A 54,784-nucleotide genomic window follows, 5' to 3' on the forward strand; every position below is an offset into this window, starting at 1 on the left:
CCGAGGTTCCGATGTTGACGAATGCAGTGTTGATCGGCCTGACCGCAGCACTCATAGTAGCGACCGCGTGCCTGTATCTGCTGCCGCTGCGCGACCCCAAAGCCGCTGGCAGACACCGACTGACGCCCGACTCCCCCGACGCCGCCACCGCCGGGCTGGACGCGTCGAGCCATGATGCGCCCAGAATCGCGCTCAGCCCCATCGAAGCGCACGCGACCATGCAAACCCATCGTGAATGCAGGACCGCGGATTGCGCACGCAAGGCAGCCGCGTTCGACGCTCTTACCGGCACCGGCGCGATCAAGCCGAGGATCCGGTGAACGCCGCGACGCGGGATCTGTGGCTGGAACTCCACAGGTTCTGCGCCGACGACCCGGCATCGATCGAAAGTCTTGACGAAGCGCGGTTCGTTCTCTCCGACCACGCCGAACATGGCCCCACCTGCAAGCAGTTCCACGCCGCGCTGCGCCGAGCGTCAGGGGAGGTGACGGCATGAATCAGCCTGGATGGGTAAACGATTGGTGCGACCGAGGATTCATCTTCGACATCTCCGAGCGGCTCGCCGAGGGGATCGCGAAGATCCACGCCCAGTGCACGCCCCCGTGCCCGCGGGTGACGACCGCCCGCGAATACCTGGCTGCGCGCCAGTCCGCGAAGGACGCCTGGAACGCCTCGCCCAATGGGTGACGGCTCGCCGCGCCGAGAACAGTCGACAACCACAAGAGAATAACAACTAGATGAGGTGAAAACCGTTGCACACCAACGCAATCGCCCGCCTATCGATCGCTGGCTTCGCTGTCGCCGCAGCGCTGGCCACCACAGCACCGGCACACGCGGAAGCGATCAGATGTGAACCGGGCACCTCTACGGCGACAGCGTCTTCGTCGGCAAGTGGGGACTCGAGTTCTACTCCCCACCGATCGGGTGCCTGCGAGACCACTTCTACGTCACCCGCGCTGGCGGCGGTCTCGAGAGCGCCTACCACGATATCTGCCCCACCCCGGACCAGCAGAGCGGGCAAGTCGGCTTCTACTACGACGACTTGAGTCCGACCGGGACATTCCAGAACGGAACGCAGGCATGCGGCGAAATCATCGGCCACGGCGGAGTAGCGTGCGCAGACATCAACCGCTGACGTGAGGAAGGCGGGGCGATGACCAACGACGTGCCGGTAACCGAGCAACGCACTGACGGGCGGCTCACCTGGCAGGTCTGGGCAGGCCCCGCCAATCCCGTGATCACGGAAAACCATCCCGGCGAGGACATCCTTATGACCAGGGTCACGATCACTGGTCCCGGCGTAAACGAAGGTTGGGGGTTCGGCGGCCGGCCCCTCTACACCGGGAAGACGATCGACTGCCTGAACAGCCGGTGCGAAGACGGCACCGAATTCATCCTGGCCCGCTTCGAACCCACTTTGCCCGCCATACATCTGGAGACCACGCGGCGCACGATCACCGTGGACGTCCGCAAGTTGCCGACCCACTTCGGGCTGAAGTTCTGGGCACAGCCGATAGACCGCGGCGAGGAATTCGTGACGGCCTACGGGAACCAGTCGGAGTATCGGCCGCTGGGCTGGACGCCAGTGCATTGACCGACGAAAGGCCCGATACGGAAAAATGGTGCCGCACCAGGCAATCGAAGTCGCCCTCGCCGCGCTCACCGGCCCCGGCGGGGGCGCCCACCCTGTCGCCGTGCTCGAACGCCACGGCGTCGTCGCGGTCCTGGTGGACAACCCCGTGGGCCGCGCGATCGTGTTCGTAGAACACCGCGACGGGCAATGGGTCGGGCCCGGCATCATCGGCGGCCAGTTTCACCGCACTGTTGACCGCAGGACCGAAACCACGCCCGGCCAGCCGATCCAGCGGCTCAGTCGCAGTCGCTATAGCACGCTCACCCCGGACGGGGAGCCCTCGGAGCTGTCCTGGTTCGGGGTCACCGGCATCGCCGCCCAGGACGCCGCCGCCGTGACCATCACCTCCAGCATCGACAGTATGCGTGTCGATGTCGGTGACGACGGGCTGGTGTTCGCGGTCGCGCAAGGCCGAACCGACGAGAAGCCCGGCGTCGTCATCCACACCCGCGACGGCGGCGCACACCTGGCGCCCTAGCCGGGCCCAACTGCTGAAACGACGCAACCGCCCCAGCCGGGAATGGCTGGGGCGGTTGCGTTTCGGCGCTGTGACCGTTCCTGTGTGCTGGCGTGTCACGGAGTTGACCGTGAAGCATGAGCCGGGGGTTGGGACGAAGCTGAGCAGGGCAAACATGAAGACATCAAGACTCACAGAGATGATCGTCGGCGCTGCGGTGATCGCCATGGTTGGGCGCCAACTGCTGAGACTGCTCATTGGAGGGTCACGGTCATATGGTGGTTCCCACGACCACGTAGTTGCCGCTGTTGTCGATCTCTTCCAGCACGCGCAGCGGCGAGACCGCGTCGTGGTCCTCGCCGGGGTGCTTGTCGTGCTTCCACCAGCCGCCGGTCGGGGATTCCACCCAGTGGATGCGGTTGGTGCAGGCGAGGCATCGAGAGAAGATGGGATGGCTGTCGGCGTCGCGCATTCGGTTCTCCTTTCGAATTCCCCACCCGGATGTCGGGCGGGAGCGGTTCCGACAGTTAGTTCGGTACCGAGTAGGGGTCGGTATTGGCGGGCTCGGTGATCGCGGCGCCCGCGCCCTTCACCTGCGCCTCGATCGAGTCCTTTGCCTCGCTGCCACTCCCAGCACCCGCGTGGCGACACGACGCACACCGCGCGAATGTCTTCGCGCTATGTGTCCCACGGCCATTTGGCATCCCCCGTGCCCGTCATTGAGAAGGGCCAATCCGAATCACGGCCCCGCTCAATCAGTTCGATCAAGCCGAAGCACGAATCCGAACGACCTCCGAACGTTTGCCGGTTCGGACCACTCGCAGCGTGACCCATCCGGTAACCCGCGAGATTCCACGTGTACAGCGGCACCGACGCAGGGATCGCCGAACCCGGATCGCCACCCCACCCGCCGGCCTGCTCGCACTCTGTCGTGGCCATCGTCCGATGATCGGCCGGGAATGTCCGATCTGTTTCCCGAAACGATGAAAGCCGGTCGCGGAGGGGGGATCCGGACAGGCTCTCATTCGACGTACTCAGCGCTTCCACAGCGTTGATGACAGCAGGCAGCGTATTCCATTACACGCAGAACTCGAGCCGCCGGGCTGGGTGACGAGCGCCCGCGGGAACAGGCGCCCATCCGGAGGTGCTCGGCTGCGTCAATTGCGATGACCACCAGTAGAAGCCGTAAGCCGGCGGGGCTGCGCTGTCTGTCCTGTTGGACGTTGGACGGCGGCCGTTGGACCGGAGTAGAGACCTACCCGGACGTATCGGACCGCGTCGTCCGGAGCAGCCCGCAGTGCCCGCTGCCAGCATTATCTTCCTGGCATGACACCACTCGACCCGCCCATGATCGCCTCACCCGAAGAGACGGGGCTGATTCTCGAAGTGGCGGCCGTCGGCATTCTCGACCCCGCTGGCGCCGACCTCATCTACGTACGCACAACCAACGGCACGCAGTACCAGCTACCGGAGGTGCTGCGGGAGTGGGCGACCACTGCAATCGGGGCGAACCTACTATCCGTTCAGGCCGGAGAGCCGTCCGAGTATCCTCGTCCGATCGAGTTCGGAATCTTCGACGGCCACGTGTACGCCGAGCTGCTGTAGCGCAGGACGTCTCAGCGTCGAAACGGCTCTCGCCGCTACCGCAGGAAACAGCGAAGGTCTGTCTCGGAGGGGGGATTCCGAGACAGACCTTCGCCGTTTCCACCTGCAGACTGCACTGCCGTGTGTATGACCTGCTCAAGTTGCCGGATTTCGGCGTTGAACTCGAGCGACGCGGCCGTCGAAGGTCGGGGTCGGCTACCGCTCACCGGGCAGCAGCATGAGCGCCAGCTCCAGAGCGGAGCGATCCGGTAGCCGGGTGCGCGGTAGTTCTCGGTAGGTGGCAGGTCGAGCAACCCCGCAGCTCATGACACGATTCACGCCTCTGAACTCGGCGGTTCTCATTCGCCTCCAGTATCTTTCGGAAACGGCAAGATCAACGGCCGCCTCGCCGTACGCTGGCCCACCGTCCCAGAAGAGTTATCGGCACCACTCGGAGGCACCATGCTGTCCCTGCAGGAGATTTCGGACCGCCTGGAAATAGAGGACCTCATGGTCCGCTATTCCCACGCCGTGGACACCCACCAGTGGGAGCTGCTGGACGAAATCTTCACCCCCGACGCGCACATCGACTACACCGCCATGGGCGGCCCGGCCGGTGACGTGGAATCCACCAAGAAGTTCCTCGCCACCGTCATGCCGAATTTCTCCGCCTTCCAGCACATGATCAGTAACTCCTCCATCCGCGTGGGGGGCGATCACGCCACCGCCCGCACCATGTGCCACAACCCCATGCTGGTCACCGCCGCCGACGGCACGCGGCAGCTCATGCTGTGCGGACTCTGGTACCACGACACCTTCGTGCGCATGGCCGGCGAATGGCGCATCAAGCAGCGGGTGGAGGAGAAGAGCTACATGTTCATCGCCCCCGACGCGGTCCCGGGCACCTGAATCCTGCGGAGGTCACTCCCCCTTCAGCAGCTCGATGAGCGGCGCGAACCGGTCCATGTTGTGCTCGAGCACTGTGATGTAGTTGAACCCGAAGCGTTCCCGCCGTTCGCGCAGGGCCTCGGCCATCTGCGCGGCGGTGCCGACCAGCAGCACGGGCAGGTCCTCGAGCGCGCCGGTGTAGCCGAAGGGCAGGTGCTCGGTGAGGTAGGCGACCGCGGCCGCACGGTCGGCGGGTGCGGCGATGCCCTGCACGAGCAGGTTGAATTCGACGGCGCCGGCCCGGTTTCCGAGCAGCCCGCGTACGTAGTCCGTCTTCTTCTCGGTCGAGTCGGCGTCCGCGAGCGTGAGCAAGCCGCTGTCGGCCGAGCTCGCGCCGGTGAAGGCGACGATGTCGGCGTACTCGGCGGCCAGCCGCAGCGCCCGCTCACCCCAGCCGGCCAGTAGCAGCGGCGGCCCGGAAGGCTGCGCCGGCCGCGGCTGATACTCCGGATCGGCGTAGAGGCGGCGCAACGTCGTGACCGTTTGCTCGAGGTGCGCGACGCGGCGGCCCGCCGACGGGAACGGCATTCCGGCGGCCTCGAATTCGGCACGCACATACCCGGCCCCCAACCCCAGCTCGAACCGCCCTCCGGTGAGCTGATCCAGCCCGGCCACGTCCCGGGCCAGCAGGACCGGGTTGTAGAAGGGCGTATTGAGCACGAAGGTGTTCAGCCGCGGCCGTTCGGTGACATCCGCGGCCAGCATGAGCGCCGGAAACGGCGCGGGCAGCCCGAGATGGTCGGGCACGCCGATGACGTCGTAGCCGAGTCCCTCGGCGCGACGGCACTTCTCGATCCATTGCGGGCGGGATGCGGGGGTCAGCAGGTTCACGCCGAAGCGGAAAGGGAGGACCATACTTCTTGTCTACCAGTGGAATCCGGAACCGTTCGAGGGCGCGGGAACGGGGCGGCAAAGGCTGCGAAGCCGCCTGGAACGAATTGGCGCACGGACTGCGGCGAATGCGGCCCGCGCGATGCGACCGCGCGCCATCATGGGATATCGCTCGGTCCGGTCGCACCGCGAGGAGTTTGCGCCATGACATTGCTGCCAGTTCCTTCGCACCAGCGTGCGGAGTTGGAGAAGGCATGGGTGCGGTGGACCACGGCCTCCTCGGGCCGCCCGCCCGGCACCGAGGTGGTGCTGCGCAACGAGGTGGCGGAGTCGTGGGAGCGGTCGCTGCGCACGGTGGATCCGACGCGCGCGGTGGCGCCCGGAACCGATCGGGACGAATTGGGTTCGCGCTGGGCCGAATCGCCGTTGCGCACGCCCATCACCGAGATGGCCGGTGAGCTCCGGGCACTGTCGGAGGATTCGGGCATGGTCGCGGTGGTCACCGACGACACGGGGACCGTGCTCTTCAGCTGTGGCGACCGATCGGTCCGGCGGCGGGCGGAATCGGTCAATCTCGCCCCCGGCGGCTGCTGGGACGAGCCGTACATGGGCACCAGCGGTGTCGCGCTCTCGCTGCACAGCGGCCGCCCCACCTCGGTCTGGGCTGCCGAGCATCTGGTGGAGGCGCTTCACGGCTGGGTCTGTTACTGTGCGCCCATCCGCGCCGCCGACGGTCGTCAGCTCGGCGTGCTGGATTTGTCGACGTATTGGGATCGCTCACATCCGCTCATCCTCACAACGGTCCGAGCCCTGGTGACAGCCATCGAAGCCCGAGTACATGCCGAACAGGCCCGCCCCGCCGGTGATACCCGGCTGGAATCGCTTGGGGTGCCGCGCCTCTACAAGCAGGGCAAGCAGCTGGCGATGCGGCCTCGGCAGCTGGAGATCCTGACCCTGCTCGCCCTGGAGCCCGAGGGCTTCACGCCGGAACGCTTGCACGAGGCCGTCTATGGCGACCGGTCGGTGTCCTCCAGCACTCTCAAGGCCGACGTCTCCCGCCTGCGCGCCGCCACCGGCGGTCGCATCGCCGACCGCCGCTACATGCTCACCGAGCCCCTCGCCTGCGACGCCGTCGAGCTGCTCGCCGCCCTCGAAGCGGGCGACCTGACCACCGCCGTCCGTCTGTATCGCGGTCCGCTGCTGCCTGATTCGGATGTTCCGGGCATCGTGCAGTGGCGCGAACACCTCGACGTCTGCCTGCGCACCGCCGTGCTCGCCGACCGCAACCCCGAGCACGCCCTGCGTTTCGGCCAGCGCTGCCCGGACGACATCGAGATCCACGAACACGTGCTGCACCTGCTCCCTCACGGCGACAGCCGCCGCGCCCTGGCGACCGCGCGCCTGCACACCGCCTTGCGCGCGTAATCGATGCCGCAGCGCGTGCGCAGGTGCACGCCCTGCCACGAATATGCCGTCCTTGTCCGGAATGTCCATTACCGCAGTCGTATTCGACGGCAGTGACTCAGCAACGTTTCGCCAACCCGGCGCCAACCTCCCGCCAACCTTCGCCGTTCATAGTGGCCCCCGTCACCGCAGATACGGGATCAGGAGCCGCGCCATGATCTACGCAAAACCCGGCACCGACGGGAGCATCGTCAGCTTCAACCGCCGCTATGACAACTTCATCGGTGGTGAGTGGAAAGCGCCGATCGAGGGCAGATACTTCGACAATCCCTCCCCGATCGACGGTGAAACCTTCTGCCAGGTGGCGCGTTCGAGTGCCGCGGACATCGACATGGCCCTGGAGGCGGCGCACCGGGCGGCCGACGCCTGGGGTGCCACGTCGGTGACGGATCGTGCCAACATCCTCAACAAGATCGCCGACCGGATCGAGGCGAACCTGGAGCGGCTCGCCGTCGCCGAAACCTGGGAGAACGGCAAGCCGGTCCGCGAAACCCTCGCCGCCGACCTGCCTTTGACGGTCGACCACTTCCGCTACTTCGCCGGCGCGGTGCGCGCGCAGGAGGGCCATCTCTCCCAGATCGACGCCGACACCGTCGCCTATCACTTCCAGGAACCGCTGGGTGTGGTCGGGCAGATCATTCCGTGGAACTTCCCGATCCTCATGGCCGCTTGGAAGCTGGCCCCCGCGCTCGCGGCCGGCAACTGCGTGGTCATCAAGCCCGCCGAGCAGACCCCGGCCTCGCTGCTGCTGGTCATCGAGCTCATCGCCGACCTGTTGCCGCCCGGAGTCGTCAACGTGGTCAACGGTTTCGGCGTCGAGGCGGGCAAGCCGCTGGCCTCCAGCCCGCGCGTCGCCAAGGTCGCCTTCACCGGCGAGACCACCACCGGCCGGCTCATCATGCAGTACGCCAGCGAGAACATCATTCCGGTCACCCTGGAACTCGGCGGCAAGAGCCCCAATATCTTCTTCCCCGACGTCATGGCGGCCGACGACGCCTTCCTGGACAAGGCCGTCGAGGGCTTCGTGATGTTCGCGCTCAACCAGGGCGAGGTCTGCACCTGCCCGTCGCGGGCACTGATCCACTCGTCCATCTACGACGAGTTCATGGCCCGCTGCCTCGAACGCACCAAGGCCATCAAGGGCGGCAATCCGCTCGACGACACGACCATGATCGGCGCACAGGCCAGTAACGACCAGTACGAAAAGATCCTGTCCTACATCGACATCGGCCGCAAAGAGGGCGCGACGGTCCTCACCGGCGGCGAGATGCGCAAGGTGGAGGGCTTCCCCAATGGGTACTACATCGAACCGACGATCTTCGAGGGCCGCAATGACATGCGGATCTTCCAGGAGGAAATCTTCGGTCCGGTGGTAGCGGTGGCCCGCTTCGACAACGAGGTCGAAGCGGTAACCATCGCCAATGACACGCTCTACGGCCTCGGCGCGGGCCTGTGGACCCGCGATGGCAGCACCGCCTACCGGGTGGGCCGCGCCGTCAAGGCCGGCCGGGTGTGGACGAACTGCTACCACGCCTATCCCGCGCACGCGGCGTTCGGCGGCTACAAGAAGTCCGGCATCGGCCGGGAAAACCACCGTATGATGCTCGACCACTATCAGCAGACCAAGAACCTGCTCGTGTCCTACTCCCCGAACAAGCTCGGATTCTTCTGAACCGCAAGCAATTCGGTTCATTCAGAACTCGTCGGTAATTCGAAGTCGGACAGGCCGGACGGTCTGCGAGGAGCGTGATGAAAGCAGGTTCAGTATCCCGGGTGACCATCAGCGAGGCCGCCACACACGTGCTGCAGGACCTCATCGATCACCACGGTCCGGTGATGTTCCACCAGTCGGGCGGCTGCTGCGACGGCAGCTCCCCGATGTGTTACCCCCTGGGCGAGTTCCGGGTGGGCGCGGCCGATGTTCTGCTCGGCCGCGTCTTCCCGGACACGGCGTTCTGGATCAGCGCCGACCAGTACGAGTACTGGCGCCACACCCATCTCACCGTCGACGTGGTCCCCGGCCGCGGCGGTGGCTTCTCCCTCGAGGCCCCCGAGGGAGTCCGGTTCGTCATCCGGTCACGCCTGTTCACCGATGCCGAGGCAGCGGCGTTGGAAGCGGCTCCCGCTCCGCTGCGCGGCAACGAGCTGGCCGGATGAAGGAAGGTGGCGCGGCCGGTTTCTCCGGGTCGGCCGCGCCATCGTAAACCTCCGGAGCCTTCGGAGGGCTCCGAACCCGAAAGTCCTTATCGCGGAACGCGACCGGTGCCCAGCCACGCGGTCGTCGACAGCGGCGTGCCCGGTACGTAGTGCTCGCGCAGATAGTCGATCATCACCTTTTCCCGGGCTGCCCAGGTGGCCTTGTCGGTGCGCCGGCGGGTCGCCTGCAGTGGTGCGCTGCCCCGGGTCAGCCGATCCCACATCTGCTCGGCGCTGTCGTAACTGAACGATTCCGCGTGCGGCCGCAGCACGACCTCGGTGAAACCGGCCGCGAGCAGCTCCTTCTCGAACAGGTTCGGATTCTCGAGGCTCTCCGGATTCGGCTGGGGCGCGGGGAATCCCGGAATTCCGGCCTGGAACGCCTCGAACAGCAATGTCATCAGCGGCGAGTCCGTGATCGGGGCCCAGCTCGACACCACCGCGATGCCGCCCGGCCGCAGCACCCGGTACAGCTCGGCGAACCCGCTGGCCCGGTCCGGGAAGAACATGAGCCCGAACATCGAGAACGCGGCGTCGAAAGTGTTACTGGCGTAGCGCAATTGCTGCCCGTCGCCGACGCCGGTGAGCACATTGCCGACCCCCGCCTGCATGATGGCACGCCGTAGCCGCCGGATCATGGCCTCGGAGAAGTCGACCGCGACCACCTCCGCGACCCGCGGCGCGGCCAGCAGCGCCAGCACGCCGGGCCCGGTGGCCACATCGATGACCCGGGACCGGCCGCTCAGTTCGGCCGATTCCAATGCGCGAATCGCGAACGGCCGCATCATGTCCGATACGACCTCGTCATAACTCTCAGCGACCTGGTCCCACGCACCCGGCGCGGCGAGCGGATTCTCCGGCATTCGACCACCCTTCTGACGGGTACAGTGTACGCACGCCGGACGGGTGGTCCAGCGGGAAGGTCAGCGACCCGGCAGGAACCGGATGCTGCGGGCGACGGCCATGAGGAACGGCTGCCACGTGTTCTGCGGGATGAAGGATGGGGCGTCCAGGTTCAGGAACCGCGTGACCACGATGGACTGGGGTTCGGTGAACTTCAGCAGGCCGTCGGGACCGTGGCGACGGCCGACGCCGGAGATGCCCATACCGCCCATCGGCGCGCCGGTGGTGCCCCAGGCCGGGGCGTAGCCCTCGTCGACGTTCACCGTGCCCGCGTGCAATTGCTCCGCGATGCGCTCGCCCTCGACCTTGCTGCCCGCCCACACGCTGGCGTTCAGGCCGTACTCGGTGTCATTGGCGCGGGTGATGGCCTCCTGTACCGAGTCGACCGGGTAGATCGACACCAGCGGGCCGAAGGTCTCGTTGCGGCCGCACTCCATCGCGTCGGTGACCTCGGACAGGACCGTCGGTTCGAAGAACAGCGGGCCCAGGTCGGGGCGGGCATTGCCGCCGGCGAGCACCTTCGCGCCCTTGGACACCGCGTCGGCCACATGCTTGGTGACCGTCTCCAGCTGGGCCTCGGAGATGAGGCTGCCGATATCCTGCGAGAAGTCGTACGCGGCACCGAGTTTCGCCGCCCGCGCCGACGCGACGAACTTCGTGGTGAACTGGTCGGCGACCTCGCGCTCGACATAGAGCCGCTCGATGGAGATGCACAGCTGGCCCGCATTGGAGAAGCAGGCGCGGACGGCGGCCCTGGCGGCCTTGTTCAGATCGGCGCCGCGGGTGACGATCATCGGGTTCTTACCGCCGAGCTCGGCCGAGAAGCCGATGAGGCGCCGCCCGCACTGCTCGGCCAGGGTGCGGCCGGTGGCGGAGGAACCGGTGAACATCAGGTAGTCGCAGTCCTCCACGATGGCCGTGCCGACCACCGTGCCGGGTCCCGGGACCACCGCGAACAGATCGCGCGGCAGCCCGGCGCGCGCGAACAGCTCGGCATTGACCAGCGAGGAGTACGGGGTCTGGCTGTCGGGCTTGACCACCACGGCATTGCCGGCCAGCAGCGCCGGAATCGAGTCGCCCACCGAGAGCAGCATCGGGTAGTTCCAGGGCGCGATCACCCCGACCACGCCCTTGGGCACCGCGCGCACCGAGGCCCGGTTCAGCACCGGGAACGCGCCCGCCGCACCGCGCGGGGCCAGCAGCTGCGGCGCCACCCGGGAGAAGTAGCGGGCGGCGAACATCAGGCCCACGACCTCCTCCTGGGCCGCCCACCGCGCCTTGCCGGTCTCGGCCTGGATGATGTCCATCAGGTACTCGCGGTTCTCGACCACGAGCGCCCGGTATCGATCCAGTATCTCGGCCCGCTGTTTGGGCGTGCGCGCGGCCCATTCGGCCTGCGCGATACGCGCTTTGGCGATGGCGGCCGTGACATCGGCGGCGGTCCCGACCGGCACCGAGCCCAGGGTTTCGCCGGTGAACACCTCGGTGATCGCTCGGGTCGCATGGTCCTGGGTGGTATCCACGGCCGCGAACGAGCGCAACCGTTCGAACACCGCGGCAGCCGGCACCGGCATCATCGCCTCCTACTTGCGGGTAACTTGCGGATACACACAATCTACTCCGCTACGCGCGTGCCCGGCCGGGACTGCGGGATTCCGCCCGCTCGGATCGGGTTCCGGCCGGATGGCCGGCTGGGCCCAAATGTCGTGATTGCCCAGATTTTGGCTGCTACCTGCGAATTCTGTAACCGATCACGAATCCGGAACGAAGAAACAGCCAGCAGTACCCGGGCAGGGATCCATCGCCGGTGAGGCAGCACCGGCTCCAGGGCCCGATCCCGCGCACGCACGAGGGGTGCGTGCGCGGGATCATGAAAAGCGCTGCGGGAAAAGGCTATTCGTTGACCAGCACCGGAATCGACAGCACCGCGGCGGAGATCGGCGCATCGGCCGGGGACGCGGTGATCGTGAAGGGGATGCCATCCGGGTTCGGTGCGTGCGCGCCACCGCCGGGTTCCGCGTCGGCGTGCTGGAAGGTTCCCGCACCCACCACGTGGCCGGTCGTGTCGTAGAAGGCCGCGTGCACCTCCAGTGCCAGCACATCGCTGATATCGGAGATGATGGCGAGAGTGCCGCGCACCGAAGCACCTTCGAGGCGAACCCCGTTCAGCTGGACCCGATCGGTGAAGGGACCCGGGCTCAGTCGCACCTCACCGGGCGAGACCGTGACCGCCGGGACAGGCGCTGAAGTGGGCTTCGGTGCCGCCATCGGGGTGGGCGTGGGTGCCGGGTCGGCGGCGTGCGGAGCGGTCGAACAACCCGCGCTCGCGGCCACCATCAGCAGGCCCATCATCAGCAGACCAGGTCGCCGTCTCACGACAGCAGCGCCTCGTGCATCTTGGTGTACAGCGAGGTGTTGTCCTGATTCGCCGCGAACACCTGTGCGCCGGGGCCGTAGGCGTAGATCTGCACATCCGCGCCCGTGTGGTTGCCGGACAGGTAGGTCAGCCACAGGCTCGCCTCAGGAGAGCCGTCCTTGACCTCGGCCGGGTCGTCGGGCGTGCGGAAGGTGGCGGGGGCGAAATTGCGCGGATCCTGGTGTCCCGCACCGTTGATGAACCCGGTCGAGCGTGCCGGGTCCTTCACGTTGTCCTTGCCGTCGCGCGACGGGACGCTGTTGTTGGCCGGGTTGCCCGTGTCGACGTTCGTCGGCGGCGCAACCGCTTCGGCATTGGTGAAGGTGTTCTTCTCGATGATGTTGAACCCGGCGCACTCGTGGTCGGCGGTCACGATCACCATGGTGTGCCCGTCCTTCCTCGCGAAGTCCAGGGCCGCGGCCACCGCGTCGTCGAATGCCTTGACCTCGTCGAGGGTCTGGGCGGCGTCGTTGGCGTGTGAGCGCTTGTCGATGAGCGCGCCCTCCACCTGCAGCAGGAAGCCCTTGCCGTCCTTGCGCTTCGTCAGCAGGTCGATGGCCTTGGTGGTCATCTCGGCCAGCGTCGGCTCCTGCTTCTGCGGGGCCGAATCCGGTAGTGCGGCGCGGGCATTGGTGGCGGTCATGTTCCCGCGGTTGAACAGGCCGATCACCTTCTGCCCGGTCACCGCCTTCAACTCGGCCGCGGTGGCCACCTGCTGACTCTCGGGCGTCTGCGCCTTCAGGGCCGGGTCGCCCATGCTACCCAGCACCTGATACCCGTTGTCCTGCATGACCTTCTGGTCGTCGGGCTCGAAGCGGGCCAGGCCGCCGCCGAGAATGACATCGGCGGTGTTGTTGCGAGCGATCTGCTCGGCGATGGGGGTGACCAGCGTCTTGTCGGCGGGTTGCCCCTCGTGGCTGCCGTCGGATTTCTTCGGCAGACAGGACGATTCGCTGAATACCGGGCCCTGGCAGCCACGCAGCAGGGTGTGGCTGACCATGGCCGCCGGTGTGGCGTCGGTGATCTCGGCGGTGCTGACATTGCCGGTCGCGAATCCGGCGGCCTTGGCCTGCTCCATGAGGGTCGGCACCGACTTGCCGTAGGCGTCCACGCCGATGGCGGCGTTGTAGGTCTTCACGCCCGAGGACCAGGCCGTCGCCGCGGACGCCGAGTCGGTCACCAGGGACGGTTTGGCGCTGCCGGGTTCCACCGCATAGGTCGCGACCGCACCGACGTAGGGCAGCTGTTCGAGGTTGAGCCGGCCGTTGGCGCCCGCGAAACGCTCCCGGGCCGCGGTGACGTGGGTGCGCCCCATGCCGTCGCCGAGCAGATAGATGATGTTGTGGACTTCGCTGTCGGCCTTGCTGTCCGATCCGCATCCGGCGATGAGCGTCGCCGCCGACACCGTGGCCGTGGCGGCCGCGACGGCGACCGGCCATACGCGTTTCCTGTGCTGCACTTCGTCTCCTCCGTCCGCGCGCCCGGATCACGGGCGCGGCCCGCTGTCCCGGGCGCGGACGAAGCTAGTGCTGAAAGTTTGCCCACTCTGGTCTCACAGGAAGCTCACAGCTGACTCGAAGGTAAACGAATTCTAAAGCAATTGCAGAGAACTCGGCAACCTCCCGGCTTACGGGACTCGTCTCGCCGGTGTCAAATCCCGTCCCGCACAAAAAGACTCGACCCGTCGAGCGGATCGCCGTGCAGTTACGTTGCAGCGATGCGCTTTCCGACGCTCGGGGTCCGCACCCGGATCCTGGCCATCGCGCTGGTCCCGAGCGTGGCGTTGGCGGCCATCGGTCTCGGCGTGGCCGGCACCCTGATCGACCGCTCACACCGGGCCCGTACCTGGGCCGACGAGATGCAGGCAGGCATCGCGCCCACCCGCGAGCTGATCGAGGCCGTGCAGGCCGAACGGCAGCTGACCCTGTGGCGGGTGGCCGGCATGGAGTCCGATGTGCGCCAGCTGACGACGGCGCGCCAGCGGCTCGACAGTGCTGTGCGCCTGATCGCCCCCGCCCAGTCGGCGCTGTCGCGGATCGGGCCCGCGTCCATGGACCAGGCCACCGGCGCCCTCGGCGAAATGAGCAAGCAGTTGGCCGGAATTCGCGCCGGCGTCGATGCGGGCACCCTCGGGCTGGCCGATGCCTACGCCTTCTACAACCACATTCCCGAGGCCGTCATGGCGGGTGTGCAGGTCGCGCAGAAGACGGCTCCCGATGCCGCCACCGCCGTCGAGCTCACCCAGGCCGCGGATGTGCTGCACTGCCTGGAGGCCATGAGCCGCGCGAACGCGCTGGGCGCGGCCCTCGTCGACGGCAACAACCTCTCCCCCGAGCTGGGCGCCGAATACCTCAGCCTGGTCGGCTATTACCGCACCCGGGTCGACGGCATCGTCGGCGCACCGGACGAGAAGCAGGCCGCCGCGGCCCGGGCACTGGTCTCGACCGCCGCCTGGCAGCAGCTGGGCCTGGTGGAGCCGGTCCTGGCCCAGCACACCCTGGTGCCGTCGGAAGGCTCGGCCAAACGCTCGGCGCTGCAACCGTTTCCGATCACGGTCGCGGAATGGCAGCACAGCGCCGGGGAGGTCACGCGTGGCCTGGCGAACCTCTGGCAGGCGGAGAACGCCGAGGCCCAGCAGCTGGCCGGGGCCGCCGCGGACGACACCACCAGGAAATCGCTGGCGGCCGGGACGGGCATGGTCGTGGTCGGGGTGGGCGCGATCCTGGTCGCGCTGGCGCTGGCCAATCGGATCATCCGCAGGCTCCGGCGCTTGCGCGACCGCACCTTCGCCCTGGCCGACGAGCAGCTGCCCGAGACGATGAGTCGGCTGGCCGCCGGTGAACACCTCGATATCGACACCGAGACCCCTGTCCTGGACTTCGGCCACGATGAAATCGGACAGGTCGCCGAGGCTTTCGGCCACGCGCACGGGACGGCCGTCGCCGCCGCGGTCACCGAGGCGCGTACCCGCGAGGGCGTGAAGTCGGTCTTCCTCAATATCGCGCACCGCAGCCAGGTGGTGGTGCACCGGCAGCTGGAGATCCTCGACGCGGCCGAGTCCCAGCAGGAGGATCCGGAGCTGCTGGACATCTACTTCCGGCTCGACCACCTGGCCACCCGCGAACGCCGCAATGCCGAGAACCTGATCATCCTCGCGGGCGGGCGCCCCGGCCGCCAGTGGCGCAATCCGGTTCCGCTGCTGGAACTGGTGCGGTCCGCGGTCGGCGAGACCGCCGACTACACCCGGGTCCAGACCGGCCGCCTGCCTGCGGCTTTCATTGCCGGCCGGTCCGTCGCCGACCTCATCCACCTGCTGGCCGAGCTGATCGACAACGCCGCCTCCTTCTCCCCGCCGCAGTCGCGCGTCGAGATCTCCGGCGCCTCGGTGGGCCGCGGGGTCGCGGTCGAGATCAGCGATCAGGGCATGGGCATTCCCGAGTCCGACCTGGCCCGGCTCAACGAGCTGTTGGCCGGGCCACCGGATTTCGCCGTCACCAGCCTGTCCTCGGATTCCCGCCTGGGCCTGTTCGTGGTGTCGCGCCTGGCCGCCCGGCACGGCATCTCGGTACGCCTGTCCGATTCCGATTACGGCGGCACGCGCGCCATCGTCCTCGTCCCGTCCGGGCTGATCGAGGGCGAGCTCGGTGCGGCGGAACCGCGGCCCGAGGCCAGGCCCCCGCAGCGCCGAGCCGAACTCGAGCAGGCCGCGACCGCGTCGTCGGAATTTCGCGAGGCGGCAGCATCATTCGACGCGTGGCAACCGGGCCCGCCCGAACCGTACTTCCCCGCACCGGATACGCAGGTCACCGCCTATCTCCGGCCCGAGCTTCCGCGGCGCCGCCGCCAGGAGCATCTCGCGCCGGAGCTGGCCGAGCACCCGGCCGCCGAGCAGGCCCCCGCCGCGGCCCCGGCATCGGACGAACGCAGCGCCGAGCAGGCGCGAGAGCTGTTCTCGGCCATCGAGAACGGCACCCGACAGGGGCGGCAGACCGATCCCGGCCCGCCGCCCGCCACCCGACAGGAAGGCGATGGTGAACACCTCCCCCGCTGGTGATCTCGACTGGCTCCTCGACGATCTCGTCGACAAACTCGCGGGTGTGCGGCACGCGGTCGTGCATTCCGCCGACGGCTTGCTGCTGGGCCGGTCGGCGCGGATGAGCCGGGAGGACGCCGAGCACTTCTGTGCCATGTCCTCGACCCTGTTCGGGCTGTCCCGCAGTGCCGGGCACCGATTCGACGCGGGCGGGGTGCGGCAGGCCGTGATCGAACTCGACCGCGCGGTCCTGTTCGTCACCGCGGCAGGTGCCAATGCCTGCCTGGCACTGCAGGCCGCGGCCGACGCGAACCTGGGCATGGTCGCTTACGAGATGAACCTGACCGTGCAGCGGGTCGGATCCTTCCTCTCCGCCGCACCTCGCCACCGTGTGTGAGAGTCGCGAATTGTGCTGTTCCGCCTCAGTTTCCGGTTGCCAGTAGGTAGCTGCCCGATGGCTCCGTTTGTGATGCACAGTCATACATGAAGGAGAAAGTCAATCTCAGTCCCGCTCAACGGGATCGATGGGGCATATGTGACTTACGCCCCGTTACCTTTGCCCGATGTTCAGAGCGAGGCTCGGGGTCCGGACCCGCGTGCTCGCCATCGCACTTGTCCCGAGCCTGGCGCTGCTCGTGATCGGCGTGGGTGGCGCGGGGTACCTGGTGGTCGAGGGCAAGCACGCGCGGGATTGGGCGGACGCGTTGTCCGCCGCGGGACCGCCGACCGGAGAAGTGATCGCCGCGGTGGAGCAGGAGCGCCAGCTCTCCCTCTCCCAGATGGGTGGTGGCGACGAGGCGAATCCGAAGTCGTTGGCGCAGGCGCGCACCCGTCTCGACACTGCGCTGCAGGGCATGGCGCCGGTCAGCGCCGCCATGGAGAAGGTCGGCCCGAAATCCGTCACCGGCGACGTCGGCGGGCTGCTCACCCTGACCCGCCAGCTGGCAGGTCTGCGCACCCAGATCGACACCAACGCGGTGTCGATCTCCGATGTCTACTACTTCTACGGCAAGCTGCTCGAGTTCGTCTGGATCGGCACCCGCATCGTGGCCGACACCGCGCCCAGTTCCGAAGTGGCCCTGGAGGTCGCCAACGGACTGCAGGTCGTGCAGGCCGCCGAGATGCTCTCCCGCGAGGCCGCGGTCGGCGAGGTCCTGCTCGCCGGCGGCACCCTGCCGCCCGAGCTGGCCATCGAATTCTCCCGCGTGGCAGGCACCTACCGGGTGAACCTCGGCGTGCTGGCAGGCGGCGACGGCACCAACGGTGACGTCGACATGCAGGCCCTCATGAACGATCCGGACTGGACGAAGATCGTCATGATGGAGAACGTGCTGCTGTCGCGGGCACTCGATCCCATGACGGTGCCGCCCGTGAAACCCGGTGGCACACCGCAGCTCGCACCGCTGACCTTCACCGCGCAGGAGTGGCGCGACACCGTTGCCCGGCTCAACACCCAGATCCTGCACCTGTGGGAGAAGATGAGCCGCCACAACGAGAAGATGGCCGCCGATGTGGCCGACAGCAATGCCCGCAACTCCGCGCTCGCCGGTGGCGGCATGCTGGCGGTCTCCGGGCTCGCCTTCCTGGTGTCGCTGGTGCTCGCGAACCGGATCATCCGCCGCCTCAAGGGCCTGCGCAACGAGACGCTGGTGCTGGCCGACGAGCGGCTGCCCGAGATCATGGCCAAGCTGCGCACGGGCCAGCCGGTCGACATCGCCGCCGAGGCCGCGGTGCTGGACTTCGGCCACGACGAGATCGGCCAGGTGGCGAAGGCGTTCACCCACGCCCACTCCGCCGCCGTGACGGCCGCCGTCACCGAGGCCCGCACCCGTGAGGGCGTCAAGGCGATGTTCCTCAATATCGCCCACCGCAGCCAGGTCATCGTGCACCGCCAGCTGGAGATCCTCGACGCCGCGGAGTCGTCGCAGGAGGATCCGGCGCTGCTCGACATCTACTTCCGCCTCGACCACCTGGCCACCCGCGAACGCCGCAACGCCGAGAACCTGATCATTCTCGCGGGCGGTCAGCCCGGCCGGCAGTGGCGTAATCCCGTGCAGCTGCTCGAGATCGTGCGCTCGGCCGTCGGCGAGACCCTCGACTACACCCGCGTCAAGATCGCGCGGCTGCCCGACGTGTCCATCGCCGGCAGCGCGGTCGCCGACCTCGTGCACCTGCTGGCCGAACTCGTCGACAATGCCGCCCACTTCTCGCCGCCGCAGTCGCAGGTCGAGGTGCGCGGCAACGTGGTCGGCAAGGGCGTCGCCATCGAGGTGATCGACCAGGGCATGGGCATGCCCGAGGAGGAGCTGGCGCGGATCAACGAGATCCTGCGCGACGCACCCGATTTCGGTGTCGCCATGCTGCCCGACGACTTCCGCCTCGGCCGCTTCGTGGTCGCCCAGCTGGCGGCCCGCAACGGGATCTCGGTGCGGCTCACCGAATCCGACTACGGCGGCGTGCGGGCCATCGTGCTGGTGCCCAACAGCGTGGTCGTACAGCCCTCGGGCCGCACCGGCGAGATACCGGTGGTGCCGCGGCAGCTGGATGCCGTCGAGCCGTCCGCGGCCTCGCGGGCGGTGGCCGCGCTGCCGCAGCTCCCCGCGGCGCCGGCGGTTCCCCCGTCGACGATCTCGAGCTACGAACTGCCCATCGTCGGCTACGAGGCCTACGCACCCCCGGCCGCACCGGAACCGCCCGCCGCGCCCAGCGCGCCGGCGGCCCCGGCCGCGCCCCAGCCGGAGCCGTTCGGGCCGTCCACCGGATCGCTCGTGCCGCCGGTCATGTCCTTCGGAGCCGCAACGCCGTTCGACCCGCCGACCAACCCGAGGCCGAACCCGAAACCGGCGGCCGAACCCGTCCCGCCGGTGGAAAACGGTTTCCGGTCTCGCGAATTCGGGCGATCCCATTACACTGGCTCCGACGCCCGGCCCGCGCTCCCGCGTAGGCGCCGGCAGGCAAGTCTCGCACCGGAATTGGCGCAGGAGCAGTCGGCCCCCGAGTCGACGGTCCAGGCCACCCGCACGGCCGAGCAGGCCCGAGACCTTTTCTCCGCCATCGAAAACGGAACCAGGCAGGGCCGCCAGGCCGACCCCGGTTCGTTCGGGCCTGAGTCCCAGGCCTTCTTTGAAGGCACACAGTCGGAACGACAGGAAGGCGACGGTGACCACCTCAAACGCTGGTGATCTCAACTGGCTACTCGATGATCTGGTCGACCGGCTCGCAGGCGTCCGTCACGCGGTGGTGCACTCCACCGACGGGCTGCTGCTGGGCCGCTCCTCCGCCATGAGCCGCGAGGACGCGGAGCACTTCGGTGCCATGTCCTCCACCCTCTACGGCCTGGCGCGCAGCGCCGGAGGCAGATTCGACGGCGGCGGCGTCCGCCAAGCGGTCATCGAACTAGAGCGCGCGGTGCTGTTCGTGACCGCCGCCGGTAGCCATGCCTGCCTCGCGCTGCAGGCCACCGAACAGGCCAACCTCGGTATGGTCGCCTACGAGATGAACCTGACCGTGCAGCGCGTAGGCAACTACCTGTCCACCACCCCGCGCCACAATCTGGCCGGACAAGGCAACCCCCGACTGTCATGAGGCCGGGGCCGGGGGAACAGTGGTTCGATGACGCGGCCGGTCCGCTCGTGCGTCCCTACGCACGGACCGGTGGCCGAACCATGGGTGCGGGGCACGATCTGGACATGCTCACGGTGGTGGTGGTACCCAATGCCGCCCCACCGCTGCGTCGTGTCGAACCGGAGTACGCGGAAATCGTCCGGTTGTGCCGGCTCCCGCTGTCGGTGGCCGAGGTGTCGGCCGCCCTGCGGCTGCCGCTGGCGGTGACCAAAATCCTGGTGGGGGACCTGATTTCAGACAACATCCTCAACTTCCGGGCCCCGGCCTCCCCCGAGGCCGCGCCCGGTGACCTCAACATTCTGCGAGCGGTACTCGATGGCATTCGAAAACTCTGATACCGCCCAGCCCATGGCCGCCTCGGTGAAGATCCTCATCGCGGGCGGCTTCGGCGTGGGCAAGACAACGATGGTGGGGGCGATCAGTGAGATCACTCCGCTCCGCACCGAAGAACTCATTACCGAATTGTCCGCCGGCGTCGATGATCTGCGCGGCGTCGAGGGCAAGACCACCACCACGGTGGCGCTGGACTTCGGTCGTATCACCATCGACCAGAACCTGGTGCTCTACCTGTTCGGCACGCCCGGCCAGGACCGCTTCTGGTTCCTGTGGGACGAACTGGCCCGCGGTGCGCTGGGCGCGGTCGTGCTGGCCGACACCCGTCGTCTGGAGGGCTCGTTCGCGGCGATCGACTTCTTCGAACGCCGGGGCGTCGCTTTCACGGTGGCCGTCAACTGTTTCGAGGGCGCGCCCCTGTACACCCCGACCGAGGTTCGCGACGCGCTCGACCTGGACGAGCGAATCCCGGTGCTGCTGTGCGACGCCCGCGACCGCGGCTCGTGCAAGAACGTGCTGATGACGCTGGTCGAGTACCTGATCGACCGGGCTGCCACCGCCGGTGTGCGCTGACAGCTGTCCCGAAACGCGAGGCGAGCCCGCCCGGAGAAATCCGGACGAGCTCGCCTCGTTTTCGCTTGTGCGGCAGGTCAGTTGGGCACGACCTCGGCGAAGTCGCCGATCCAGCGGTGCGCGCCGCGTGGGCTGTTCGGCTCGCCCGGGCGAGTGACGCCGATGGCCTGCCAGCCGGCCGCCACGGCGGCGTCCACCTCGTCGGGGTGGTCGGACAGGAACAGGATCTGGTCGGCGGGGACGCCGATGGCGCTCGCGATCTTCTCGTAGGAGGAGGCTTCGCGCTTGGGGCCCGCGGTGGACAGGTCGAAGTGGCCGCTGATCAGCGGGGACAGATCGCCGTCCCGGGCGAACGCGAACCAATCCTTCTGGTTGCGAACCGAACCCGAGGAGTAGATGTAGAGTTCCAGACCGGCGTCGCGCCAGGCGCGCAGCACCGGCGGCACGTCGGGGAAGAACTGCCCGTGCAGGGACCCGTTGCGGAAGCCCTCGGCGCAGATGATGCCCTGGGCGGCCTTGAGCGGCTCGGACTTCACGTCGGTATCGAGCCACTCGATGAGGATCCGGGCCACCTCGGTGGCGTCGGCGCCGGGGCGGTTCGCCTGGGCGCGGGTGGCCTCGAGGATCGGATCCGCTGCGCCGCCGGTGTTCTCGGCCAGCCAGGCCGGGAGCCGGTCGCGGGTGTAGCCGTAGAGGTCCTCCCGCACCGAACTGGTCGGGCTGGTGGTTCCCTCGATGTCGAGCACGACCGCCTTGATCATGCCGGGGCCAGCAGTTCGTCGAGGGTCGGGAAGCCGGACGAGATCTTGTCACCGGTGAAATCGCCGATCCAGCCGTCCTGCTCCTCGAAGAAGCGCACGGCCACGAACTCCGGCCGGGTGCCCATGTCGAACCAGTGCAGGGTGCCCGCCGGCACCGAGACCAGATCGCCCGCAGTGCACACGGTGGCCAGCACCTCGTCGCCCAGGTGCAGATAGAAGCAGCCCGCGCCGGCCGCGAAGAAGCGGACCTCGTCCTCGGCGTGGCGGTGCTCGTCGAGGAACTTGGTGCGCGCGGCGACCGCCGTGGCGGGCCACTGCGGGTCGCTGTCGTCGGGGTGGATGCGCGCCACGTCGATGAACTTGTAGCGTCCGTCGGCATTCAATTCGTCGATGCGGCCCTGGTATTCGGCCAGCAGCTGCTCGGTGGTGGTGGCGGCGCTGAAACCCTCCAGCAGCGGCCAGCGCTCGAAGGTGATGCCGCGCTTGGCCAGCTCGGCGGCGATCACCGCGTCATCGTCGGTGCGCAGCACGACGTCGCCGGCGTCCTTGTCGGACATGATCTGCAACAGGGTCATGGGAGGTTCCTTTCTCGGAACGCTGTATTCAGTTCATACATGGTCGCCCACCGGAATCTCTCGGTGTCCGGTCAAGGTGGTCAGCCGGCACATGGCCTCGAGGCACTCCGCGCGATCGCGCGCCTGAGCCAGGTTCGAACCCCAGGCGGTGATGCCGTGCCCGGCGATGAACAGCACCGGCGGGGCCTCCGGATGCTCGGTCAGGTACTTCTCGATATCCGCGCCGATCTGCGGGACATCGGCGTGGTTCGGGAACACGGGGATGTCGATGACATCGGGTCGGGCCGAACCGAGGCCCTTGATGAGCTCGTAGCCGGCGAAACGCGCTGTGGTGACGCCTGATCCGGCCGTCGTGATCGAGACGGCCGTGGCGTGCGGCGGGTGTACGTGCACCACCGCGTCGGCGCCGCGGGTGCGGTAGACGGCGGTGTGAATGGTGGTCTCCGCCGAGGGCTTACGGCCGGAAGCGTCGACGGGCTCGGAGTCGACCACGGCGACGGTCACCATGTCGGAGGCGGTGAGCTCGCCCTTGGACAACCCGCTGGCGGTGACGAGGGCCGTATCGCCCTGGCGCACCGAGATATTGCCGGCCGTGCCGGGCATCCAGCCGCTGGCGTACAGGCCGCGCGCGATCTGCGCGATCTCCGCGCCCGCCGCCGACTTCGGAGAGGTGGTCGCCGAGGCGGAGGTCCGCGCGGTCGCCGGGTCCTCGAGCACCCCGAATTCGGTGACCACGGCGGTCACCAGCTCGGCCGGGGTGACGTCGAAGGCCGGGTTGAACGTCTTGGTGCCCTCGGGAGCCGTTGCGGCGCCGCCGAATCCGGTCACCTCGGCCGCGGCGCGCTGCTCCACCACGATGTCGGAGCCCTTCGCGGTGGAGATGTCCCGCGTCGATTCGGGTGCGACGACGATGAACGGAATGCCGTGGTGCTGCGCCGCGATGGCCAGCATGTAGGTGCCGATCTTGTTGGCGACCGACCCGTCCGCGGTGATCCGGTCCGCGCCCACGACGACGGCGTCCACCTGCTCGGTAGCCAGGGCCCACGCGGCGGCGGAATCGATGGTGAGCCGGTGCGGGATACCGGCTTCGGCCATCTCCCACGCGGTCAGGCGCGCGCCCTGCAGCAGCGGGCGGGTCTCGTCCACGATCACCTCGGCGAGCGCGCCCCGCTGATGCAGCACCCGCAGCGCACCGATGGCGGTGCCCCACGCGGTGGTAGCCAGGCGGCCGGTATTGCAGTGGGTGAGCAGCCGCAGCGGGCGGTCCGCGCACAGCCGCTGGATCAGATCGGCGGCCGCGGTGGCGGCGGCCAGATTCACCCGCCCATCCTCGGCCAGCATGTCGAGGGCTTCGTCGAGCATGGCCTGCAGTCCCTCGGGAAGCTTGGCCAGCGTGCGCTGCACTCCCCAGGCCAGATTCACCGCGGTCGGGCGGGCGTCCGCGATACGCGCGGCCTCGGCCTCGACCTGCCCGGCGTCGATCACGTCATCGGTGGTGGCGGCACGGGCCGCGATCACCACTCCGAAGGCGCCGCACACGCCGATCGCCGGCGCGCCACGCACGGCCAGAGTCTTGATCGCATCGATGACCTCGTCGACCGTCGTGATCCGAAGCTCCCGCACCTCGTGCGGCAACGCCCGCTGGTCGATGGTGACGAGCGCACCATCGGCCCACGCGATCGAACTCTGATCCATCTAGTTCTGTCCTCTTGACTGGAGAATTGCGGCGACGCCCACGGCCGTGGGCACACTTCACCGTATCGAACTCGGATCCGCGCCTGACCGGCAGGTTTCGGATCAGCGCAATCCGAATGGCCGGTTTTCGTGCGGGCTGCTCCGGGAACGGGTAGTGCATCTCTCGGCGATGTCCGCTCGCGTCCGCGGGCCATACCGCTCTACCATCGCGGTATGGCGAGACCGCGTCGTACCCGCAAGATCACCGTGACGATGCCGGAGGAGATCGCTGCGACCCTCGACGATTGGCGCAGCGCGGGCCGTATTGCCTCGATCTCCGCGTTCGTCGCCGAATCCGTGAAGGCCCGGGTCGATCGGGCCGAATCGCTGGCCCGTTTGGAGAACGCGCTCGGCGGCCGCCCGCCGCTGGATCTGATCAATCGCGCCCGTGCCGTGCAGGGGTTGCCGCCCTTATCGGATAAGGAGGATCCCGGCGACCGCGCGAGCGCCGGCGCGGCATGACCCCCGCCGCTCCGACACTGGGCGGCGTCGTGTTCGACACCGCAGCGCTGACCGCCTGGGCGCATCGTGTGGCATATGTGCAATCGGTGGTGTGGGCGACCGCGGACGCGGGCCACACCATCATCGTCCCGGCCACCGCTCTCGCCGCGGCCCGCGCGCTGATTCCGCCCGGCCGCCTCGACATCCTCTCGGTGCTGCTGGATCTGCCGAACACCGTCATCCAGCCCCTCGACCGCCCGGCCAGTGATCATCTGGGCGACACGCTCGCCGACCGCCCCGACGCCGACGCACTCATTCCGGCCGGGCATGCGACCCTCGAAGCGGTGAGCCGGGATTGGCCGTGCCTGACCGATCGCCCCGATACACTGCGCAAGCTGGACCCGCGGGTCCAGACGGACAAGCTGCCCTGAGCTTTCGAATCCAGCTGCGGCCCAAGCGCTATCGATCAGGCGCGTCCCAGCGCGAGGGTGACGTTGTGGCCGCCGAAGCCGAAGGAGTTGCTCAGCGCGTACCGGAGCTCCTGATGGCGCGGCTTGTCGGCCACCACATCCAGCTCGGTACCCGGATCCGGGGTCTCGAAATTCAGGGTGGGCGGCACGATCTGCTCGTTCAGCGTGCACAGGGTGAGCATGGCCTCCAGGGCGCCGACCGCGCCGATGGAGTGGCCGAGGGCCGATTTGGGCGCGTACACCGAGGCATGCGGCGCGACCGACATGATCGCCTTCGCCTCGGAGGCATCGCCGACCTGAGTGCCGGTGGCGTGGGCATTGATGTGGTCGATGTCCGCGCCGGTCAGACCGGCCGTGGCGAGGGCCTTGCGCATGGCGCGGGCGGCGCCGTCACCGTCGGGCGCGGTGCCGGTGATGTGGTAGCCGTCGGAGGTGATGCCCGCGCCGAGGACCCGGCCGAGCATCCGCGCACCCCGCGCCCGCGCATGCGCTTCCGACTCCAGCACCAGCAGCGCGCCCGCCTCGCCGAACACGAACCCGTCCCGGTCCCTGTCGAAAGGCCGTGAGGCGCGCTCGGGTTCGTCATTGCGGGTGCTCATGGCCCGCATCATGGCGAAACTGGCGATCGGCACCGCGTCGATGTGCCCCTCGACGCCGCCGGCCACCACCACGTCGGCCTCACCGGTGGCGATCAGCCGCCAGCCGTGCGCAATGGCCTCCGCGCCCGAGGCGCAGGCCGAAACCGGCGCATATACACCGCCTTTCGCCCCGATCTCCAATCCGACGGTGGCCGCCGAACCGTTGGGCATGACCATGGGCACCGTCATGGGCGGCACCTTCCGGTAGCCCCCGGTCTTCATCAGGTCCACGGCATTGACCAGCGCCTCGCCGCCGCCCAGCCCGGTGCCCACGGCGACCGCCAGCCGTTCCGCCTCGACCCCGGGCGTCCCCGCCTCCCGCCAGACCTGCCGGCTGAGCACCAGTGCCAGCTGCTGCACGAACGACATCCGCCGCTGCTCGATCCGGGTCAGCTGCTCCCCCGGCTGCGCGACCAGTCGCCCGCCGATCCGCACCGGCAGGTCGTTGCCGGTGACGAAATCGTCTGTGAGCGTGCCGATCCCACTGTCGCCCGCCAGCAGTCGCGACCAGGTGGTGTCGAGATCGGCCCCCAGGCAGGTGGTTGCCGCCATCGCCGTCACCACGACGCCCCGGCGAGTTTCTGTACCAGTCGTTACACTCATGCTGACATGGATACCTGTACCACCCGCTACAGTCAACCCGTGCCCCGCCCACTCGACCACGCCCGCCGCGCTCAGCTCCTCGAAGGCGTCATCGCCTACATCGCCGAGTACGGCCTGGCCGAACTCTCCCTGCGACCGCTGGCGGAATACCTGGGCACCAGCTCCCGCATGCTGATCCACTACTTCGGGACGAAAGAGGCAATGCTGGTCGCCGCCTTGGAAACCCAGCGGCCCGACATCGCCGCGCTGTTCTCGGGCATCGACTCCGCGGAGGTCCTCCGCGAGCGACTCTCCGCCTCGTTTGCGATCAATACCGCAGGCCAATTCGCGAACAGCCTCCCGGTACTGCTTCAGGTTCTCGGAGCGGCCACCGTCCCGAACAGCCCTTTCAAGGCTTACGCGACCGACGCCATCCTGGTGCTCATCACCGCAATGACCCGGTCCCTCAGCCGAATCGACCCCACCATCCCCGACCCCGAGGCATCGGCCACCCTGCTCGTCTCGGGTATGCGCGGGCTGATCCAGGACTGGTGGGTCACCGGCGACACCACCCGGGTCCACCGCGCCGTGAACCTCCTCATAGCCCAAGCCATCCCCACGCCCTCGTGAACGGCGAACACGCCTTGGCGCACACCGGAAACGGTGCTGCACCAAGGCGTGCCGGCGAGTCAGGCGGGAGTGAGGGCGGGGCGATTGCGCAGGATCGCGGCAGCGGCCGACGCCGAGAGTGCCAGCAGGGTCAGCGCGAAGGTCGTCGCTCCGGTCGAGAGTCCGACGACGTCGCTCAGGTACCCGGTGCCGACGGGCAGCAGGCCGGCGGGGATGTATCCGCCGATATTGAACGCCGCGTTGGCTTCTGCCAATCGGGCGGCCGGGACGGCGTGGTTGAGCAGCGACAGCCCACCCAGCTGGCCCAAGCCCTGACCCGCCCCGGCGAGCAGCGCCGAGGCGATCAGAGAGGTCGGCGACTGGGTGTGGACGGCGATCGCGAGGGCGAGCATCGCGAGGGCGGTCGAGGCGGCGGAGACCGCCATCGTCGCCGGGCGCGGCAGGGACCGGGCGGCGAACTGGACGGCGGTGGCGGTGGAGAACATCGCGAAGGCCATGGCGCCGGCGACGATTCGGCTCGTGGTGCCGAGCAGGCCGGACAGCAGGGCCGGGCCGAGAGACAGTACGAAGGAGGTGGCCGTGATTCCGGGCGCGAACACCGCGATACCGAGGAAGAGCTGGCGGCGGTTCGCATCGGGCACCCGGGGCACCCGGATCCATGAACCCGCACCCCGATGTGCCGGACGGCCGACGGGCATCCGCAGCACCGTCACGAAAGCTGTTGCCAGCAATGCGATCTCGACCACGAAGACGGTGACGGTCGGGGCCGGGGCGGTCTCGGACAGGACACCGGACAGCAGCGGGCCGACGCCCGCGCCCAGGACCATCGCCGTCGAGGCGAAGAGCGCGCCCAGGTGCTTGCGCTCGGGTCCGGCGACATCGGTCACGGCGGCCATGCCCGCCGACACCGCCGCGCCCACCGCGATACCGGTCAGCAGGCGAGCGATCATCAGCGCGATCACACCGGGAGCGGTGGCGAAGATCAGACATGCGGCCGCCGCGAGGATCAGCGCCGGGATCAGCACGGCCTTGCGGCCGAGCCGGTCCGAGGCGACGCCGGAGACCAGCAGCGATCCGAGCAATCCGACGATGTAGAACGCGAAGACCACGGTCATCGTGCCCTTGGAGAACCCGAAGTCGCGCTGCCACAGCACATACAGCGGCGTCGCCGCGTTCGAGAGCACGAAGACCGCGGTCACCGGCCATGCCGCGAGCCAGATCCACCACGTCGGGGCGACGCGAGATGCGGTTCCGGGATCGATCTGCCGCGCGGCCTGTGCCGGACGAGATTGTGTCGCAACCACTTCCACTACCTCCACTCATAGTTTGAATCGACTCGAACTAGTACGAACGGAGTCGAACATAGCATGCTGTACGATCAAAGTCGTACAAGCGCCGACAGTGAGGAGTTCATCGATGCCGGCCCAGCAGCGCCCCGCGCCGAAGTTCACGCTCCCCGCGGAACCGGCCGCCGTGCCGGATCCGTTGCCGGAACCCGGACTCGACGAACTGCGACTCGAGACCGTCATGGGCGCGCTCAGCGACCCACTGCGGCTGCACATCGTCCAGAAACTGCTGCTCGAATCCGAGGCCTACGACCACTCCTGCGGGTGGTTCGGCATCGACCGCCCGAAATCGTCACTGACGCACCACTTCAAGGCGCTGCGCGAAGCCGGTGTCACCCGCCAGCGTCAGTACGGCCTCGAACGCCGCAGCCAGGTCCGCATCGACGATCTCGAAGCCCGCTTCCCCGGCCTGCTCGAGCTCGTCGCCGCCTGGGAGCCCGCGGACTGACGCCCGATAGGCTGCGCCCATGCAGACGGAGCGGGAGCAGCGGCTGATCGACACGGTGGCCTGGGTGCGAATCGAGGACGGTCGCATCCTGTGCGCGCGGCCGAGCGGCAAGGACGTCTTCTATATCCCCGGCGGCAAACGCGAGGGCGCGGAGACCGATCTGCAGACCCTCGTGCGCGAGATCCGCGAGGAGCTCACGGTCGACCTCGCGCCGGACACCGTCGCCCACGTCGGCACCTACGAGGCCCTGATTCCCGACGCCGTCGTGCGCATGGCCTGCTACACCGCCGAGTACTCCGGCACCCTCGCGGCCAGTAGTGAGATCGACGAGATCGCCTGGTTCACCTACGCCGATCGGCCGCACGTCCCGCCCGTGGACCAGCTCCTTTTCGATGATCTGCACGCCGACGGTCTGCTCGCGCACGGCTGACCATTCCCGGCAACTAGAACATGTTGTTGACAGTGGCCTACGGGTAGGCATCGAGAGACTGGTCCGAATGTAGAACATGTTCTAGTGTGGTGGGCACAACATTTCCAGTGCCGGAAAGTTCAGAGGAGCCCACCACACCATGCGTACCGAGATCTGTGATCGCCTCGGCATCGACGTACCCATCTTCGCCTTCACCCACTGCCGGGACGTGGCCGCCGCGGTCAGCAATGCGGGCGGTCTGGGTGTGCTCGGCGCGGTCGGGTTCACCGCCGAACAACTCGAGGTCGAGCTGCAGTGGCTCGACGAGCACGTGCAGGGCGTCTACGGCGTGGACCTGGTCATCCCCTCCAAGTACGAGGGCAAGGGCGTCGAGGGCCTGAGCCCCGAGGAGCTGGAAGCCCAACTGGCCAAGCTGGTTCCGCAGGGGCACCGCGACTTCGCCGAGAAGATCCTCAACGATCACGGCGTACCGCACCTGCCGCCGGAGGAGCACCACAACCAGCTGCTGGGCTGGACCGCCACCACGGTCGCCCCGCAGATCGAGGTGATCCTGAAGCACCCCAAGGCCAAGCTGGTCGCGAACGCGCTGGGCACCCCGCCCGACGACGTCATCAAGCAGATCCAGGACTCCGGCCGCCTCATCGGCGCGCTGTGCGGTTCGGTCAAGCACGCACTCAACCACAAGAACGCCGGCCTGGACTTCGTGGTCATGCAGGGCACCGAGGGCGGCGGCCACTGCGGTGAGATCGCCTCGATGGTGCTGTGGCCGCAGGTCATCGACGCGATCGGCGATATGCCGGCGCTCGCGGCCGGTGGTATCGGCAATGGCCGTCAGGTCGCGGCCGCCCTGGCCATGGGCGCGGCCGGTGCGTGGACCGGTTCGCTGTGGCTGACCGTCGAGGAGGCCAATGTGCCGCCCGCGCAGATGCAGACCTACATCGACGCCACCAGCTCCGACACGGTGCGCTCGCGCTCGTGGACCGGCAAGCCGTGCCGCATGCTCAAGAACGACTGGACCGAGGCGTGGGAAGCGCCCGAGAACCCGAAGCCGCTGGGCATGCCGCTGCAGATGATGGTCGCCCTCGACGGCGTCAAGCGCGGCCACCGCTACCCGGAGCAGGCCAAGGACGTGAACTTCAACCCGGTCGGCCAGGTCGTCGGCATGATGAACAAGATGGAGCGCTCCGCCGACGTGGTGCAGCGGCTCATCACCGAGTACCTGGAGTCCTGCGAGCGGCTGAACAAGCTCAACAACGCCTGATTCTCAGGACATCGATACCGCCTGACGCTCAGGCGATTCGGCGCGTCGGGTAGGGGCTGCCCGGCGCGCCGACGCATATCCGGCCGGTGGGGTACCAGGTCACGGGCTGCCGGGTCGGACGATCGGCCGGCGCTAGGGTTGTACCCATGGGGAAGCTCGAGCGGGTGCTGCGGGCCGCGTACTACGCGCTGCTCTCGGTGCCGGTCGCCTTCGCGCCCACGGGGGTTCGGGCGCGGGTGGTGCGGCGAGTGTTCCGGGTCCCGTTCGAGCTGCGGGAACCGGGACCGTGGCGGACCGCCGGGCACACGGTACTGGCGGTCGCGATCGGACTGATCGCATGGTTCGCGGCCTTCCTGATGGTGTTGGCCGCGGTGCGCGGCATCTTCTATCCCCTGGTGGCAGCGCACGATTTCGAACACTCCTGGGGCGGGCCCACATTGGCCGGCGCGTGGGCGGTGCATTGTGCCGGGGGCGCGCTGCCACTCCCCCTGTGGGTACTGCTCATCGCCGGGTTCGGAATGCTCGAACAGCGTCTCGCCCAGCGTTTGCTGGGCCGCAGCGGGCCATGGTGGCCGGTACCGGTGGCCATCGCGATGTGCGCGGGCGGCGTGGCCTTCTTCATAGCCTGGTGGCATCAGATCTAGCGCGACGCGCTCGACGCGCAGGATGCCGAGCGGAAATCCCTGCACCGTCATTGTTTTCGATCTCGGGGCGATTCAGCATGGAATTGCGGCGGGTGTGCCGCGAGTCCGGTTCCGGACGCCGATTCTCGGGGCGCGGTGTGACACCGGTCTCCGAAACCCACGTGCGGCTTGCCGTTTCGGGTCGCTGATTGTCAAGGTTTGCGGGATATGTTGAACACGAAGCCGTCACGCCTGTCGAAGCCCCTGTCCCCGGCCGCCGCGGGCGGTGATGCGCGGTGACATCGTCGAAGATCCGTTCCTCCCCCACTCTGCGCCGCGTCTTGAAAGCGACGGTGTCGCTGCTGTTCGTGATCGTGCTGGCCATCGTGGCCGTCGTCCTCGAAAAGCATGTCGGCACCGATAAATCGGACGCGAGCGGCCCGCCGGTTCCGGATCGCGGTGCTCAACCTGCGGGATCGGCCAAGGAGATCAGCAGTCTGCTGGGAAAACTCCGGGTGGCCGACGAACTGCCGATGACCGGTTACTCGCGTGACCGATTCCCGCACTGGGACACCGACAAGCCCGAACATGGATTCGGCGACGCCTTCGTGCAATACAGTCGCTGCACGACTCGTGACGTGGTGCTTCTACGCGATGCGACCGGGCCGGTGAAGCTCGATCCGAGCAGCTGCAAACTGAGCGTCGGCACCAATGGTGGCTGGCGCGACCAGTACGGGGTCATGGACAAGAAGACCAATGCCCTCAAGCCCTACAAGTGGACCACCGATTCGTCGGCCCTGGACATCGACCACATCGTGGCGCTGGCCGAGGCGTGGCGTTCGGGCGCGTCGAACCTCGACGACGACACCCGGCGCCATATCGCCAATGACGCACTGAACCTGGTGATTTCCGATCCGACCGCCAACCGCTCCAAGGGCGACCAGGATCCGTCCAGTTATCTGCCGCCCGGGAATTTCCGGTGCGCCTATATCGGGCACTACATCCAGGTGAAAGTAAAGTACGGATTGAACGTCGATACCAAGGAGCAGACCGCACTGCAGACCGCGGTGAAGGACTGTGTCAGCAAGGGAGAGTTCACATAGTCGCCGTCGTCGAAATCCGCAGCGAGGCAGCCGTCATGACCCGGGAAGAGGGAACGGTCTCCGGGGATCTCGATGTGACGCTGGATTATTCGGGCCACGGGCTGGTGCGCTATCGCGGCACCGCGACCTGGTACACCATCGGCAATCTGGAGGACGAGGAACCACGCAGCTGGACCAGCGTGCACGAGCTGGCCACCGCCATCGAGAACGAGAGCGGTGGCCGCGACGCCGCCGGCAATGTGCTGCCGTTCGAGGCGTGAGCGCTAGTCGCGCACGGCTTTCAGGGCCTCGGCCCGCGTCTTGACGGCGTCGGTCATGCCCTCGAACCCGGTGGTCAGCGCGCCGCCCAGCAGGCCGGCGACCACCGGGGCCAGCGGCCCGTTGAGCTGGAAGTGCGAGAAGTAGCGGGTGCGGCCCTCCGCCAGCGGGGTCAGGGTGTGCGAGCGCTCGCTGCTGAGCAGGCCCAGCGGCGCGGGCTTCATGTTGTAGCTGAATTCCTTACCCGGTGTGTGGGAACGGATGAACTCGCGCTGCTGCTTGGGCTTCGGCCCGACCAGCCGCACCTTCATATCGATCGGCGACCCCGGTTCGAGGGTGGTCTTGCACTCCAGGCAGAAGGGATTCCATTCCCCGTACTTGTCCACATCGGTGAGCACCTGCCAGACCAGCTCGGCGGGCGCGTCGATCTCCACGCTTTTGTCGATGACGAAGGCCATGAGGGAACAATACTGAAACCAGTTCTAGACGGTGGGGCGGGCCGTCACTCTGCGGAGGGATGGCCCTCTCACCCTGACGGGTGATCCGGGGCGCGATGGCGCGACCCTACGGTCGGCCCATGACGGACGAGCGGGCCATGGTGGTGGTGCCCCGGCTGCGGGAACTCGACGCCCTGCGCGGATTCGCGCTCGGCGGAATCCTTCTGGTCAACATCGAGATCATGTCGGACCCGACCGGGTTCCCGGACGGTGCCGCGATGACCTTGTCGCAGGCGCTGTTCCACAACAAGTTCTATGTGCTGTTCTCGTTCCTGTTCGGCTACGCGCTGACCATGCAGTTCCGGTCGGCGCAACGGGCCGGGGTGAGCGGGCGGAACCGCACGGTGCGAAGATGCCTGGCGCTCATGGCCATCGGGCTGGTGCACGTGGTGTTCTTCTTCATCGGCGACGTGCTGTTCGGATACGGGGCGATCGGGCTGGTTCTGCTGGCATCGAGCCGGCTGCGGCCGCGCGCCGCGCTGTGGGTGGCGGGGGTCCTGTACGCCATTGGAGCACTGGCGATCGCGGTGATCAGCGCCGCCGGGCACGACACCGTCGATCCCGCCGAGCACGAGCGGCTGCTCGATATCGTCCGCGCCGGATGGGGCCGGGCCGCAGTCTGGCGCTGGGACGTTTTCGCCGATCGGCTTCCGACCTTCCTGCTGTTCGGCCTGTTCAATGTGCTGCCGCTGTTCCTGGTCGGCTTCGCGGCGGGCAAGGCGCGACTACTCGAATCCCCGGACCGCTACCTGCAATTCCTGCCGCGAGTGCAATGGATCGGCTTCGGTGTGGGACTTCCGATTTCGGTCCTGTCCGCGATCACGCAGTGGATGCCGCTCGCCGGACCCGCAGTCCTCGCCGGACCCCTGCTGGCCGCCGCGTACGCCGCGACCCTCCTGCGAGTCATCCACCGCCATCCCGGAACAGCCGACCTCTTCGCCCCCGCCGGAAAGCTCGCCGCCACCGTCTACATCACCCAGTCGGTGATCACTGCCCTGATCTTCACCGGCTACGGCTTCGCCTGGGCCGGCCACCTTTCGGACTGGACGGTCCTGGCCACAGCCGTCGCCATCTACGCCACCCAACTGTCCCTGTCCCGCCGCTGGATCCGCCACCACCGTTACGGCCCCATCGAATTCCTGCTCCGCACAATCACATACGGCCCCCAGCGACTGCGCTCGTCCCCCAGTACCGTCGAACCATGACCCTCGCGGACCGCTACCCTCTGCTCCACACCCCCGCCCGGTGGGAATGGGGTGGCCTCGACGTCCAGTTCTCCACCGATCTCCCGCCCGACGATCTGGTCACCAACATCCACGTCGTCTGCTTCCTCGGCGACCGAGTCGTCCTCTGCCGCGACGACCGGAACCTCTGGATCCTCCCCGGCGGCACCCGCGAAGACGGAGAATCCATCGAGTCCTGCGTAATCCGCGAACTGGCCGAGGAGGCCGGCGCCGAACTGTCCGGCCCCCTCCACCACTTCGGCGCCCACTACGCCACCACCGACCGCCCCACGCCCTACCGTCCCTGGCAACCCCACCCCCACAAAGCCTGGCTCTGGTGCACCGCCGACGTCACCCTCACCGGCCACCCCACCAACCCCGATGACGCAGAACAAATCCTGGAAGTCCGCGCCTTCCCCCTCGCCGAGGCCATCCGCCTGGCAGCCACCGACGGCTCCCACGTCCCTGAACTACTCCGGTTGGCCGCCGAGCTTCACCCACGCTGATCGTCGAGAACCACAGCGCACGTCAGCCATCCAATCGACTGAATGGAACGACCGCCGAATAAGGGCTCTCCAGCAGCAACGCGTCTTCATGGGTTTCGGCGAGCCGATAAGTCCGCGCGGCCCAGTCGAGCCGGTACTCCTGGATCATCTTCACGTAGAGGCTGGAGTCCAGATAGACGATCAGATAGACCGCAATCCCCTCGTAGGCGTATTCAGCAAGCTTGTCGACGGTATCGGTGTACCCGGAACCGGGCGATACGACTTCGACGACCAGTAAGGCATCGGCGGTGGTGAGTTTGGTGCCCCGTTCGACGCAGCGGTACACCGTCACGTCGGGGCGACGGAACGAGAAGGCCCCGTCGCGCCGCTTCCTCCGGGTGAAGTGGACGTCGACATCGGTCGACACCCGCATGCAGGGGTCGTCGGGCTTCGTCGCTTCGAGATGATTGGCGAGCCGCCGAGCGACATCGCTGTGTTCCGCACTGCCGCTCTGGCAGCGGATGACGTTCCCGTCGATGACTTCGATCAGCTTGCGCAGGGCATCCGGGAGCTCGTCGTAACGCTCCTCGGTGAGCTCCAGCGCCCCGGGGTCGTCGGCCCACACGGGCAATTCGGTCACTGGCAACCTCACTCGAAACGGGATGTCAGGGCATGGTCATCGTACGCGCCGGACCTCGGAACCCTGGAGATGCTCGGACCCCATGCTCAGCTGATGACTGTCGGGTCATAGGGCGGCGCGTTATAGTCCTGGCCGGATATGCGCGCGTGGTGGAGGGGACAGATGGCGGGGCAGGTCGAGGCGGCGGCGGTGAGTATCGGGCTCGGGATCGATACTCGGGTTACGTTGGCGGCGGCGGGGTTGCTGTTCATTTTGGCGTTGCTGCTCGGGGTGTGGAAGTACCAGCAGGTCAGTGCTTCTCCGGATGCGACTGCGCATGTGTATGTGGATATCGCGCACAGGGCCACGCTGCTGTACTCGTTCGCGGCGTTGCTGCTCGCGGGGTTCACCGAGTTGAGTGCCTGGTCGACGGCGGTGAATCTGAGCGCCGATGCGGTAGTGCTGCTCTTCTTCGTCGCGGCGATCGCGGCGTACATCTATCACGGGTGGCGGCGGGATACCACGAATCAGTTTCATGGGCAGACGGACAAGCTCGGGCTGCGAATCGCGATGGCGTTGCTGATCGTGGGTGAGGTCGGTGGATTCCTGGTGCTGTTCAGCGGGTTTCTCGCCGGGCAGTTCTGACGGTTACGGACACAGGGCGTCGCCGAGCAGACCGGTGATGTCCGGCTCGGTGTCCGGGGAGTCGTTCATGGCTATGGTCACCGCGCGGCCCTCTGTGGTGGCGCCCGAGATCGTGAGGTAGCCCGCGATTTCGCCGACGTGGCCGAAGTATTGTGCGCCGCAGGACAGTCCGATCGCACCGATGCCGAGGCCGTAATCGAGGGCGGTGTCCGAGGTGCGGGGCGGGATCGTGAGCATGTCGTGCAGCTGTCCGTCGGCGACGATCTTCCCGGCGAGCAGGGCCATGAAGAAGCGGTTCAGGTCGTTGCCGGTGGAGATCAGTCCGCCTGCCGACCACCCGACCGACGGCTCGGAGCGGGTGACGTCGGTCGGGACGCCGCCGACGAGGGTGTAGCCCTGCGGGTGCGGGCCGCGGAAGCCGGTCTCGCCCGGACCGGGCAGGTAGGTGTCGGCGAGCCGATTCGGGGTGGTGATGCGGCCGGCGAGCTCGTCGGAATACGGTCTGCCCGTCACCTTCTCGACCAGCATGCCCGCGACGATGAAGTTGGTATTGGTGCACTTGAACCGGTCCCCCGGCGCGAACTGCGCGGGGCGGCGCAGCGCGATCGCGATCTCCTCGGCGGGAGTGAAGGTGCGGCCCTCGGCCGCGGCGCGCACCTCGTCGAGTTCGGGGTCATCGGAGAGTTCGGGCAGTCCGCTGCGGTGCTGGAGGATCTGGCGCACCGTGATGAGGCGCCCGTCCACGCCATTGCCCCTGAGGAGCCCGGGCAGATAGGTGTCGACAGGTTCGTCGAGCCGCACCTTCCCCTCCGACACCAATTGCATGATGAGTGCCGCCGCAAAGGTTTTGGAGATGCTGCCGACGCGCACCTGCTGCGGCGGGGCCATCGGAATCGGCGCCCGGCTGGTGCGGTCCCCGACCCCGGCGGTGAGGGTGATGGTCTGCCCGTTCTCGGTGAGGGTCGCGATGACCCCGGTGGTCCCGGCCCGCACCAGCCCGTCGATGTCGTCGCGAATCCGCTCGACTCGCTTGGGCGACACCGCCATCGGGGTGGTGGAGACCGGCTGCGGCACCGAGGTGGTCACAGTCCCGCATCCTGTGGCCCCCACCAGCGCCAGCACTGTCACCGTCAGCCCGATTCGCATATCTCGACGGTAGGGACGGTCGCCGACCGGGACATCCGGACAACCCCTGAGTCGGTCCCTGAGAATCTACCCGGATACCGACGCGGCCTTCGGCAATCGCGCTGCCAGGCCCAGCACGCCCGCGGCCACCGAAGCGCCGGCGATCACGTACCAACCGTGCTGGAAGGCGTCGAGAGTCGCCTGCGCTCCGGCGGGCGTACCCAGTACCGCCACCAGGACGGCCACACCCACGGCCATTCCGAGCTGGCGCGCCATACTCAGTACCGCCGACCCCGTCGCGAACTGCTGTGGCGGCAGCCCCGCGGTCCCCGCCGCGACACTGGTCGGCATGGTCAGGCCCACGCCCAGACCGGTCACCAGCATGCCGCCGAGCAGCCCGGCCGGATAGTCCGGCTGCAGCGTGATCGCCTGCGCCCACCAGACGATTCCGGCCGCGAACGCCACCCCGCCGAGCGCGAGCACCGGCCCGACACCGATCCGGGCGATCAGCCGGCCCGCCGACACCGCCACCAGCGGCACGATCAGCGGCCCGGGCGCGATGCCCAGCCCGGTCTGCAAGGCCGACCACCCCCATACGTTCTGCATCCACAGCACCGCCGACAGCAGCATCCCCGCGAACGCGATATTGAACAGCAGCGAATTGCCGAGCATGAGCGCGAAATTCGGCACGCGCAGCAGTCCCTGATCGATGACGGGACTGTGATGGCGACGCGACGAGACCACGAACATCGCCGCGAACACAACGGTCGCCGCGAACGCACCGACGACACCGGGCGATCCCCATCCCCAGTCCTCGCCCTTGACGACGGCCAGAATCAGCGACGCCACCGAACCGATCAACATCAGCGCGCCGACTCCGTCCGGCATCGATCCGCCCGTGCCGTTCGGCCGTGGCAACAGCCGCGCCCCCAGCGCCAGCGCGATGATCCCCAACGGCACGTTCACCAGGAACACCCAGCGCCAATGCAGTTCGACCAGCAGTCCGCCGATCACCGGCCCCAGCGCCGCACCCAGACCGCCGAACGCCACCCACAGCCGCACCGCCGTCGCCCGCCGCTCGGCCGGTGTCGCGGCCAGCAGCAGGCCCAGCGAGGACGGTGTCAGCAACGCCGCTCCCGCCGCCTGCAGGACCCGGAAGGCCACCAGCGCACCGGTATTCCAGGCCACCGCGCACAGCGCCGACCCCAGCACGAATACGCTCAGTCCGGTCAGGAACGCGGTCTTGTTCCCGTTCCGGTCACCCAGACGTCCGGCGGGAACCAGCAGCGCCGCGAACACGATCGAATAGGCGTTGAGGACCCACGACAGTCCCGCGATCCGGGCTCCGGAGAAATCCTGCGCGATCCGCGGCAGCGCCACATTGACGATGAACAGGTCCAGGCTGGACAGCAGCACCGCCACCGCGACGATCCCGAGCACCACCCGCGGGTCGACGGCCCGCCGTTCCTCCTGCATGACAACGGTGTTCATCGTTCTCCCCCATATGTCCGGCCGTCGGCCCGAGTGAGTTTCTTCATGAGACGGACCATAGGCCAGTGAGTCTCTTCAAGCAACCGACTATGCTGGGGTCATGCGGCGAACCAGCTTCGAGGACATGAACTGCTCCATCGCCCAGTGCCTGGAGGTGGTGGGCGAATGGTGGACCCTGCTCATCGTCCGTGACGCCCTCTTCGGCATCACCCGCTTCGACGACTTCCGCTCCCGCCTCGGCATCGCCCGAAATGTCCTCACCCAGCGTCTGGAACACCTTGTCGCCCAAGGCATCCTGGACAAGACCCCCTACCAGGACAACCCGGTCCGCTACGACTACCGGCTCACCGACAAGGGCCGCTCCCTGTGGACGATCCTGGCCGCCATGCGCCAATGGGGTGACGAATGGGCCGCCCCCGCCGGCCCCCCGATCGAATCCGTCCACAAGGCCTGCGGCCACGTCATGATCGTCCAGCCCGTCTGCTCGGAATGCGGCGATCACCTCACCGTCAAGGACCTACGGCCGCAGCTGGGCCCGGGAGCTCACGACCCGTCGTTGCTGCCCGGCAGCAACTGAGGTACGAATCCGTCCGGCCGGCGCGAATCGTCATCGACCTGCGCACCCGCGGGCATGGTCTCCTGTCGGCTTCGCCTCGAAAGTCCTGCGTTCGACAGCGGAGGCACGCCGCTCCTTCCCATCCGCATGGATGGTCACGAAGGAGTTGCCGCACCGCACTGCGTTTCGGCCGCGTAGATGCGCCGAAATGAGGTCGGCATCGGTGAGGTCGGCCCCATCGGGTGTCGCGCGCTGCAGGTTCAGGCTGCGCGAACTGTCGTGGCGGGCTGGCCGGTGGCCTTGGCGATGCGGGGTAGTTCAGCGGTGATCTGGGCAGTGGGGATGGGTGCGCCGTCGAACATGGAGACGGTCAGGTCGCCCTTGTCGAGGTCCCAGGTTCCGGTGATCCGGCCGCCGGTCAGGACGAGTGGGGAGATCCAGCCGGCGGTGCGGCTGACCTTGGCGCGGTGGTCGCCGGGGAGGAGGGCGGTGTCGCCGGTACCGGGGCCCAGGACGTACTGGTCGAACTGGCCGAGGAGGTGGACCGCGGAAGTTGGTTCGATCCCGGCGAGTTCGTCGAGGTGGGCTGTGAGAAAGTAGCCGGGGCGGCCCTCGACGTCGATCTCCGTCAGCTCGTTGCCGAGGTCCGAGAACCAGCGGCGCACAGTCGGTTTGCTCAGAAAGCCGCGAGTCAGCCAGGTATTGAAGATCTCCGGGGTGGCGGGGCCGTAGGCGCCGAGGTAGGCGCGGATGATGGTGGGCGCGGCGGCATCCGGGTCGGGAACGCCGGACCAGCCGGGGATGACGTGCGCGGGATTGGTGAAGGTGACCGACGTGCCGCGGGACGGGCCGTGGCACAGCGCGCCCTGCCAGGCCAGGGGCTTCAGCATCGAACCCCAGCCGGAGCGCAGATGCTCCTCCAGCGGCTGGAATCGCCGCTCGGCGATCAGCTCCGCGACCAGTTCGTCGCGAGTCAGCACGTGCCCGTCGAGGATGTCACCGACCGCCTCGACCAGCGCCGCCACATCGTCGGGTGTCGCCCCGGACGCCCTCGTCCACGCGGGCTTCTCCCACGTCCGTGCCGACGCCATGAGCGACAACGCCGCGGCCCCCTGCTCCGGTGTCAGCGCGTGCAGCGTGCCACGCATCGCCCACGTCTTCATCAGCGCGCCCTCCCCCAGCGCCGCCACCACCGCACCGGGCTCACCGGCTGAACGCCTCAGCGCCACAGCGGTTTCCGCCGCCGACGTCACCTGAGCCTGCACCCCGCACAGCCGCTCGACCACGGCCACGGCATCGCTCTTGGCCCGCGGATCCACGAATTGCCGCTGGACCCGCCAGCTGAACACCTGATCCCACGAAACCTTCACAACGCCTCCGCCCATCCCACGCGCTGCCCGCGCGACCGACGTCAGCCTACGGCCGGTCTGCGACAGTGCCGGCGATATCCCGTGCCCGAGAAGCCATCCGGCGTGCAGCGCGCGGGCACCCGATGCGCTGGCGGGCGGCGGCGAAAGGGCCGCGTCGTCGAGGCCTCCGGGCCGACGAGGGCGGCACCTGCCCTGTCGGCCTCGGCCCGGTCGCCGCCGATCGCGCCCGCGAGGCGAGGCGCGAACTCAGAGGCGCTCGATGATGGTGGCGTTGGCCAGGCCGCCCGCCTCGCACATGGTCATGAGGCCGTAGCGGCCGCCGGTCTGCTCGAGGTGGTTGAGCATGGTGGTGAGAATGCGGATTCCGGAGGCGCCGAGGGGGTGGCCCAGGGCGATGGCGCCGCCGCGCGGGTTGAGCTTGGCCGGGTCGGCGCCGAGCTCGTGTGCCCAGACCAGCGGCACGGGTGCGAACGCCTCGTTCACCTCGTAGACGTCGATGTCGTTGATGGACAGTCCCGCTCGCGCCAGCACCTTGCGGGTGGCCGGGATGACGGCGGTGAGCATGAGCAGCGGGTCGTCACCGGTGACCGCGAAGGAGTGGAAGCGGGCGCGCGGCTTCAGGCCGAGCTGGGCGGCCTTCTCCTCGCTCATGATGAGCGCCGCCGACGCGCCGTCGGTGAGGGGTGAGGAGTTGCCGGGGGTGATGGACCATTCGATTTCGGGGAACCGGGCCTTGAATTCGGCGTCCACGAAGGCGGGCTTCAGCCCGGCCAAGCCCCCGACGGTGGTACTGGGGCGGATGGTCTCGTCGGCGGTGAGCGATCCCGCCGGGACCAGTTCGTTGTCGAAGCCTCCGGATGCCGCGGTGGCGGCGGCCAATCGGTGCGAGCGCGCCCCGAATTCGTCGAGCGCGGTCCGGTCGAACTTCCAGCGCGCGGAGATCACCTCGGCGGAAATGCCCTGCTGCACAAGCCCGTCCGGGTACCGGTGCGCGATCGGCCCGCGGTTGGCGTCGCGGCCCTGGGCGTTGGAGAACATCGGCACCCGCGACATGGATTCCACGCCGCAGGCGATGGCGATGTCGTAGGCCCCCGCGATGACGCCCTGCGCCGCGAAATGGGCGGCCTGCTGTGAAGATCCGCACTGCCGATCCACCGTTGTGGCGGGGACCGCTTCCGGGAAGCCTGCCGCCAGCACCGCGGTGCGGGAGATATTGAAGGCCTGCTCGCCGCTCTGGGTGACGCAACCGCCGATCACATCATCGACCAGCGCGGGATCGATCCCGGTGCGCTCGACCAGGTTGCCCAGCACGCCCGAGAGCAGTGTCGCCGGATGCACTTCCGACAGGCCGCCACCGGTTTTCCCCTTCCCGGAGGGGGTGCGGACAGCGTCGACGATGACGGCGGAGGTCATGACTTCTCCTCGTTCCCAATGGACATTCCAGCTGCGAATACTGGTTAACATACGCACTGTACCGCACCGGCGGTGCGGGCGTCACCGGCGCGAATCTTCGCCTCCGGGGCGGCATGTCTCGGATTGCTAGCCTGTTGCTGTGACTGCGACCGGCAAGCAACCCCACGAGCCCTTCTGGGATCTCGAGATGCGGCTGTCCGCGGTGCTGTCAATGCTGGCGGGATTCATCGGCGCTGCCGCGTACGCTCACTCGGAGGGCTATTTCGTCACCTTCATGACCGGCAATACGGAACGCTCGATTCTCGGCAACTTCGCCGGCGACCCGACCCTGGCCGGCGGCGCGGCCGCGATCATCATCTGCTTCCTGGCCGGCGTCTTCATCGCCTCGATCTGCCGCCGGTACTGGTGGACCAACCATCCGCACGGCGCGACCATGCTCACCACCGGCGCGCTGCTGCTGGCGGCCATCGTGGACGCCCTGCTCGGCGAGCGTGGCATCGGCCTGGTCCCGATCCTGTTCGTCGCCTTCGGCATGGGCTCGCTCAACACCTCCTTCGTCAAGAACGGCGAGGTCTCCATTCCGGTCAGCTACATCACCGGCACCTTGGTGAAACTCGCGCAGGGCGTCGAGCGACACGTCTTCGGCGGCGGCACTGTCCGTGACTGGCTCGGCTATGCGACGCAATATGTTTCGTTCAGCACGGGCGCGCTCATCGGTGGCCTGGTGTCGCTGGTGGTGAACGGTTCCTCGATGCTCAATGCCGCAGTCGTCGGTTCATTGCTGGTCGCCGGATACACCTGGCGGGCCGACATTCGCTGGGTGCGGCGCATCGCGCGCCTCAGCGCCGACGACGAATGAGTCATGTCACAGCCGCGCAACACTTGGCTAATTGATCGCAAACGGCCCGAACGGGTCATATTCTGCTGAACATGACAACCAGCAAAGAGGGAGTTTACGAAGGGCCGGTCCATGCACTGGCCCGCAGCGCGTGGCAGTCGATCCTGGTCACCGGCCTTCTCTCGGTGGTGCTGGGCATCCTGGTGCTGGTGTGGCCCGGACCCACCCTGGTCGTCGCCGGTGTCCTGTTCGGCATCTACCTGCTCGTGTCCGGTGTTTTCCAGCTGATCGCGGCCTTCGGAATGCACATCAGCACCTGGATGCGGGTGCTGTCCTTCATTACCGCCATCCTGTCGTTCATCCTGGGCTTCTTCTGCTTCCGCAACGAGTTCCAGGCCATCGGCCTGCTGGCCCTGTGGATCGGCATCACCTGGATCTTCCGTGGCACCGCGGTGCTGGTGGCCGCGATGTCCGATGCCGCCCTCCCGGGCCGGGGCTGGCAGATCCTGTTCGGCATCCTGCTCATCGTCGGTGGTGGTCTGCTGATCGTCGAGCCGTTCCGCTCGATCACGGCGCTGGTCGTGGTGGTCGGCTGCTGGCTGATCGCCATCGGCGTCTTCGAGGTGGTCTCGGCCTTCCAGGTGAAGAGCCGCGCCAAGAATGTGCCCGCGGGCGTCTGATCCGGTTCGATCCGCGGAACCCACGGCGGTCGCCCTCTCCGGGCGGCCGCCGTTTCTCGCGCGGCACAACCTGGATCAGCGCAGCCGCTTGGGCCGCTTGTCCATCAGCCGCAGGATCAGCGGCGTGAAGATGAGCTGCATCGCCAGGTCCATCTTCCCGCCCGGCACCACGATGCTGTTGGGCCGCGACATGAACGAATCGTGCAGCATGGACAGCAGATACGGGAAGTCGATGACCTTCGGATCGGCGAAGCGGATCACCACGAAACTCTCGTCCGCGGTCGGAATGGTCCGGGCGGTGAAGGGATTCGAGGTGTCCACCGTGGGCACCCGCTGGAAGTTCACGTAGGTCCGCGAGAACTGCGGGCAGATGTGCTTCACGTAGTCGGGCATGCGCCGCAGGATGGTGTCGATGATGGCCTCGCTGGAGTAGCCGCGTTCGGTCTTGTCGCGGTGCACCTTCTGAATCCACTCCAGATTGATGATCGGCACCACACCCACCAGCAGATCGGCATAGCGGGCCACGTCGACGCCGTCGCCGACCGCCGCCCCGTGCAGGCCCTCGTAGAACAGCAGATCGCTGCCCGGCGACAGCTCCTCCCACGGCGTGAACGTGCCCGCCGGCTGCCCGAAGGGTTTGGCCTCGTCGTCATCGTGCAGGTAGCGCCGCACCGCGCCCACGCCGGTCTCCCCGTACTCGCGGAACAACGACTCCAGTTCGGTGAGCAGGTTCGCCTCCGGCCCGAAATGCGAGAAGGTCAGATTGCGCCGCTGTTCAGCCTCGGCCATGGCCAGCTTCATCTCGTTGCGGTCGTAGCGATGGAACGAATCCCCTTCCACGATCGCCGCGCTGATTCCCTCGCGGCGGAATATCTCCTGGAAGGTTCGCGTGACGCTGGTCGTCCCCGCACCGGACGACCCGGTGATCGCGACCACGGGATGTTTGACCGACATGGCACCTCCTCGATTGCCGGACAACAGCTTTCACACCCCCGGCGGGTCAGTGCCGGGACGCGCGGAACAGGGAGCGGGAACCGAAGAGCGAGGCGTCGAAGCTGGGCCCCTCCTCCGGTTCGCGGTGATAGCGCTCGATCCGCTCGACCTCGTTGCGGGAGCCGAAGATGAACGGGATCCGCTGGTGCAGCTCCTCCGGCCGCACATCCAGCACCCGCTCGTGCCCGGTGCTGGCCGCGCCCCCGGCCTGTTCGACGATGAACGCGATCGGATTGGCCCCGTACAGCAGCGAGACCCGGCCCGGGCGTTCGGGATTGCGGGTATCGCGCGGATACATGTAGAGCCCGCCGCGGGTCAGGATGTGGAAGGTGTCGGCCACCAGCGAGGCGACCCAGCGCATATTGAAATCCCGTCCGCGCGGGCCGTCCACGCCTTCGAGGCATTCGTGGACGTAGCGCCGGACGGGGCGTTCCCAGAACCGCTCATTGGCGGCATTGATCGCGAAACCGGAAGTGTCGTCGGGGATTCGCATGCGCGGATGGGTGAGCACGAACGCACCCACCTCGCGGTCCAGCGTGAACCCGTCCACCCCGTTGCCGGTGGTGAGCACCAGCATGGTCGCGGGCCCGTACAGCGTGAAGCCTGCGCACACCTGCTGGACTCCCGGCTGGAGGAAGTCGGTGCCGACGGCCTCGCGCCCGTCCTCCGGAGCGCGCAGCACGCTGAAGATCGTTCCCACCGGCAGATTCACGTCGATATTGCTGGACCCGTCCAGCGGATCGAAGGCCAGCAGATACTTCCCGCGTCGGTACTCGGTCGGCACCTGATGGCATTCGCGCATCTGCTCGGATACCAGCGCCGCCAGCGGTCCGGTCCACTGGCTCTCGGCCACCATGATGTCGTTGGCGATCGCGTCCATCTTCCGGTGCACGGTGACCGGCAGATTCTCGGCATCGGCAGCGCCCAGGGAGCCGACGATCGCTCCCCGGGTCACTTGATTCCCGATGATCTTGGTCGCGGTGGCGACCACGTTCAGCAGCGCCGAGAACTCCCCGGACGATCCGGGATGCCGGTGCTCCTGCTCGATGGTGTAGCGGGTGAGGGTCTTCAATCCTTCGGGCACAATCGCTCTCAATTCGTCATGGAGGGGCCCCCTCGTCGGCGAGGGCGTCCGCGAACACACTGCTGCCGAGGACATCGCTGTCCGTCAGGGTGATCAGATCCGTACGACCGACCGGCCGGTGCAGTTCGACCAGGCGTTTGGCCTGCCGCAGCCGGCAGCGATCGAGGGCATTGCGCACGCTGCGGGCATTGGCGAAGCGGGGGCGGGCCATGCGCAGCTTCAGATAGCGCGAGAAAGCCTGTGCGGCTTCCGGATCGAAGCGGAAGTTCTCCTGGCGCACCATGAGTTCGGCGATGGCCATGAGCTCGTCGTGGGTGTAGTCGGGGAACTCGATGTGATGGGCCACCCGGGAGGACAGGCCGGGATTGGCGGAGAAGAAGGTCTCCATGCGGTCCGGATAGCCGGCGAAGATGACCACCAGGCTGGTGCGCTCGTTCTCCATCTCCTGCAGCAGGATCTCGATGACCTCCTGCCCGTAGTCGCGCTCGTTCTCGGGACGGAACAGGTAGTAGGCCTCGTCGATGAACAGCACTCCCCCGGCGGCCTTGGCGAGGGCCTCCTTGGTCTTGGGTGCGGTGTGACCGATGAACTGGCCGACCAGATCATCGCGGGTGACGGTGTGCACCTTGGGTTTCCGGATGTACCCGAGGGCGTGCAGCATCTCGGCCATGCGCAGGGCAACCGTCGTCTTCCCGGTGCCGGGCCCGCCGGTGAAGCTCATGTGCATGGTCGGGCGGGTAGCCTGGAGCCCGAAACGCTGACGGGCGCGATCGATCAGCAGCAATGCGGCGATTTCCCGTACGCGGCGTTTGACGTTCGCCAGACCCACCAGTTCCGCGTCGAGGCGGGCGAGAGTGTCCTCGACGTCCTTGCCCGCGACATCTGTCGACAGATCCAGCAGGGCGTCGTCGGCGAGCGGGGACAGGTGGTCGGCCGCCGAATCCTCCGGTCGGGGAGGACCATCGGCGGCCGTACCGCGCACCGGTGCGGGGCTCGTGGCCCCGGGCCGATGCATCTGGAACCCGCCCACCGGGCGGCCGGCTGCAGGCTGCCGGCCGCCCGGTACCGCGGGGCGTTCCGCGCTCACGATATCCTCCTGTTCCGAAAGCTGTTCAGCCGCCATACCTTTGGCCCGGACTGTCGTCGAGTGCATAGGCGTGGAAGCCGTAGTGCTGACGGCGGTCGTCGGACTCGGTCCGGTCGAGGCGGAAACCTGGCTCGCGGGCCGGGCGCTGCACGAGGAAACTCAGCGCCGTGGTCTGCCGGCCGTAGGAGGCGTCATAGGCGTTCACGCGAATGTAGTGGCGCGGGAACGTCGCCCGGCAGGCGTTGATCTCGGCGAGCACCCCGTCGGGCTCGTCCAGATCGAACAGCGGCAGGCCCCACATCTCCCAGTAGTTGTTGCGCGGGTGCGGATCGTCGGTGTACTCGATGGACACCGGCCAGTTGTTCAGTAGGGCGTAGCGGACCTGGGCGGCGATCTCGGTGTCGTCGAGATCCGGCAGGTGCGAGAAGGTGCCTTGGCGCAGATGCATGGGGATTCCTCGAATTTCAGCGGGAGGCCGTCGGGACGGCGTCGGGGGCGTCGGTGGAGGTGTAGTCGAAGGTGACATCACCCCAGGTGGCGAGCGCGACATCGAGCGGGCGGCAGATCTCGGCGGCGCGACGCAGCACGTCGGGGCCCTCCTTGAGCAGATCGCGACCCTCGTTGCGTGCCTTGACCACTGCTTCGAGGGCGACCCGGTTGGCTTCCGCGCCCGCGGCGATGCCCATCGGATGGCCGATGGTGCCGCCGCCGAACTGGAGGATGGCGTCGTCGCCGAACAGGTCCAGCAGCTGGTGCATCTGGCCGGCGTGAATCCCGCCGGAGGCGACCGGCATGACGCCCGGCAGGCTGGCCCAGTCCTGGTCGAAGAAGATGCCGTTGACCGGGTTCATCGGAATGTGGTTGTCGCGCAACGTGTCATAGAAGCCCTTGACGGTGTGCGGATCACCTTCCAGCTTGCCGATGACCGTGCCCGCGTGCAGGTGATCCACCCCGATCAGCCGGCACCACTTGGCCAGGACCCGGAAACTGACGCCATGGGTCTTCTGCCGGGTGAAGGTGGAGTGCCCGGCCCGATGCAGATGCAGCAGCATGCCATTGCGCCGCGCCCACTTCGACATGGACTGCATGGCGGTGTAGCCGACCGTCAAGTCCATCATGACGATGCAGCTGCCGAGCGATTTCGCGAATTCCGCGCGCTCGTACATGTCCTCCATCGTGGCGGCCGTGACATTGAGATAATGCCCCTTCATTTCTCCGGTTTCGGCGATGGCGCGGTTGACGCCCTCCATCGCGAACAGGTAGCGGTCGCGCCAGCGCATGAACGGCTGCGAGTTGATGTTCTCGTCGTCCTTGGTGAAATCGAGCCCGCCCCGGCAGGCCTCGTACACCACGCGGCCGTAGTTGCGGGCCGACAGACCGAGTTTCGGCTTCACCGTGGCGCCCAGCAGCGGGCGGCCGTATTTGTTCAGATACTCCCGTTCCATAACGATTCCGTGCGGCGGACCCTGAAAGGTCTTGACATACGCCACAGGAATACGCATATCCTCCAGCCGCAATGCCTGCAGCGGTTTGAAACCGAATACATTGCCGATCACCGAGGAAGTGAGGTTCGTGATGGAACCCTCCTCGAAGAGATCGAGATCGTAGGCGACATAGGCGAAGTACTCGCCCTTGCGGCCCGGCACCTCGTCGACGCGGTAGCACTTGCCCTGGTAGCGCTCGTGCGCGGTGAGCCGATCGGTCCAGACCACCGTCCAGGTGGCCGTGGATGATTCACCCGCCACTGCCGCGGACGCCTCCACCGGATCGACGCCCTGCTGGGGCGTCACCCGGAAGACCGCCAGGACATCGGTGTCCTTGGGCTGATAGTCGGGAGCGTAGTATCCCATCGACGCGTACGACTGCACACCCGGATCCCACCGGCTGCGCTGATCATCGACAGATCCGGCCATCATTCCTCCTGCGAACCGGGTTGGGCGGCTTGTGATTCCCAGGATGACGGGGCCGTTAACCACAAACAATTCGATTGTTTCTGTTCTCGCTCAACCTTTTCGTCAAGTTTGTTACCGTTGAGTATGGGTACGGTGAGCGCGGTGCGCATGGAAACCTTTCTCGCCGTTGCCAAGCACTCCAGCATTCGCCGCGCGGCCGCGCAGTTGCACATCACCGAAGCAGCGGCCTCCGCGGCCGTAGCACACATCGAGAAACAACTCGGCGCGAAACTCGTCGCCAAATCCGGGCGGGGTATCGCGCTCACCGAGGCCGGGCGGGTCTACGCCGACTACTGCCGCAGCATCCTCGGCTTGATGAAGGAGGCGCACGCCGCCGTCCGGGAAGCCGAGACCGGCCGGTTGCGTATCGGCGTGGTAGCGACCGCCGGCGAATACGTGCTGCTCCGGCTGCTCGCGTCCTTCCGCACCCGGTACCCGGACATCGAACTGGGCCTGTCCATCCACCCCCGCGACGTGCTGTACGTCGAATTGACCCACCACGAAACCGATCTCGTGGTCGCCGGCCGCCCACCCCGCGACGCGGGACTGGTCACCCGCGCCCGCCGCCCCTGCCAGCTCGTCGTGGTCGGCGCACCCGACGCCTGGCCCGACCCCTGCGAGGCCACCTGGCTCCTCCGTGGCAAAGGCTCCGGCACCCGCGACACCACCCTCGCCCTCTTCGACCGCCTCCAAATCCGCCCGCCCACACTGACTCTCGGCACCCACGGTGCCGCGCTGGCAGCAGCCCGCGAAGGTCTGGGCATCACCCTCATCCACTCCGACGCCGTCGCCACCGACCTGGCCGCGGGACTGCTCGAAGTCATCGAAGTCGAGGGCACCCCCCTCAACCGCCCCTGGCACGTCGTCACCACCCGCACCCCCGCCCCCGCCGCCCGCCTGTTCCTGTCCCACATAACGGATCCGGACCGGGTCGGCGACAAGGCGTTTCGCGGAGTCTGACGCGTTGTTTCGCGAATGGGATCCCACCGATCTGCAGGAAGCTCAACCGGGGGCCACGCGGGGCTTCGTTGGATTCTCGGCGACTACGGCAAACTCGGCCCACTGGATAGGATGCGAATTGGCTGAAGTGTGCGCACTCGGTGGCCGATCCAGGCAACGATGTTGTCCGCCAAGAGAATTCAGCCAGTGTCCAGTTGGTCGCAACTGGTAGTCGGCGCAGTCCCGGAGTCGGGATCGCGACACGCCCGTGTGGTGCGCTGACGTGCGACTCGAATGCGATGCATTTCGCATCTGTTGTGATTGGCGGAGGGGTTATCCGTGGGATTCGACGGTGGTGGAGCATCGGGAGCGAAACCAGACAGTTGAAGACGGGACCTCACCGTCGTCCGAGACGCAGGCCCTGTGCGCTCATAGTCGACTGGCAGCATTCGGCTCCCGCTGTCCGCCGACAGGATCCACCACACGTCTCAACGCCCCCAGATCGGACTCGATCGCCCGGAACAACACATAGACGGCGATGAAGGCAATGATCGCGCCGATGCACAACACCCTCACCTCCCCGAGCATCAATGGAATGGCGTCCGGTGGTAGCAAGGTCACCCCAGCAATCGCCAGCAAGGGCACCGCCGCCGCTACCGCGAGATAGACGGTGCAGTGCCGACCGAGTCTGCGCAGGTGCAGCGTATCGACCGTCGTGATGTCGCCCTGCGGGAGGAACATCGGATAGATACAGCGCACCATGTAGAACGTCACCAGAATGGACGGGTAGGCCACCGCGATTGCGCCGCAGACCAGCACCCCGCCCAGGATGTGCAGCAGCGCATCCCAGGTGAGCTCTTTTGTCATGAAGTGCATCGCGATCGGATAGATGATCGACGTCAGGCTCCACAGCGAAAGCGTCACCAGCACAGCACGATCACCGAAGCGCAGGGCGTCCGATCGAGCCCGGGCCAGCACCCGCGGGTCGTATTCCCGACCCTGGCGTAGCCCGCGCGAGACGATGACCAGATACCGCGACATGTACAGCAGCAACACGGCGCCCAACGGGAAGCCAACCGCGTTCGAGAGGGCTGAGGCGATCAGCCACTGGTGCTGCGCTGAAAGGCTCAGCCGGTCGATGATCAGCGTCTTGTTGTAATCGATGTTGTACGCCGATGCGAGGACGTTCGGAGTGCATATGGCCAGCACCAGCACCAGCACCGGCCACGGCCGAAGTCGCAGCCGCCAGCTGGATGGCGGCGGGTCGACCAGGTCGCGGGCGCGCTCGTCGAGGCACACTTCCAGTTGCTGGGCCAGTTCAGCGCCGTCGGCCCACCGCTTGTCGCGCTCGGACGCCAGGCACATCAGCAACACCCGGCGCAGTGCTGCCGGGCAGTCGGGCGGAATCCGTTCGAGCGCATCCGGATCCACCCCGGCGCGACGGCGCTTCAACATGGCCGCCAGCGTGGCGGCATCGCTGGGTTCACCCGCGGTGGTGTCTTCGAACGGCTTGGCGCCGGTGAGCAGCTCCCACAGCACAACGCCGAGCGAATAGATGTCGGTGCGGGTGTCGAGATCGTCGGCGGACCGGTCGTAGCCGGGGTGACAGGCCTCCAGCTGTTCCGGCGACATGTACGACAGCGATCCGCCGAAATAGGCAACCGGGTTGGCGTCGATCAGGTCGCGGCTGAAACTCACGTTGAAATCGGCGAGCTTCGGCACGGCCTCGGCGGTGAGCAGCACGTTGGCCGGTTTGACGTCGCGGTGCAGCACGCCGTGTGCGTCCGCATAGGCCAGCGCCTCGGCGAGCCGACGGCCCAGCCAGGCAACGGTCTCCGGCCATGAAAGCGTCGCGATCTGCGCGCGCACGCTGGAATCGGTCGGCCGGATCTCGCCCTTCTCCGCCATCGCCGCGTCGACCGCGTCCAGCAGCAGATGTCCGGTGCGCTGATCCGGCGCGGTGGCCCACACCCTGGGCAACACGCTCAGCAGAGTGCCGCCGGGTAGGAATTGCATGTACAGCATCCGCAGCCGATGCCCATCGGGTTCGAACTCCGGACCCGGCTGGTCCAGCAGCCGCTGATCGAAGACGCGCACGATGTAGTCGTGGTCGAGCTGTGCCAGCGTCTGCGGTTCGGTGCCGTGGTCGGCGGAGATCTTCACCGCCACAAGCCGCTGGAGCGACCGCTGCCGTGCGAGGAACACCCGCGCGAATGCGCCGCTGCCCAGCACAGTGAGCAGGTCGAAGTCGTCGATTCGATCGCCGACCACAATGCGGTCCAGGTGGGTGACCGGTGTCCCGGTGGCGTCCTGGGCGTCGCGGAGGTTGGCGGCTGTGCGGGTCGCATCCTCCAGCGAGGTGATCGAGTCAACAGAGGTCGCGGCGGTCAGTTCCATACCGCCGCGCCGGGTGCTCCGATTCCCGTCGCCGGCGTTGAGCAGCTCGCGCAGCTGCGCCGCCTGCTCGGGATATTCCCGCAGGTATTCGCCCAGATCCACCTGCTCGCCACATTGGCCGCGGATCACGAATTCTTCGTACACCAGGCTGGCCGGAATTTGCTCCAACGTCAGCTCGGGAAATTCGGAGCAGTATTCGCGCAACCGCTTGCGCCCGGGTGCGGCCGCGACGGGTTCGTGGGGGCGGCTCCCTGCCCGCAGGCGCAGCCACCGATGCCGCAGGTCGATCCGGATCAGTTCGATCAGTGCACCCAGGCGTGCATCCGGCAGATAGTCGGCGATGGCCGGCGGCTGGATATCGGCTTCCCACGCGGCAGCAAAGGCGGCCACGGCGCCGGATTCGATTCCCGCCGTTGGTCGCCCGAACCCATTCCCGGAGTCTGAACTGCAGCTCATATCGGCACCTATTGAGCCGGACCACGCACTCGTCGGTCACTGGGTCAGGCGGACACAACCGCCACCCGACACCATCATCCCCCCGAATGATGTCGGGAACCATCAGTGGTCCACCTGGGTGGGCGTTGGAATGACCTGACCTCCCATTGGCTCCCCGGCCACCGCGCTGCCCAGCACCGAGAGCGGACCGGTCGGCTCGCGCTCACTCATCGGGCAGCACGATGCCCCGTAGAACCGCGGCCCCGCGAGAGGGACTGGGCACCACCCTGATCCACTCCGACGCCATCGTCTCGGACCAGGAGGCCGGTCACCTGGAGGTGCTGGAGGTCGAGGGCACTCCCCTCACCCGCCCATGGCATGCCGTCACCACCCGCACTCCCACGCCCACGGCCCGCCTGTTCCAGTCCCATATCACCGATCCGGACCGGGTCGGCGACAAGGCGTTTCGCGGGGCCTGAGCCACATCCTCGGCGCTGCGCCGCACACCCGACCGCCTCATCGGCTGGTGGAGGCGGTCACTCCAGCGTGGTCGTCGCGAACCTCCGCTGTCTCAACGAGACGCTGAGCCCACACCCCTACAAGCCGAGGTCACACTTGACCTTGCCCCCGGGGGCAAGGTTTACCGTCGGCGGGTGAGAATAGGGCAGGTTGCACAGCTGGCAGAAGTGAGCCCGAAGGCGGTCCGGCGTTACGAGGCAATGGGTTTGATCAAACCTGGCCGATCGGGCAACGGCTATCGCGAGTACTGCGGGCATGATGTCCGGCTCATCCGCGAGATCCGGGAGTTGAGCCGCCTCGGCATACCGGTGCAGGAAACCCGGCCGTTCCTGGACTGCCTGGCCTCGGGCAGTGAGCACGGCGACGACTGCCCGTCCTCGCTCGCCGAATATCGGCGGGCGATCGACGAAATCGATGCGCGGATAACCGCATTGGCAGCCCGTCGGGACGCGCTGAGCACCCGGCTGCGGGAGGCTTCCTATCGCGGCATGCAGGCGGCCCGGCCACCGGTGGATCTGCTCGAACTGCCACCGGACCTGCCGGTGCCCGTCGACGACGGCGCTGCCACGCACCTGCGTGGGATGGCATTGCCGCCCATCCCTCTGCAATGCACCGATGGCACCACAGTCGATCTGGGCGCTTTGCCCCAGGGTAGGACTGTCATCTATCTCTACCCGCTGACCGGCCGCCCGGACACCGATATCCCCGCGGGCTGGAACGAGATTCCCGGTGCGCGCGGCTGCACCACGCAAGCCTGCGACTTCCGTGACCATCACACCGAGTTGCGCGCAGCGGAGGTGGCGAGGGTGTTCGGGCTCTCCACCCAGACCTCGGACTACCAGCGTGAAGTGGTCGACCGTCTGAGCCTTCCGTTCGCCATGCTCGCCGACCCTTCCGGTCGTCTCGCGACCCTGCTGTCCCTGCCCACCTTCGAAGCGGACGGCAGCACCCTCTACAAACGCCTGACCCTGATCATCCGCGGCGGCGTCATCGAGCACGTCTTCTACCCGGTCTTCCCGCCCAATCGCCACGCCGAGCAGGTGATCGCCTGGCTACGATCGGATGCCGGTCAGTCGCCGGGGCAGGCGAGTCCGGTGTAGGTGGGGTCCAATGCCTGCTCGACCAGGTCGTCGACAGCGGGCGATTGCGGCAGGATGCCGTGATCGAAAGCGTCTGTGGCACAGACATCTTGGACCCAAGATATGCCTTGCACCGCCCACCCGGTAGGTGCTCAGAAATCGATCGATTCTCAACGCCTTTCGCCGAGGGGCTGAGGCGGACCTCGGTTGGGAGCTTGATCGAATCGTCTCGAGCGCTCCGCCGGATGGGCGTCCTCAGTGATCCGCGGTCGCGGCGCCCTCGACGGGGAGCCCGGCCAGTGCCCACTCCAACATGCCCTCGTCGAGCCGTTTGACTTCACGTCCGGCCTGCTGGGCGATGCGGATCGCGTCGGGTGCCATGACGCAGTGCACGCCGCGGCAGTAAGCGACGATCTCACGATCGGCGGGGAGCTCGGCGAGCCGGGCGGCCAGCTCCGCGAGAGGGACGCTGATCGCGCCGGGGATATGTCCGGCGTCGTATTCCTCGTGCGGACGAACATCGATCAGGGTGATCTCGCCCGCGTCGCGGCGGCGCAGGAGTTCTTCCCGGGTGATGGCATCTTCAGGTGAGCCGAGAACGGCAGCGGCCCCGACGGCGACGTCGGCGAGATGCGCTTCGGCGACGGTCTGCACGAGCGCGAACAGCTGGGCGACGTCGGTTCCGGCGAGGCGGTAGAACTGGCGGGTGCCGTCGCGGCGGGCTTCCACCAGGCCGCCGGCCTTCAGTGATTGCAGGTTCGCCGACGCGGTCGTGAGGTTCATGCCGGTGGCGGTGGCGATCGCCTCCACGGTGCGCTCGCCCTGGGCGAGCAGGTCGAGGATCTGCAGGCGGCGGCCATTGCCCAGCGCCTTGCCGACGCGGGCGACCTGATCGAAGAGGGCGGCCTTGCGGCCGGACAACTCACTCACGCTTGCTTCTCCAATATTCTTTGGAATAGCGTATTCCATAGTTCCTTGGAACAACGTCGGACACGGCGATTGTATTCACCACCCGCCATCACGCCCCGGCCGGAACCGTTCAACCAGGAGAAACCGATGAAC

Annotated in this window: 59 protein-coding genes (1 of these 59 cut by a window edge); 35 read left to right on the top strand and 24 right to left on the bottom strand. The window is 67.6% G+C overall.

What is annotated here, in order from left to right:
• Positions 1–11 precede the first annotated feature (11 nt).
• The 5 genes from ACQP1O_RS23390 to ACQP1O_RS23410 all read left to right on the top strand — a co-directional run bounded on the left by ACQP1O_RS23390 (position 12) and on the right by ACQP1O_RS23410 (position 2,111).
• Positions 12–320 (top strand): hypothetical protein, encoded by a 309-nt coding sequence (locus ACQP1O_RS23390; RefSeq protein ID WP_433560624.1) that lies wholly within the window; start codon positions 12–14, stop codon positions 318–320.
• A complete protein-coding gene (locus tag ACQP1O_RS23395) occupies positions 317–496 on the top strand; it encodes a hypothetical protein (protein ID WP_433560625.1) in 180 nt (59 codons plus the stop codon). The genes ACQP1O_RS23390 and ACQP1O_RS23395 overlap by 4 nt, the downstream gene beginning before the upstream one ends.
• Positions 493–687: a hypothetical protein gene (locus ACQP1O_RS23400; RefSeq protein ID WP_433560626.1), complete on the top strand. Its 195-nt coding sequence runs from the start codon at positions 493–495 to the stop codon at positions 685–687. Before ACQP1O_RS23395 ends, ACQP1O_RS23400 begins: the two co-directional genes overlap by 4 nt.
• Positions 688–1,153: 466 nt before the next feature.
• On the top strand, positions 1,154–1,594 hold the full coding sequence (locus tag ACQP1O_RS23405) for a hypothetical protein (RefSeq protein ID WP_433560627.1): 441 nt from the start codon (positions 1,154–1,156) through the stop codon (positions 1,592–1,594).
• Positions 1,595–1,619: 25 nt separating this feature from the next.
• On the top strand, positions 1,620–2,111 hold the full coding sequence (locus ACQP1O_RS23410; RefSeq protein WP_433560628.1) for a hypothetical protein: 492 nt from the start codon (positions 1,620–1,622) through the stop codon (positions 2,109–2,111).
• 250 nt (positions 2,112–2,361) lie between these two features.
• Here ACQP1O_RS23410 and ACQP1O_RS23415 read toward each other — a convergent pair whose 3' ends face one another.
• Positions 2,362–2,562 (bottom strand): hypothetical protein, encoded by a 201-nt coding sequence (locus ACQP1O_RS23415; RefSeq protein WP_433560629.1) that lies wholly within the window; start codon positions 2,560–2,562, stop codon positions 2,362–2,364.
• Positions 2,563–3,416: 854 nt separating this feature from the next.
• On the opposite strand from ACQP1O_RS23415, the gene ACQP1O_RS23420 reads away from it, so the two are divergent.
• Complete coding sequence (locus tag ACQP1O_RS23420) at positions 3,417–3,695, top strand: hypothetical protein (RefSeq protein WP_433560630.1); 279 nt, start codon at positions 3,417–3,419, stop codon at positions 3,693–3,695.
• Positions 3,696–4,136: 441 nt separating this feature from the next.
• On the top strand, positions 4,137–4,583 hold the full coding sequence (locus tag ACQP1O_RS23425) for a nuclear transport factor 2 family protein (RefSeq protein ID WP_433560631.1): 447 nt from the start codon (positions 4,137–4,139) through the stop codon (positions 4,581–4,583).
• 12 nt (positions 4,584–4,595) lie between these two features.
• Here the strand turns inward: ACQP1O_RS23425 and ACQP1O_RS23430 are convergent, their stop codons facing one another.
• Entirely contained in the window at positions 4,596–5,477 is an 882-nt protein-coding gene (locus tag ACQP1O_RS23430; protein ID WP_433560632.1) for a TIGR03621 family F420-dependent LLM class oxidoreductase, read from the bottom strand.
• Between the two features lie 180 nt (positions 5,478–5,657).
• On the opposite strand from ACQP1O_RS23430, the gene ACQP1O_RS23435 reads away from it, so the two are divergent.
• The 3 genes from ACQP1O_RS23435 to ACQP1O_RS23445 all read left to right on the top strand — a co-directional run bounded on the left by ACQP1O_RS23435 (position 5,658) and on the right by ACQP1O_RS23445 (position 9,074).
• A complete protein-coding gene (locus ACQP1O_RS23435; protein WP_433560633.1) occupies positions 5,658–6,878 on the top strand; it encodes a transcriptional regulator in 1,221 nt (406 codons plus the stop codon).
• 193 nt (positions 6,879–7,071) lie between these two features.
• Positions 7,072–8,589 carry an acetaldehyde dehydrogenase ExaC gene (exaC, locus tag ACQP1O_RS23440; RefSeq protein ID WP_433560634.1) on the top strand — a complete coding sequence of 506 codons (1,518 nt, stop codon included), beginning with the start codon at positions 7,072–7,074 and terminating at the stop codon, positions 8,587–8,589.
• Between the two features lie 77 nt (positions 8,590–8,666).
• Entirely contained in the window at positions 8,667–9,074 is a 408-nt protein-coding gene (locus tag ACQP1O_RS23445; protein WP_433560635.1) for a DUF779 domain-containing protein, read from the top strand.
• A gap of 86 nt (positions 9,075–9,160) precedes the next feature.
• On the opposite strand, the gene ACQP1O_RS23450 is transcribed toward ACQP1O_RS23445, so the two are convergent.
• The 4 genes from ACQP1O_RS23450 to ACQP1O_RS23465 form a co-directional block, all read right to left on the bottom strand.
• Positions 9,161–9,976 (bottom strand): class I SAM-dependent methyltransferase, encoded by an 816-nt coding sequence (locus tag ACQP1O_RS23450; RefSeq protein ID WP_433560636.1) that lies wholly within the window; start codon positions 9,974–9,976, stop codon positions 9,161–9,163.
• Between the two features lie 60 nt (positions 9,977–10,036).
• Complete coding sequence (locus tag ACQP1O_RS23455; protein ID WP_433567763.1) at positions 10,037–11,590, bottom strand: succinic semialdehyde dehydrogenase; 1,554 nt, start codon at positions 11,588–11,590, stop codon at positions 10,037–10,039.
• Positions 11,591–11,909: 319 nt separating this feature from the next.
• Positions 11,910–12,392: a hypothetical protein gene (locus ACQP1O_RS23460; protein ID WP_433560637.1), complete on the bottom strand. Its 483-nt coding sequence runs from the start codon at positions 12,390–12,392 to the stop codon at positions 11,910–11,912.
• Entirely contained in the window at positions 12,389–13,891 is a 1,503-nt protein-coding gene (locus tag ACQP1O_RS23465; protein ID WP_433560638.1) for an alkaline phosphatase, read from the bottom strand. Before ACQP1O_RS23465 ends, ACQP1O_RS23460 begins: the two co-directional genes overlap by 4 nt.
• A 258-nt stretch (positions 13,892–14,149) precedes the next feature.
• On the opposite strand from ACQP1O_RS23465, the gene ACQP1O_RS23470 reads away from it, so the two are divergent.
• The 6 genes from ACQP1O_RS23470 to ACQP1O_RS23495 all read left to right on the top strand — a co-directional run bounded on the left by ACQP1O_RS23470 (position 14,150) and on the right by ACQP1O_RS23495 (position 20,995).
• Complete coding sequence (locus ACQP1O_RS23470; protein WP_433560639.1) at positions 14,150–16,486, top strand: sensor histidine kinase; 2,337 nt, start codon at positions 14,150–14,152, stop codon at positions 16,484–16,486.
• Positions 16,464–16,862, top strand: a complete 399-nt coding sequence (locus ACQP1O_RS23475) for a roadblock/LC7 domain-containing protein (RefSeq protein WP_433567764.1) — start codon at positions 16,464–16,466, stop codon at positions 16,860–16,862. The genes ACQP1O_RS23470 and ACQP1O_RS23475 overlap by 23 nt, the downstream gene beginning before the upstream one ends.
• 166 nt (positions 16,863–17,028) lie before the next feature.
• Positions 17,029–19,647, top strand: a complete 2,619-nt coding sequence (locus ACQP1O_RS23480) for a sensor histidine kinase (RefSeq protein WP_433560640.1) — start codon at positions 17,029–17,031, stop codon at positions 19,645–19,647.
• A complete protein-coding gene (locus tag ACQP1O_RS23485; protein ID WP_040857697.1) occupies positions 19,625–20,050 on the top strand; it encodes a roadblock/LC7 domain-containing protein in 426 nt (141 codons plus the stop codon). The genes ACQP1O_RS23480 and ACQP1O_RS23485 overlap by 23 nt, the downstream gene beginning before the upstream one ends.
• Entirely contained in the window at positions 20,047–20,424 is a 378-nt protein-coding gene (locus ACQP1O_RS23490) for a DUF742 domain-containing protein (protein ID WP_354832682.1), read from the top strand. Before ACQP1O_RS23485 ends, ACQP1O_RS23490 begins: the two co-directional genes overlap by 4 nt.
• A complete protein-coding gene (locus ACQP1O_RS23495) occupies positions 20,405–20,995 on the top strand; it encodes a GTP-binding protein (RefSeq protein WP_433560641.1) in 591 nt (196 codons plus the stop codon). The genes ACQP1O_RS23490 and ACQP1O_RS23495 overlap by 20 nt, the downstream gene beginning before the upstream one ends.
• 77 nt (positions 20,996–21,072) lie before the next feature.
• Here the strand turns inward: ACQP1O_RS23495 and mtnC are convergent, their stop codons facing one another.
• Genes mtnC through mtnA form a run of 3 tightly spaced genes read right to left on the bottom strand, consistent with a single transcriptional unit; the run spans position 21,073 to position 24,026 of the window.
• Complete coding sequence (gene mtnC / locus ACQP1O_RS23500; protein ID WP_433560642.1) at positions 21,073–21,756, bottom strand: acireductone synthase; 684 nt, start codon at positions 21,754–21,756, stop codon at positions 21,073–21,075.
• Positions 21,753–22,331 (bottom strand): 1,2-dihydroxy-3-keto-5-methylthiopentene dioxygenase, encoded by a 579-nt coding sequence (locus ACQP1O_RS23505; RefSeq protein WP_433560643.1) that lies wholly within the window; start codon positions 22,329–22,331, stop codon positions 21,753–21,755. Before ACQP1O_RS23505 ends, mtnC begins: the two co-directional genes overlap by 4 nt.
• 33 nt (positions 22,332–22,364) lie before the next feature.
• Entirely contained in the window at positions 22,365–24,026 is a 1,662-nt protein-coding gene (mtnA, locus tag ACQP1O_RS23510; protein ID WP_433560644.1) for an S-methyl-5-thioribose-1-phosphate isomerase, read from the bottom strand.
• Between the two features lie 213 nt (positions 24,027–24,239).
• Here mtnA and ACQP1O_RS23515 point away from each other — a divergent pair, with 213 nt between their 5' ends.
• Together ACQP1O_RS23515 and ACQP1O_RS23520 are read left to right on the top strand one after the other, a co-directional pair.
• Positions 24,240–24,527 (top strand): hypothetical protein, encoded by a 288-nt coding sequence (locus tag ACQP1O_RS23515; RefSeq protein ID WP_433560645.1) that lies wholly within the window; start codon positions 24,240–24,242, stop codon positions 24,525–24,527.
• Positions 24,524–24,937, top strand: a complete 414-nt coding sequence (locus tag ACQP1O_RS23520) for a hypothetical protein (RefSeq protein ID WP_033091132.1) — start codon at positions 24,524–24,526, stop codon at positions 24,935–24,937. The genes ACQP1O_RS23515 and ACQP1O_RS23520 overlap by 4 nt, the downstream gene beginning before the upstream one ends.
• Before the next feature lie 35 nt (positions 24,938–24,972).
• Here the strand turns inward: ACQP1O_RS23520 and ACQP1O_RS23525 are convergent, their stop codons facing one another.
• Positions 24,973–26,217, bottom strand: a complete 1,245-nt coding sequence (locus ACQP1O_RS23525) for a KasA/KasB family beta-ketoacyl-ACP synthase (RefSeq protein WP_433560646.1) — start codon at positions 26,215–26,217, stop codon at positions 24,973–24,975.
• A gap of 39 nt (positions 26,218–26,256) precedes the next feature.
• Here ACQP1O_RS23525 and ACQP1O_RS23530 point away from each other — a divergent pair, with 39 nt between their 5' ends.
• The gene (locus ACQP1O_RS23530; RefSeq protein ID WP_433560647.1) at positions 26,257–26,826 is read left to right on the top strand and encodes a TetR/AcrR family transcriptional regulator; all 570 of its coding nucleotides are present in this window, start codon (positions 26,257–26,259) and stop codon (positions 26,824–26,826) included.
• A gap of 59 nt (positions 26,827–26,885) precedes the next feature.
• Here the strand turns inward: ACQP1O_RS23530 and ACQP1O_RS23535 are convergent, their stop codons facing one another.
• Positions 26,886–28,130, bottom strand: coding sequence for an MFS transporter (locus ACQP1O_RS23535; RefSeq protein ID WP_433560648.1), 1,245 nt, complete (start codon positions 28,128–28,130; stop codon positions 26,886–26,888).
• A 112-nt stretch (positions 28,131–28,242) separates the two neighbouring features.
• On the opposite strand from ACQP1O_RS23535, the gene ACQP1O_RS23540 reads away from it, so the two are divergent.
• From ACQP1O_RS23540 to ACQP1O_RS23565, 6 genes are all read left to right on the top strand, one after another.
• Entirely contained in the window at positions 28,243–28,620 is a 378-nt protein-coding gene (locus tag ACQP1O_RS23540) for an ArsR/SmtB family transcription factor (RefSeq protein WP_433560649.1), read from the top strand.
• A 19-nt stretch (positions 28,621–28,639) separates the two neighbouring features.
• Entirely contained in the window at positions 28,640–29,050 is a 411-nt protein-coding gene (locus tag ACQP1O_RS23545) for an NUDIX hydrolase (protein ID WP_433560650.1), read from the top strand.
• A 139-nt stretch (positions 29,051–29,189) separates the two neighbouring features.
• Positions 29,190–30,311 carry an NAD(P)H-dependent flavin oxidoreductase gene (locus ACQP1O_RS23550; RefSeq protein WP_040857678.1) on the top strand — a complete coding sequence of 374 codons (1,122 nt, stop codon included), beginning with the start codon at positions 29,190–29,192 and terminating at the stop codon, positions 30,309–30,311.
• 146 nt (positions 30,312–30,457) lie between these two features.
• Positions 30,458–30,955, top strand: coding sequence for a hypothetical protein (locus tag ACQP1O_RS23555; RefSeq protein ID WP_433560651.1), 498 nt, complete (start codon positions 30,458–30,460; stop codon positions 30,953–30,955).
• Between the two features lie 275 nt (positions 30,956–31,230).
• A complete protein-coding gene (locus ACQP1O_RS23560; protein ID WP_433560652.1) occupies positions 31,231–32,037 on the top strand; it encodes an HNH endonuclease family protein in 807 nt (268 codons plus the stop codon).
• A gap of 35 nt (positions 32,038–32,072) precedes the next feature.
• Entirely contained in the window at positions 32,073–32,297 is a 225-nt protein-coding gene (locus tag ACQP1O_RS23565) for a hypothetical protein (RefSeq protein WP_433560653.1), read from the top strand.
• Positions 32,298–32,300: 3 nt separating this feature from the next.
• On the opposite strand, the gene ACQP1O_RS23570 is transcribed toward ACQP1O_RS23565, so the two are convergent.
• Positions 32,301–32,753, bottom strand: coding sequence for an SRPBCC family protein (locus tag ACQP1O_RS23570; protein ID WP_433560654.1), 453 nt, complete (start codon positions 32,751–32,753; stop codon positions 32,301–32,303).
• 119 nt (positions 32,754–32,872) lie between these two features.
• On the opposite strand from ACQP1O_RS23570, the gene ACQP1O_RS23575 reads away from it, so the two are divergent.
• Both ACQP1O_RS23575 and ACQP1O_RS23580 read left to right on the top strand, forming a co-directional pair.
• A complete protein-coding gene (locus ACQP1O_RS23575; RefSeq protein ID WP_433560655.1) occupies positions 32,873–33,997 on the top strand; it encodes a DUF418 domain-containing protein in 1,125 nt (374 codons plus the stop codon).
• The gene (locus ACQP1O_RS23580; RefSeq protein WP_433560656.1) at positions 33,994–34,521 is read left to right on the top strand and encodes an NUDIX hydrolase; all 528 of its coding nucleotides are present in this window, start codon (positions 33,994–33,996) and stop codon (positions 34,519–34,521) included. Before ACQP1O_RS23575 ends, ACQP1O_RS23580 begins: the two co-directional genes overlap by 4 nt.
• Before the next feature lie 22 nt (positions 34,522–34,543).
• On the opposite strand, the gene ACQP1O_RS23585 is transcribed toward ACQP1O_RS23580, so the two are convergent.
• Positions 34,544–35,140: a Uma2 family endonuclease gene (locus ACQP1O_RS23585; RefSeq protein ID WP_433560657.1), complete on the bottom strand. Its 597-nt coding sequence runs from the start codon at positions 35,138–35,140 to the stop codon at positions 34,544–34,546.
• Positions 35,141–35,302: 162 nt separating this feature from the next.
• Here ACQP1O_RS23585 and ACQP1O_RS23590 point away from each other — a divergent pair, with 162 nt between their 5' ends.
• Positions 35,303–35,764 carry a hypothetical protein gene (locus ACQP1O_RS23590; RefSeq protein WP_433560658.1) on the top strand — a complete coding sequence of 154 codons (462 nt, stop codon included), beginning with the start codon at positions 35,303–35,305 and terminating at the stop codon, positions 35,762–35,764.
• 3 nt (positions 35,765–35,767) lie between these two features.
• On the opposite strand, the gene ACQP1O_RS23595 is transcribed toward ACQP1O_RS23590, so the two are convergent.
• Together ACQP1O_RS23595 and ACQP1O_RS23600 are read right to left on the bottom strand one after the other, a co-directional pair.
• Entirely contained in the window at positions 35,768–36,910 is a 1,143-nt protein-coding gene (locus tag ACQP1O_RS23595; RefSeq protein WP_433560659.1) for a serine hydrolase domain-containing protein, read from the bottom strand.
• Positions 36,911–36,976: 66 nt separating this feature from the next.
• Positions 36,977–38,380 carry an MFS transporter gene (locus tag ACQP1O_RS23600; protein WP_433560660.1) on the bottom strand — a complete coding sequence of 468 codons (1,404 nt, stop codon included), beginning with the start codon at positions 38,378–38,380 and terminating at the stop codon, positions 36,977–36,979.
• Positions 38,381–38,480: 100 nt separating this feature from the next.
• Between ACQP1O_RS23600 and ACQP1O_RS23605 the strand changes: the two genes are divergently transcribed.
• Positions 38,481–38,957, top strand: coding sequence for a winged helix-turn-helix transcriptional regulator (locus tag ACQP1O_RS23605; RefSeq protein WP_433560661.1), 477 nt, complete (start codon positions 38,481–38,483; stop codon positions 38,955–38,957).
• 239 nt (positions 38,958–39,196) lie between these two features.
• Here ACQP1O_RS23605 and ACQP1O_RS23610 read toward each other — a convergent pair whose 3' ends face one another.
• On the bottom strand, positions 39,197–40,306 hold the full coding sequence (locus tag ACQP1O_RS23610; protein WP_433560662.1) for a winged helix DNA-binding domain-containing protein: 1,110 nt from the start codon (positions 40,304–40,306) through the stop codon (positions 39,197–39,199).
• A 246-nt stretch (positions 40,307–40,552) separates the two neighbouring features.
• Positions 40,553–41,719 carry a thiolase family protein gene (locus ACQP1O_RS23615; RefSeq protein WP_433560663.1) on the bottom strand — a complete coding sequence of 389 codons (1,167 nt, stop codon included), beginning with the start codon at positions 41,717–41,719 and terminating at the stop codon, positions 40,553–40,555.
• 187 nt (positions 41,720–41,906) lie between these two features.
• Here ACQP1O_RS23615 and ACQP1O_RS23620 point away from each other — a divergent pair, with 187 nt between their 5' ends.
• Together ACQP1O_RS23620 and ACQP1O_RS23625 are read left to right on the top strand one after the other, a co-directional pair.
• Positions 41,907–42,578 carry a YoaK family protein gene (locus tag ACQP1O_RS23620; RefSeq protein WP_433567765.1) on the top strand — a complete coding sequence of 224 codons (672 nt, stop codon included), beginning with the start codon at positions 41,907–41,909 and terminating at the stop codon, positions 42,576–42,578.
• 71 nt (positions 42,579–42,649) lie between these two features.
• Positions 42,650–43,237, top strand: a complete 588-nt coding sequence (locus tag ACQP1O_RS23625) for an HdeD family acid-resistance protein (RefSeq protein WP_433560664.1) — start codon at positions 42,650–42,652, stop codon at positions 43,235–43,237.
• A gap of 75 nt (positions 43,238–43,312) precedes the next feature.
• Here ACQP1O_RS23625 and ACQP1O_RS23630 read toward each other — a convergent pair whose 3' ends face one another.
• From ACQP1O_RS23630 to ACQP1O_RS23650, 5 genes are read right to left on the bottom strand one after another with little or no spacing between them, the layout of a single operon-like run.
• Positions 43,313–44,191 (bottom strand): phosphoribulokinase, encoded by an 879-nt coding sequence (locus ACQP1O_RS23630; protein ID WP_433560665.1) that lies wholly within the window; start codon positions 44,189–44,191, stop codon positions 43,313–43,315.
• A gap of 46 nt (positions 44,192–44,237) precedes the next feature.
• Complete coding sequence (locus ACQP1O_RS23635; RefSeq protein WP_433560666.1) at positions 44,238–45,314, bottom strand: class 1 fructose-bisphosphatase; 1,077 nt, start codon at positions 45,312–45,314, stop codon at positions 44,238–44,240.
• Between the two features lie 16 nt (positions 45,315–45,330).
• Positions 45,331–46,401 (bottom strand): AAA family ATPase, encoded by a 1,071-nt coding sequence (locus tag ACQP1O_RS23640; protein ID WP_433560667.1) that lies wholly within the window; start codon positions 46,399–46,401, stop codon positions 45,331–45,333.
• Positions 46,402–46,426: 25 nt separating this feature from the next.
• Positions 46,427–46,849, bottom strand: a complete 423-nt coding sequence (locus ACQP1O_RS23645) for a ribulose bisphosphate carboxylase small subunit (RefSeq protein ID WP_433560668.1) — start codon at positions 46,847–46,849, stop codon at positions 46,427–46,429.
• A 16-nt stretch (positions 46,850–46,865) separates the two neighbouring features.
• Positions 46,866–48,317, bottom strand: a complete 1,452-nt coding sequence (locus ACQP1O_RS23650; RefSeq protein WP_433560669.1) for a form I ribulose bisphosphate carboxylase large subunit — start codon at positions 48,315–48,317, stop codon at positions 46,866–46,868.
• 120 nt (positions 48,318–48,437) lie between these two features.
• On the opposite strand from ACQP1O_RS23650, the gene ACQP1O_RS23655 reads away from it, so the two are divergent.
• Entirely contained in the window at positions 48,438–49,313 is an 876-nt protein-coding gene (locus ACQP1O_RS23655) for a LysR family transcriptional regulator (RefSeq protein ID WP_433560670.1), read from the top strand.
• Between the two features lie 408 nt (positions 49,314–49,721).
• Here the strand turns inward: ACQP1O_RS23655 and ACQP1O_RS23660 are convergent, their stop codons facing one another.
• Entirely contained in the window at positions 49,722–52,145 is a 2,424-nt protein-coding gene (locus ACQP1O_RS23660; protein ID WP_433560671.1) for a serine/threonine-protein kinase, read from the bottom strand.
• 221 nt (positions 52,146–52,366) lie between these two features.
• Here ACQP1O_RS23660 and ACQP1O_RS23665 point away from each other — a divergent pair, with 221 nt between their 5' ends.
• Together ACQP1O_RS23665 and ACQP1O_RS23670 are read left to right on the top strand one after the other, a co-directional pair.
• On the top strand, positions 52,367–52,603 hold the full coding sequence (locus tag ACQP1O_RS23665) for a hypothetical protein (RefSeq protein WP_433560672.1): 237 nt from the start codon (positions 52,367–52,369) through the stop codon (positions 52,601–52,603).
• A 174-nt stretch (positions 52,604–52,777) separates the two neighbouring features.
• Complete coding sequence (locus ACQP1O_RS23670) at positions 52,778–53,743, top strand: MerR family transcriptional regulator (protein WP_433560673.1); 966 nt, start codon at positions 52,778–52,780, stop codon at positions 53,741–53,743.
• 234 nt (positions 53,744–53,977) lie between these two features.
• Here the strand turns inward: ACQP1O_RS23670 and ACQP1O_RS23675 are convergent, their stop codons facing one another.
• On the bottom strand, positions 53,978–54,652 hold the full coding sequence (locus ACQP1O_RS23675; protein WP_433560674.1) for an ArsR/SmtB family transcription factor: 675 nt from the start codon (positions 54,650–54,652) through the stop codon (positions 53,978–53,980).
• Between the two features lie 126 nt (positions 54,653–54,778).
• Between ACQP1O_RS23675 and ACQP1O_RS23680 the strand changes: the two genes are divergently transcribed.
• A protein-coding gene (locus ACQP1O_RS23680; RefSeq protein WP_433560675.1) for a hypothetical protein crosses the window boundary here: on the top strand, positions 54,779–54,784 show its start. 228 nt of this gene lie beyond the right edge of the window; 6 of the gene's 234 nt are visible here — the first part of the coding sequence; it begins with the start codon at positions 54,779–54,781; the stop codon falls past the right edge of the window.

The organism is Nocardia sp. CA-151230, assembly GCF_050942175.1.
Classification (GTDB): domain Bacteria; phylum Actinomycetota; class Actinomycetes; order Mycobacteriales; family Mycobacteriaceae; genus Nocardia.

What these genes read in the sequence shown, in the direction of transcription:
- ACQP1O_RS23390 (WP_433560624.1), top strand. Translation starts at nt 12, where the DNA reads ATGTTGACGAATGCAGTGTTGATCGGCCTGACCGCAGCACTCATAGTA.
- ACQP1O_RS23400 (WP_433560626.1), top strand. Translation starts at nt 493, where the DNA reads ATGAATCAGCCTGGATGGGTAAACGATTGGTGCGACCGAGGATTCATC.
- ACQP1O_RS23405 (WP_433560627.1), top strand. Translation starts at nt 1,154, where the DNA reads ATGACCAACGACGTGCCGGTAACCGAGCAACGCACTGACGGGCGGCTC.
- ACQP1O_RS23410 (WP_433560628.1), top strand. Translation starts at nt 1,620, where the DNA reads ATGGTGCCGCACCAGGCAATCGAAGTCGCCCTCGCCGCGCTCACCGGC.
- ACQP1O_RS23415 (WP_433560629.1), bottom strand. Translation starts at nt 2,562, where the DNA reads ATGCGCGACGCCGACAGCCATCCCATCTTCTCTCGATGCCTCGCCTGC.
- ACQP1O_RS23420 (WP_433560630.1), top strand. Translation starts at nt 3,417, where the DNA reads ATGACACCACTCGACCCGCCCATGATCGCCTCACCCGAAGAGACGGGG.
- ACQP1O_RS23425 (WP_433560631.1), top strand. Translation starts at nt 4,137, where the DNA reads ATGCTGTCCCTGCAGGAGATTTCGGACCGCCTGGAAATAGAGGACCTC.
- ACQP1O_RS23430 (WP_433560632.1), bottom strand. Translation starts at nt 5,477, where the DNA reads ATGGTCCTCCCTTTCCGCTTCGGCGTGAACCTGCTGACCCCCGCATCC.
- ACQP1O_RS23435 (WP_433560633.1), top strand. Translation starts at nt 5,658, where the DNA reads ATGACATTGCTGCCAGTTCCTTCGCACCAGCGTGCGGAGTTGGAGAAG.
- exaC (WP_433560634.1), top strand. Translation starts at nt 7,072, where the DNA reads ATGATCTACGCAAAACCCGGCACCGACGGGAGCATCGTCAGCTTCAAC.
- ACQP1O_RS23445 (WP_433560635.1), top strand. Translation starts at nt 8,667, where the DNA reads ATGAAAGCAGGTTCAGTATCCCGGGTGACCATCAGCGAGGCCGCCACA.
- ACQP1O_RS23450 (WP_433560636.1), bottom strand. Translation starts at nt 9,976, where the DNA reads ATGCCGGAGAATCCGCTCGCCGCGCCGGGTGCGTGGGACCAGGTCGCT.
- ACQP1O_RS23455 (WP_433567763.1), bottom strand. Translation starts at nt 11,590, where the DNA reads ATGCCGGTGCCGGCTGCCGCGGTGTTCGAACGGTTGCGCTCGTTCGCG.
- ACQP1O_RS23470 (WP_433560639.1), top strand. Translation starts at nt 14,150, where the DNA reads ATGCGCTTTCCGACGCTCGGGGTCCGCACCCGGATCCTGGCCATCGCG.
- ACQP1O_RS23480 (WP_433560640.1), top strand. Translation starts at nt 17,029, where the DNA reads ATGTTCAGAGCGAGGCTCGGGGTCCGGACCCGCGTGCTCGCCATCGCA.
- ACQP1O_RS23490 (WP_354832682.1), top strand. Translation starts at nt 20,047, where the DNA reads ATGAGGCCGGGGCCGGGGGAACAGTGGTTCGATGACGCGGCCGGTCCG.
- ACQP1O_RS23495 (WP_433560641.1), top strand. Translation starts at nt 20,405, where the DNA reads ATGGCATTCGAAAACTCTGATACCGCCCAGCCCATGGCCGCCTCGGTG.
- mtnC (WP_433560642.1), bottom strand. Translation starts at nt 21,756, where the DNA reads ATGATCAAGGCGGTCGTGCTCGACATCGAGGGAACCACCAGCCCGACC.
- ACQP1O_RS23505 (WP_433560643.1), bottom strand. Translation starts at nt 22,331, where the DNA reads ATGACCCTGTTGCAGATCATGTCCGACAAGGACGCCGGCGACGTCGTG.
- mtnA (WP_433560644.1), bottom strand. Translation starts at nt 24,026, where the DNA reads ATGGATCAGAGTTCGATCGCGTGGGCCGATGGTGCGCTCGTCACCATC.
- ACQP1O_RS23515 (WP_433560645.1), top strand. Translation starts at nt 24,240, where the DNA reads ATGGCGAGACCGCGTCGTACCCGCAAGATCACCGTGACGATGCCGGAG.
- ACQP1O_RS23520 (WP_033091132.1), top strand. Translation starts at nt 24,524, where the DNA reads ATGACCCCCGCCGCTCCGACACTGGGCGGCGTCGTGTTCGACACCGCA.
- ACQP1O_RS23525 (WP_433560646.1), bottom strand. Translation starts at nt 26,217, where the DNA reads ATGAGTGTAACGACTGGTACAGAAACTCGCCGGGGCGTCGTGGTGACG.
- ACQP1O_RS23540 (WP_433560649.1), top strand. Translation starts at nt 28,243, where the DNA reads ATGCCGGCCCAGCAGCGCCCCGCGCCGAAGTTCACGCTCCCCGCGGAA.
- ACQP1O_RS23545 (WP_433560650.1), top strand. Translation starts at nt 28,640, where the DNA reads ATGCAGACGGAGCGGGAGCAGCGGCTGATCGACACGGTGGCCTGGGTG.
- ACQP1O_RS23550 (WP_040857678.1), top strand. Translation starts at nt 29,190, where the DNA reads ATGCGTACCGAGATCTGTGATCGCCTCGGCATCGACGTACCCATCTTC.
- ACQP1O_RS23555 (WP_433560651.1), top strand. Translation starts at nt 30,458, where the DNA reads ATGGGGAAGCTCGAGCGGGTGCTGCGGGCCGCGTACTACGCGCTGCTC.
- ACQP1O_RS23565 (WP_433560653.1), top strand. Translation starts at nt 32,073, where the DNA reads ATGACCCGGGAAGAGGGAACGGTCTCCGGGGATCTCGATGTGACGCTG.
- ACQP1O_RS23570 (WP_433560654.1), bottom strand. Translation starts at nt 32,753, where the DNA reads ATGGCCTTCGTCATCGACAAAAGCGTGGAGATCGACGCGCCCGCCGAG.
- ACQP1O_RS23575 (WP_433560655.1), top strand. Translation starts at nt 32,873, where the DNA reads ATGACGGACGAGCGGGCCATGGTGGTGGTGCCCCGGCTGCGGGAACTC.
- ACQP1O_RS23580 (WP_433560656.1), top strand. Translation starts at nt 33,994, where the DNA reads ATGACCCTCGCGGACCGCTACCCTCTGCTCCACACCCCCGCCCGGTGG.
- ACQP1O_RS23590 (WP_433560658.1), top strand. Translation starts at nt 35,303, where the DNA reads ATGGCGGGGCAGGTCGAGGCGGCGGCGGTGAGTATCGGGCTCGGGATC.
- ACQP1O_RS23595 (WP_433560659.1), bottom strand. Translation starts at nt 36,910, where the DNA reads ATGCGAATCGGGCTGACGGTGACAGTGCTGGCGCTGGTGGGGGCCACA.
- ACQP1O_RS23600 (WP_433560660.1), bottom strand. Translation starts at nt 38,380, where the DNA reads ATGAACACCGTTGTCATGCAGGAGGAACGGCGGGCCGTCGACCCGCGG.
- ACQP1O_RS23605 (WP_433560661.1), top strand. Translation starts at nt 38,481, where the DNA reads ATGCGGCGAACCAGCTTCGAGGACATGAACTGCTCCATCGCCCAGTGC.
- ACQP1O_RS23615 (WP_433560663.1), bottom strand. Translation starts at nt 41,719, where the DNA reads ATGACCTCCGCCGTCATCGTCGACGCTGTCCGCACCCCCTCCGGGAAG.
- ACQP1O_RS23620 (WP_433567765.1), top strand. Translation starts at nt 41,907, where the DNA reads ATGCGGCTGTCCGCGGTGCTGTCAATGCTGGCGGGATTCATCGGCGCT.
- ACQP1O_RS23625 (WP_433560664.1), top strand. Translation starts at nt 42,650, where the DNA reads ATGACAACCAGCAAAGAGGGAGTTTACGAAGGGCCGGTCCATGCACTG.
- ACQP1O_RS23630 (WP_433560665.1), bottom strand. Translation starts at nt 44,191, where the DNA reads ATGTCGGTCAAACATCCCGTGGTCGCGATCACCGGGTCGTCCGGTGCG.
- ACQP1O_RS23645 (WP_433560668.1), bottom strand. Translation starts at nt 46,849, where the DNA reads ATGCATCTGCGCCAAGGCACCTTCTCGCACCTGCCGGATCTCGACGAC.
- ACQP1O_RS23650 (WP_433560669.1), bottom strand. Translation starts at nt 48,317, where the DNA reads ATGATGGCCGGATCTGTCGATGATCAGCGCAGCCGGTGGGATCCGGGT.
- ACQP1O_RS23655 (WP_433560670.1), top strand. Translation starts at nt 48,438, where the DNA reads ATGGGTACGGTGAGCGCGGTGCGCATGGAAACCTTTCTCGCCGTTGCC.
- ACQP1O_RS23660 (WP_433560671.1), bottom strand. Translation starts at nt 52,145, where the DNA reads ATGAGCTGCAGTTCAGACTCCGGGAATGGGTTCGGGCGACCAACGGCG.
- ACQP1O_RS23665 (WP_433560672.1), top strand. Translation starts at nt 52,367, where the DNA reads ATGCCCCGTAGAACCGCGGCCCCGCGAGAGGGACTGGGCACCACCCTG.